Origin of the sequence: Arthrobacter sp. M4, assembly GCF_020251205.1 — a bacterium.
Lineage (GTDB): Bacteria > Actinomycetota > Actinomycetes > Actinomycetales > Micrococcaceae > Arthrobacter.
Genome location: NZ_JAIWYX010000020.1, coordinates 1 through 57,309, shown reverse-complemented (window position 1 = coordinate 57,309; position 57,309 = coordinate 1). Strand labels below are relative to the sequence as shown.

The window sequence follows — 57,309 nt, the reverse complement described above, 5'->3', positions numbered from 1 at the left end:
GCCGCGAATGCGGCTTTTGAAGCATTGCACTCAACGACAAGAAGCGGTCGCTCCCCGACAAGTCACCGAGGACCTGCCACTGCCATGCTGGAAAGCACGATGCCCGGCCTCCAACGCCAGGCGTCTATCCCCCAAAACTCATGACCGCCAAGAAGGATCCAATGAGTATTTCCAATTCCGAACCTAAAACCGCGGAAACGGCCCCGCGGACTGAGCACTCGACGGCCCTGCGGGCCGGCAGCATCGGGGTGTTAGGCATTCTATTCTTTGTTCTCTCCGCCCAGGCGCCACTGACGGGCATCGTTGGCGCCGCGCCCCTGGCGGCTGCGCTCGGCAATGGCGCCGGCGCCCCGGGGGCCTATCTTGTAGTCGGCATAGTCATCATTATTTTTGCCGTTGGATTCGTTGCCATGAGCAGGAAGGTTGAAGCCAACGGCGCGTTTTATGCCTACGTGACGGCGGCTTTCGGCAGGAAAATCGGCGCAGGGGCCGCATGGCTCGCGCTGATGGCCTACAGCACCGTGCAAGCTGCGATGTACGGCCTCTACGGCGCCGCATTCTCCGGACTGTTGGGGTCGATCGGGGTCAGCATTCCTTGGTGGATGTTGTCCTTGCTTACGATGATCGGTGTCCAGGTTTTGGGGTCCCTGAACATTGAACTTGGTGCGAAGGTCCTGGCGGTACTGGTGGGCCTGGAAGTGGCCATCCTGGTGATGTTCGGCTTTACCGTCCTGTTCAGAGGCGGTGGTCCGGAAGGCCTGGATATCGCGGCTTCATTCTCGCCCGCGGCAATTGCGAGCGGCGCACCGGGTGTTGCCATCATGTTCGCTGTGGCGTCCATGTTCGGTTTCGAATCTACGGCCATCTATTCAGCCGAAGCCAAGGACCCACACAGAACTGTTGCCCGTGCAACGTATTTGTCGGTGGGAATTATCGCCGTCTTTTTCGCCTTTATTACCTGGATGTTGGTCAGCTTTTATGGCCCGTCGCACGTGGTTGATGCAGCGGTTGCCGCACTGGATTCAGGGGACGCAACGTCCTTTGTGATCGGGCCGCTGGTGGAATTGTTCGGTCCGTGGGCAGGAATCCTCGCGAGCGGGCTCCTTGTTACTTCGTTGTTGGCCGGAATTATTGCCTTCCACAACGGCATTAATCGCTACCTGCACTCCCTGGCCCTGCGTGGATCACTTCCCGCGGTTGTTGCCAGGACCAACCGTCACCGGGCCCCGGCCTTCGCGGCCCGCATCCAGACGGCCATAGCGGTTTTGCTCGTGCTCCCATTCGCAGCATTGAACATGGATCCTGTGCTGACTCTGTTCTCCTGGTTCAGTGGACTCGCTGTAGCCGCGCTGCTGGTGCTGTACGCGTTGTGCTCCTCCGCCGTCGTCGTGTTTTTCCGCCGTGAGCGGACCGCCGGCCAGCTTTGGCAGACGGCCATTGCGCCCGTGCTGGCGTTCCTGCTCCTGCTGGGCATCCTCGCCACCGTGGTTGGGAACTTCACCTCGCTAATCGGCGGCAGCAGTGAAACTGCGACGGCGCTACTCGCCGCGGTGCCGGTGGTGTTCGTCGTCGGTGTTCTGTCAGAGCTACGGGTGCGGAAAACGCAGCTGGCCAGCCGATAACAGGCCAAAATGGTCCAGCAGATCATGCGGGCTCCGGACTCCGGCGCCCGCATTATCTGCTCCATTAATGTGGCCTGTCATGAGTGCATGGTCAGTTAACTCCCGCGCCGCCAGTCCGTGGGCGATTCGCCGAAAGCTTCACGGAAGGTTCGGCTAAAGTGTGCCGCGTCCAAGAATCCCCAGCGTGCTGCGATGGCGCTCACCGAAGCCCCGGCATGAACCGGATCCCGCAATTCGCGGCGGATGTGCTCCAGTCGGCGGCTCCGGATCCAGCTTGACACGGTGGATCCGGATTCGTGGAAGACATTGTGCAAATGCCTGGTGGAAATGAAATGCGCCGAAGCGATAGTCGCGGGCGAAAGCTGAGGATCGGCAAGGTGCTCCTCGATGTATTCCCGGATCGACGTCGCCAGAACGGCTTGGGGCTTCATCCGGTCCGTGGCCACATCCAGCTCGGAATGCAGCATCGTAGACACAAGATCCAGGGCGTTTGTGGCTAGCCGGGAGCCGCTGGGTCCGCTCAACTGGCCGAGGTTGTCGGCCAGTTGGGTGATGAACGGACCCACCAGGTTGGTCAGCCCCGAGCCCGCAGCCAGCCGTACGGCCGAGAGTTGCCCCACGTAGTCCGGCGGCAAGGAGAGTGCGTCGTGCGGGAACATGACCACCATCATGCGCGCACGGTCCTCGAAGGCCAGCGAATAGGGCCTGTTCGTGTCGTAGATGGCCAGGTCGCCGGGCTGCAGCAGCGCCTCGCGATTGTCCTGGATGAGCAGTCCAGTGCCCTCCAACTGCAGGTTGAGCTTGAAGTAGCGTTGGTTGGATTGTGCGATCAGGGCCGGCGTGCGGTGGACCTGGTGGCCGGTCGCGCAAACCTCTACGATGCACATCCGGTCCAGCACCCTGGACCGCATTGTGCCGCGAAACAAATCCGGATGGCTGGTCTCGGCGGTGAGCGGCACAAAGGATTCGGAGGCGATCTGCCGCCAATGATCGAATGTAGTCGCAACGCTGGTTCGGAGATCCTGTCGACCGGGGAGGATAGGTGCTGCTGACATGGGTTTCCTGACGCTCATGAAATGAACTGTGTCCTGGGACACAGTTCATTCAGGGTAGCGGCCAGCGAAGACTTGTGTCGATCTTTTTTCGACGATCGGTGAAAAAAGACTCACAGGAGCGAAAGGAAGGCTTCCAGTTGCTCCTCGAGTCCGAATGATGCCTGGGCTGCCGGGGCCAGCGCCGCCGTTATTTGGGCTCCCAGCAGCATGTTCAGCAAGTGCCCGCCCAGCGTGGCATCGTCGACGGCGGCAGTCACCTCGCCGTCGGCCCTTGCCTCTGCGAGGTGCGCCACGATTGCGGCCGTCCAGAGTGCCATGGATTTGCGATGGATCTCGGCCTTTTCAGCATCGTTGACGGCCTTCTGCCAAAAGGGGATGACAATCCGGGCCTCGTTGACGCGCTCCTCGTCCAGGGGGAGCACCTCGAGGCTGAAGGCTCGCAGTGCAGGGATGCCCTTTTTGCCCGCTGTGACCTCAGCAATCCGCTGGTTGGTCCGGTTGAACACATGCTGGAACGCAAAAGTCAGCAGGGTGTCTTTGGTGGGGAAGTAGGGCTTCAAGGCTCCGTTTGCAAAGCCGGCTTCGGTGGCAATCTCCCGCATGGTGGCGCCCTCGATGCCCAGGCGGGCGATGATTCGCCACGTCGCGTCCACGAGTTCCAGGCGCCGCTCATCGTGATCAACAATCTTCGGCACGTCGGCGGCACTCCCCAGAAATATCGGCACGGAACCCTTGTGGCCCAGCTTACATATCGTTATTCTCTACAGTCATAGAAAAAAAGATTTCGACCCTCACGGGTCCTCGAGAGAAGGTCGCGATGACGCCCTCCACCACGCAAACTGCCATCACGGAAGTGGCCAACCCCTACCGCCTGGCGTCGGCTGCCGAAATCACCGAAGTTCAGAGCATCCTCCGTTCCAACGGCTTCCTCGGCCCGGAGAAGCGGATCGCCTACCTCGGCCTTCTGGATCCTGCCCGGAACACAGATCCTGCCCGGAATGCAGATCCCGCCCGCGGAGCCGAGATTCGCCGCGCAGACATTCCCGACGCAGACATTCGCCGCGCAGACATTCGCGACGCAGACACCAAGTCAGAAGACCGCCGCTTCCGCGTGTTCATCCACGATGTTTCCGGCGCGCGGCCCCACGACGTCACGGTCTCCGTCACGCGCGGCGAGGTGATTTCCGCCGTCGAACTGGACACGGTGGCCACCGGTGAGCTGCCGGTCCTCGAGGAGGAGTTTGAGGTGGTCGAGGCACTGCTGGCCACGGACCAGCGTTGGCTCGAGGCCCTCGCTTCGAGAAACCTGGACGTCAGCAAAGTCCGCGTGGCTCCGCTGTCCGCCGGTGTGTTCGAGTACCCGGAGGAAAGGGGACTTCGCGTGCTGCGGGGTTTGGCTTTTGTGCAGGACTTCCCCGAAGACAGCGCCTGGGCCCATCCCGTGGATGGCCTCGTGGCGTACGTGGACGTTGTCAACAAAATAGTCATGCAGGTGATCGACACCGGCGTTATCCCCGTCCCAACAGAGCACGGCAACTACACCGATCCAGAACTGACCGGTCCGCTGCGCAGCACCCAGAAACCCATCAACATCACCCAGCCAGAGGGACCCAGCTTCACGGTCACCGGTGGCAACCACGTCGAGTGGGAAAAGTGGAGCCTGGACGTCGGCTTCGATGTCCGCGAGGGCGTGGTCCTGCACAACATCGGCTTCCAAGACGGAGATCGCCGCAGACCCATCATCAACCGCGCGTCGATCGCCGAGATGGTGGTGCCCTACGGTGATCCTTCCCCTATCCGGTCCTGGCAGAACTACTTCGATACAGGGGAATATCTCGTTGGCCAGTACGCCAACTCCCTTGAACTTGGCTGCGACTGCCTGGGCGAGATCACTTACCTCAGCCCGGTCATCTCCGACGCTTTCGGCAACCCGCGCGAAATCCGCAATGGCATCTGCATGCACGAGGAAGACTGGAGCATCCTTTCCAAGCACAGCGACCTCTGGACCGGCATTAACTACACGCGCCGGAATCGCCGCCTGGTGATCTCGTTCTTCACCACCATCGGCAACTACGACTACGGCTTCTACTGGTACCTCTATCTGGACGGCACCATCGAGTTCGAAGCCAAGGCCACGGGCATCGTCTTCACCAGCGCCTTCCCCGAGGGCGGTTCAGACAACATCTCCCAACTGGCGCCGGGGCTTGGCGCACCGTTCCACCAGCATCTGTTCAGTGCGCGCTTGGACATGGCTATTGACGGGTTCACCAACCGGGTTGAGGAAGAGGACGTGATCCGGCAGCCCATGGGCCCCGGCAATGAAAGGGGCAACGCCTTCTCCCGGAAGCGGACCGTGCTGACCCGGGAATCGGAAGCTGCGCGGACGGCCGACGCCGCCAGCGGCCGGACGTGGATTATTTCCAACCCCGAGTCGCGCAACCGCCTCGGCGAGCCGGTGGGCTACAAGCTCCACTCCCACAACCAGCCCACACTGCTCGCCGATCCGGAGTCGTCGATTGCCCACCGCGCTGCCTTCGCCACCAAGGACCTGTGGGTGACCCGCTACGCAGAGGACGAGCGCTACCCCACCGGCGACTTCGTCAACCAGCACGCCGGGGGCGCGGGCCTGCCGGCCTATGTGGCGCAGGACCGCGACATCGACGGCCACGACATCGTGGTGTGGCACACCTTCGGCCTGACGCACTTCCCGCGCGTCGAAGACTGGCCGATCATGCCCGTGGACACCGTGGGCTTCAAGCTGCGGCCCGAGGGTTTCTTCGACCGGAGTCCGGTGCTGGATGTCCCCGCCAACCCAAAGCAGTCGTCTGGTCACGGTGAAGGGCACGGCAGTGGCCACTGCCACATGTGAGCGGCTACTTCCGACCTGGCCAGTGGTACATGGGCGGCTCTGCGCCACCGTGACGTTGGCCTCTGCCCTGGTTCATCTGTGGTTCGCCACCACCGGCCAGCACGGCTTGTGGATGGGACTCCTAATGGTGGCCCTCGCCGGAGTCTGCCTCCCATGTGCAATACACCTCTGGCGACGGCGCCACCTCGCTTCCGCGAGCAGGGTCACGGCGTGCGCCGTCGCCATGGCCGCGGTCCACGCGGCGCTGCTGCTCAGAGGCGGACATGGAGGTGGGGGACACGGAAGTGGGGGACCCGCCCACGCATCCGGACCGCCGTCGGGCTCCATCACGGACCCGACGGCGGCAATCGAGCCGGGTGCCGCCGTCGTACTTTTGGGGATTATCGCCCTGGAAATCACGACGGCGATGGTCGCCGCAACGCTGACTGCGCGGCTCAGGCGACTGAACTATTTAAGTCCAGACCTCACGAAGGCATCCACAACGTAGCGCTGCAGGAAGATGTAGATCAGGAAGATCGGCAGGCAGGCCAGCGCGGAAGCGGCCATGATGGCACCCCAGTTGTTGCCCTCGGCGCCGAGGAAGCCCCGGATGCCAACCTGGATGAGCGCGTCGGACTTCTGCATGATCAGGGAGGGCCAGAGGTACTCGTTCCAAGCGCTGATGAACAGCATGATTCCCAGCGCGGCAAGCGCGGGCCGGAGGTTGGGGACCACTACCTCCCACAGGGTCCGCCAAGAGGATCGGCCGTCCATTTGGCTGGCATCCAGCAGGTCCTTGGGGAAGGCCTCCAAGTGCTGCCGGAGCATCATGACCGCGAACGCCGAACATAGCTGCGGCAGGACTACGCCCGCGATGGTGTTGAGCATTCCCAACTGCGAAACCAGGAGGTAGTTGGGAATCATTGTCACCTGGAACGGCACCAGCCACGAACCCACGAACAGCAGGTACAGGGCCTTCTTGCCGGGGAAGTCCCAGCGGGCGAAACCATAGGATGCCAGGATCGCGACGAGTAACTGGGCAAGCGCCAGCAGCAGGGACATGCCAAAGGTGTTGGCCAGCATGCCCGCGATGGGAATGGTGCGCAGGACGTACTGGAAGTTCTCCAGGCTCAGCGGCCCGGGCAGTGGATTATTGGATAACGCCTCCGACGCCGGCCGGAATGCAGTGACGAACATCCAGTAGACCGGGAAGATGGACGCCACTGCGAGGAGGATCAGCAGGGCATGGCTGGGAACCAGTGACCAGGCGACCCAACGCGGGAAGCGGCGTGCCGCACTCGGTTGGACGGCGCCCGGTTGGACTGCGCCCGGTTGGACGGCGCCCGGTTGGACGGCGCCCGGTTGGACTGCGCCCGAATGGGTGGGCGATGCGATGGTGATGAATGCCATTGGGAGTTCCTAGTTGTCGTAAAAGCTGAGGCGCTCGGAGAGTTCCACAAAGACCAGGGCCACCAGCCCAAATCCAAGGAAGAAGAGCGTGCCCGCGGCGGACGACAGGCCGGCGTCGAAATTCCGGAAGCCGAACTGGTACAGCAGGTAATAGATGTTGGTGGAGGAGTTCCCCGGCCCGCCTTGGGTGACCAAATCGATGATGGGGTAGGTCCACTGGGCCGACAGCAGGATGGTCATGAGGCACAGGAACACGAGGCTCGGAGAGAGCAACGGGATGATGATCCGGCGCGTGATCTGAGAGCCGCTGGCGCCGTCGATGGATGCCGCTGCTGCGTAGTCCGGGCTGATACCTGCCAGGCCCGCCGACACCACCAGCACACCGAAGCCCAGCATCTGCCAGCCGACGATCACAATAACGGCCAGCATGGAGCCGTTCGGGTCGCGGAACACGTTGCCCATTGGTGAGCCGAGGGTCGCTGCTATGGCCGGGATGGTTCCGCCTTCGGGGGCAAACAGCCACCGCCAGATGGCGCTTGTGGCAACCGGCGTGATGAGGAACGGCACAAAGATCAGGGCCTGGTACACCGTGCGCGCCTTGCCCTGGACCTTGCGGGAGAGCAGTGCGAAGACCAGGGGGAGCGCCGCGGAAATGGCCAGGAACGCCAGGATGTACAGGGCCGTGTTGAGCAGGGCCTGGTGCAGTTCCGGTAGGTTCAGCACCTTGGCGTACTTCTGCACATCCACGAACTGCTTGGGTTTGGTGGGGATCAGGTTCCAGTCGTAGAAGGATAGGTTGACCGTCTGGCCCAGTGGCCAGTAGGTCCATACGAGCAGCAGGATCACGGCCGGTGCGATGTAAAGGTAGGGCTTCCAGCTGGGGCGGGTTGAGCCGGCTCGCCTGGCTTGGCGCCCGGCGGGGCCGGCGGCTGTTGCGGCCGCCGGCCCCGGGGTTTCGATAAACATTGGGAGAGGTTTCCTTTTCCGCCTTTGGCTACCGGGCGGTTCCGGCGTAGTCTCCGCGCATAGCCTCGGTGACCTCTTCCAGCGTCATCTTCTGGAAGGCCTCCATCTGTTCGGCCGTGACGCTGTACACCGTGGAGAACTCGCCGATCGGGACGACGGAGCTGAGCAGCCGGTCCTGGTAGACGTGGATCAGGTTGAACGCCTGGGCGCCGTCCTGGCCGCGCATCGTGTTCCGGGGAACGTTGAGGTCCTGGGTGTAGCACGTGGCTGAGGCAACTGTCACCGGGACGCCCGCAAAGGTCGAGAACGTGGAGTAGTGCAGGTGGCCGGCCAGGATGCCGCGCACATCGGTGCCTTCGATGACCTTGGCCAGGCGGTTCTGCTCACGAAGCTCCACCATCGCCATGATCTTCAGCGGGCTGGGAACCGGCGGGTGGTGCAGCGCGATCAGGGTGCCGTGCGGGGCGGGGGTGGCCAGGACATCTTCCAGCCACGCGAGCTGCTCGTCCGTGATCTCGCCGTGGTGCAGGCCCGGGACTGTGGAGTCCAAGGCGATGATGCGCAGGCCGTTGATGTCGTGGACCATGTCAACGGATTCCTGTCCGGCGTCGGAGTCCAGCAGCCCGGCGCGGAAGGCGCTGCGTTCGTCGTGGTTGCCCATGACCCAAATGACCTTGGATCCGAGTTCCTCGGCCACGGGTTCCACGATGTTGCGAAGGCGGACGTAGGCGTCGGGGCGGCCGGTGTCGGCGAGGTCGCCGGTGAACACCATGGCCTCGGGACGGACCTGGGCTTTCACGAAGTCGCGGAACAGCTGGCGGAGGTTCTCGTCGCTGTCCACACTGCCGTGCAGGAGGTCGTTGTCGGCAACAAAGTGTGTGTCGCTGATGTGGAGGATGAAGTGCTCAGGGGTAGGGTGCTGGGGTGCTGTGTGCTGGGGTTCGATCGTCATTGTGCGTACTCCTTATGCAGTGGTGGGTGAAGGTGTGGTGAGGACCGCTGTGAGGCGGTCCAGGTCGTCGTCGTTGAAGCCGTGGGTCTGCAGGAGCCCACGGACGCTTCCGTAGCTTCGATCAATGAATTCCAAGGTTGCGGCCAGCACAGCTGCTGGGCTGGCCGCAATGATGTCGCGGAGGTCCGGGCCCACATTCTCGACGCCGGGGTGTTGGGCCACCGCGGCCAGCATGGCGTCCACCCACTCGCCGGCCAGGTTCTGCTCCGTGGCGGCGTAGTCGCGGAGGACCTGCCCGCGGTCAACACCCGCGGCGATCAGGGCAAGGGCGATCACGACGCCGGTCCGGTCCTTTCCCGCGGTGCAGTGGACCAGCACAGGGTCAGTGCCGGAGTCGGCGATCAGCCGGACTGCTCCTGCCAGGCGGTCGGCGTGGCGTGCGATCATCAGCCGGTAGATGTCCATGAGCGTGGTTGTCGCGTCGAGGCCCGGCACGCTGCCCGCCTGGAAGATGGGGTTATGCCTGGACTCCAGCGCCAGGCCATCCAGTTGGCTAGGCGATCGATCGATCTCGGAACTGTCACGCAGATCGATGACCAGGCGAATGCCTAGCGCGGCAATCTGTGCGCGACCGTCGTCGGTCAGGCGGTGCAATCCGTCGGAGCGGAAGAGCTTGCCCTCGCGGATAACGCGCCCCGCTGCGGTGTAGCCACCAGTGCTGCGGAAGTTGTAGGTTCCGCCCACGGCAAGGGGGCGATTGGCGTCGCCGAGGAGCGAATCCTCGGTAAGGGTAGTCACGGAAAGTTCCTTAGTGGTGGGTTAGCGGGGGAGCAGGTCCTGGGCCCTGCGCTGTGCCTCGGACATGGTGGCCTTGGCGTCCTTGCCGTAGTAGACGACATCTTCGATTGCGGTGGCCAGGATGTCGTCCACCTGCACGTAGCTGTTTCCGGGATAGGACACCCACGGCTGCAGCCGGTCCAGCTGGGCGAGGTTCGGGGCAAGGAGCGGGTTCTTCTGGGCCCAGTCGTAGAGCGCGCCGCCCTTCTCCGTGAGCGAGGTGCGCAGCGGGAGGTAGCCGATCTTGCTGGAGATCTGCTCGTAGGCGTGGTCGCTGGTCATGAACTTGATGAGTTCCCAGGATGCACGCTGCTTGGCGGGGTCCTGGCCGAGGATGAAGAGTGCTGAGCCGGAGTTGGTGGGCACGGACGGCTTGTCGCCGAAGCCGGGCATACCTGCCGCCTTCAGGGTCCAGCCGGCCTTTGCGGAGCTGGACATAAACATGCCCTGCAGCGCGGAAGTGGTCAGCTGCATGGCCGTCTCGCCCTTGGCGAAGCCCTCATACATGCTGGTGGAGTCGCTGTTGCGGAGCACGCCGGCCTTGTACATGTCCGCCAACTTGGCCACGGTGTCCGCCGCGGCGTCGGAACCGAAGCCGATCGTCTTGCGGTCGTCCGACAGGACCTCGGCACCGTTGGACTTGAAGACACCCTGCATGCACCAGTTGCCGCCCTTGACGGAGCAGGAGACATCGAGGGACGGCTTACCCGTCTTCGCGGTAACTGCCTTGGCGACCGTCAGCACCTTGTCCCACGTGGAAAGGTCGACGTCGGCAGGCACCCCGGCTGCCTGCAGCTGGGTGGCGTTGTAGAAGAGGACGGGCGTGGAGAACACGTACGGGATGCCATACGTTTTGCCGTTCCAGTCGGCCAGGGTCTTGGCCCGGTTGTGGAACGGGTGGTCGCCGGCGAGGTGCTGGTCGACGGCGTCCTTGCCCACCAGGTCGCTGATCGGGTTGGCGCCGAGTTGCGTGGCGGCGAAGTCGAGGGAGTCGAACGTGAGCTGGGCGACGTCCGGGGCTTTGCCGGCCAGGAGCTGCGTCTGGACGCTGCTGACGGTGTTGGAACCGGCTGCGCCGCCGCCCTGCGGGGCCTGCGCCGTGACGTGGATGTTGGGGTGCGCCTTTTCGAAGTCTGCGATCAGGCCCTTGATGGTGTCAGTCCAGACGCCGGCCTGGGCAAGGTTGTAGCTCTCAAAGGTGATGTCGACCTGCTGGTCGGCCTTCAGCTCCGGGATCTGCGCGGAGACAGTGCTCGCCTGCGTGGCGCCGGAGCAGGCAGCGAGGGTAAGGGCGGCCGTACCGGCCACGATGGACAGTGCAAGGGAACGGAGAGTTCGCACGGTTTTTCCTTCGGTGTTGGGGGAAGGTGATTGGAGATTTTCAGGCCACTGGCGCGGGCACTGACGCGGGCTGCCACTCCAGGCGGCGGCCACTGGCCTTGTCGAAGAGGTGGAGGCAGCCGGCGTCGGCGCTGAGCACCACGGCGCTGCCGTCAATCCAGCGCTCGCTCCGCGAGGCGCGGACGGCAACGCGGTTCTCGCCTACGCGGCAGTAGATGATCTGCTCGCTGCCGAGGTTTTCGGAAAGTTCGACGACGCCACGGAGGGCGGCGCCTGAGTTCGGGGCGGCCGCGGCGGAAGAAGGCGCATGGATGCTCAAATGTTCGGGACGAATGCCCAAAACGGCGTCGCGACGCGGTGTTTCGCCGGGCCACAGTACGGCTTCAACCGAGGGCGCCATTACGGTGACCATGCCGTTGCTAGTGGAGAGTTCAGCATCGATGAGGTTGGTTGCAGGGGAACCAAGGAAGCCTGCTGCGAATACGGAGGCTGGCTTGTCGTACAGTTCCTCCGGCGTACCGAGCTGTTCGAGTTGGCCACCGTTGAGCAATGCGATCTTGGTAGCCATGGTCATGGCTTCCACTTGGTCGTGTGTGACGTAGATGAACGTCGCGCCAAGGCGGCGGTGGAGGCCTGCGAGCTCTTGCCGCGTGGCAGTCCGCAACTTCGCGTCCAGGTTGGACAACGGCTCGTCCATGAGGAACGCCTTGGGTTCGCGGACCAGTGCGCGGGCGACGGCGACGCGCTGGCGCTGGCCGCCGGAAAGCTCCTTGGGCTTACGGTCCAGCAGATGGCCAATTTCCACCATCTCGGCAACCTGCTGGACTCGTTCCTTCACGAGTTGCTTGTCTGTTTTACGGACACTGAGCGGGAAAGCCAGGTTTTTGGCGACGCTCAAGTGCGGGTAAAGCGCGTAGCTCTGGAAGACCATCGCGAGGTCACGCTTCTTGGACGGGGCGTTGGTGATGTCCAGGCCATCCAATTCCAGCGAACCGGACGTTGGTTCCAGCAGGCCCGCGATCATGCGGAGAAGGGTGGTCTTGCCGCAGCCGCTGGGACCGAGCAGGACCAGGAAGTCACCGTCGTCGACGGTGAGCGAAATGTTGTTGACAGCAGTCACGTTCTTGAAAGAGCGGGACAGCTGCTTGAGCACTAATCGGCCCACGAGCACCTCCGGGGGAAACGATGTTTCCTGTTTCAACTTCTACAGGAAACGTCTTACCCTCTGAGGCTGGGCGTCGGAGATTAACGGACGGTGCTTTCCACGGAAACTCCATGGGCGACAACAAGAAACATTCTGCGGCGGGTGGGCAACTTACGCTTTGTCTTCCGTGTCCTCACCGACGATGTGCAGGACTTCTTCGGAGACCGCGGACCGGGCGTGCTCCACCTCAGGCGAGTCTCCGGTCACGGCGGCGTGAAGCGCCGACAGCACCAGCATCTGGACGATATTCCCAATGGGAAGCTGATCGTTCCAGGAATGGAATTCCGCACCCGCCACCAAGGTGTGCGTGGAAAGTTCAGCGAGGGTCGATTTGGCGTAGCTCGTTACGCCAACCACCGTGGCGCCTTGCTCGAGGGCGATCCGGGCACCGCCCAGCGTGAAACTGTTAAGTCCGCTGTCGCTTACGGCGATGCAGACATCGCCCGGCGCCAGCAGCTTGGCCATGATGTGCTGCGAAACGATGTCACCAGGGGCCTCGCAATCCACGCCCGTACTCAAAAGACGCAAGGCCAGGCTTTTAGCAGCAGCGAGTGAGGCGCCATTGGCCAGCACAAGCAACCTGTTGGCGTTGCGAATTGCCTGGACGGCGGCGTCGAACGATTCAAAGTCAAGGGAGCCCAAGGCACCGCGGATGTCGTTTGCTGCCCTGGCAAAGATGCCCGTGACCAGGTGCTCAGAGGAGCCGGGGGTCCCCGTGGCAGCGTTGCCCTCCTGCTCGGCCTGGTCCCGCGCGGCCGCGCCCAAATCGCGCAGGAGAACCTGGCGCAGGTGCTGGAACCCGTCAAAGCCCATCCGCTTGCACGCCCGGACAATGGTTGCCGGAGAGGTTGCTGTTTGCGCTGCCATGTCCGCCACCGACATCCGAGCCACGGTTTCCGGTGAGTCCAGGCAAAGCTGCGCCACACGCTGTTCGCTGGGGACCAGCGAAGGAAGGATGGACTTGATGTGGGCTCGGGAGCCACCAATGGGCGGCTCAGCCTTGTACGGGTTCATTCGGCTTTCATATCAGATGAAACTAACGGGCGGGTCTCAGTTCCGGAGGTCCGGTGCCGGGACCCGCCCTAGTGCGGTTTCTTAGGCTACTTCGCCAGGAACGGCAGGAGTGCGTCGTTGACCTCGGCACCGTGGGTCCACAGCATGCCGTGCGGGGCGCCCTCGATCTCAACGTACTCCGCGGACGGCAAGGCCTCTGCGAAGCGGCGGCCTGTGACGTCGATGGGGAGGATGTTGTCTGCCGTGCCATGAACGATCAGCGCGGGCACGTCGATCTCCGGGATGTCCGCACGGAAATCCGTGAGCCAGGTTGGCTGCGCGGCCACCGAGGCGAAGGCTCCGGACTGTGCAGCGAGGGCCCAGCTGGCGCGCACGGATTCTTCACTCAGGCGCGGGGTGCCCAGGAACGTGTCCGAGTTGTAGAAGTTCGCGAAGAAATCCGTAAAGAAGGCATAGCGGTCCGCCTTGGCGGCTTCCAACAGTTCGTCGAAAACAGTCTGCGGAACGCCTTCCGGATTGTCCTCGGTCTGCAGCATGAACGGTTCCAGCGATCCAAGGAATGCTGCCTTGGCCACCCGCGCCGAGCCGTAGGTGCTGATGTAGCGGGCCACTTCGCCGGTTCCCATCGAGAAGCCGACCAGTACAACATCGTTCAGGTCAAGAGTGGTGAGCAGGGCGTTCAAGTCGGCAGCGAACGTGTCGTAGTCATAACCGGTGGTTGGCTTGCTCGACTTGCCAAAGCCCCTGCGGTCGTAGGTGATGACGCGGTAACCCGCGTTCAGGAGGGCAGCGGTCTGCTTCTCCCAGGAGGATCCGTCAAGGGGGTATCCATGGATAAGGACCACGGGCTGTCCGGTCCCGTGATCTTCGTAGTAGAGCTCGATTTCAATGCTGTTCTCGTTTCCGACGCTAACGAATGCCATGAATGCGGTCCCTTCCAAGCGAATGTGCCGAACGTTCTTTAGCCTAGCCAAACACGGGGAACATGCCCGATTCCGCCCTCAGAATACTCCCTAGTTGCCCACAGCAACTGGTCGTAAACTGGCCTTCGAGCAACGCGGGACACGTCACGCGTGCGGGTTGGAGGTCGGGATGCTGTGGCAACTATTGCTGCGATTCCTGCGGCCGCATCAGCGGCTGCTGATCGCCGTCGTCGTCTTCCAATTGGCGCAGTCAATCGCCTCGCTGTACCTGCCCACGATCAACGCTGACATCATCGACCAAGGTGTCGCCAAAGGCGACACCGCCTACATTCTGGGTATGGGCAGCATCATGCTGTTCATCACCCTCTTGCAAATCGCCTGTTCGGTTATAGCCGTGTATTTCGGCGCCAAGGCGGCAATGAGCCTGGGCCGTGACCTCCGGGATGCCATCTTCATGCGGGTGGGCGAGTTTTCCGAGCAGGAAGTGTCCAAGTTTGGTGCGCCCTCGCTCATTACCCGCACCACCAATGACGTCCAGCAGGTGCAGCAGCTGGTCCTGATGTCCTGCACCATGATGGTGGCGGCTCCAATGCTCAGCATCGGAGGCGTCATCATGGCCATCCGCCAGGACGCGCAACTGTCTTGGCTCATCGCGGTCTGCGTTCCCGTGCTGCTGGCGGCGGTGGGGTTGATCGTCACCCGGATGGTCCCGCTGTTCCGGAAGATGCAGGTCCGGATCGACACCGTGAACCGCGTCCTCCGGGAGCAGCTCACCGGCATCCGGGTGGTTCGGGCGTTCGTCCGGGAAGGGCTGGAAACAGACCGTTTCCGGCTGGCGAACGACGACGTCACGGACGTTGCGCTGCGGGCCGGCCGGCTTATGGCGCTGATGTTCCCCGTGGTGATGCTGGTGCTGAACATATCCAGTGTGGCGGTGATCTGGTTCGGTTCTTTCCGGATCGACGACGGCTCCATGCAGGTAGGCACCCTCATCGCCTTCCTCAGCTACCTCATGCAGATCCTGATGTCGGTCATGATGGCAACGTTCATGGCTGTGATGATTCCGCGGGCCTCCGTCTCTGCCGACCGTATCGGCGAGGTGCTGGAGACCGAATCCAGCGTCCGGCCGCCGTCGAACCCTGTCACGGAAGCCGCAGCCGGGCGGCAGCTGCGCGGCGAACTGGAACTGAGCGGGGTGGGCTTCGCCTACCCGGGCGCGCAGCAGCCCGTCCTCAACGACGTCACTTTCACCGCCCGGGCGGGGCAGACGACGGCGATCATCGGCAGTACTGGCGCCGGAAAGACGACACTCGTCAACCTCATGCCGCGGCTATTCGACACCACCAGCGGCTCGGTGCGGATGGACGGCGTCGATATCCGGGAACTGCATCCGGACCGGCTCTGGGGGCACATCGGGCTGGTACCGCAGAAGCCATACCTGTTTTCCGGGACGGTGCGCAGCAACCTGCTTTACGGAAAGCCCGACGCCACTGAAGAGGAACTGTGGCAGGCGCTCGCCGTGGCGCAGGCGCAGGACTTCGTTGAGCAAATGGACGGCGGCCTGGAAGCCCCCATTTCACAGGGCGGCACCAACGTTTCCGGAGGGCAGCGGCAACGGCTCGCCATCGCCCGGGCGCTGGTAAAACGCCCCGAACTCTACATCTTCGACGACTCTTTCTCCTCACTGGACACCGCCACCGACGCCCGGCTCCGGCAAGCGCTCAAACAGCACACCAACGGCGCCACGATGGTGGTCATCGCCCAGCGCGTCTCCAGCATCATGGACGCGGACCAGATCGTGGTGCTCGACGACGGCAGGATTGTTGGGCGCGGAACTCACCGTGAGCTTATGGAGACTTCGGAGACGTACCGCGAGATTGTGACCTCGCAGCTCACGGCGGAGGAGGCAGCATGAGCACCCCGACCAGCACCTCTCCGGGCAGGATGCAGCGGCCGCCGATGGGACCTGGCAGGGGCGGACCCTTCGCGGGCATGAACGTTCCAGCGGAAAAAGCACTGAACTTCTCGGTGTCGGCGCGACGCTTGCTGGGCACCCTCCGGCCTGAGCGGCTGGCGCTTCTGCTTGTCCTGATCCTGGCGGTGGCAAGCGTCACGCTCTCCGTCATCGGCCCGCGGCTACTGGGCGAGGGAACCAACATCATCTTCTCCGGCGTCGTCTCCAAACAACTGCCGGAAGGCGTCAGCAAAGCCGACGTAATCGCACGCTTGCGCGCCTCCGGCCAGGACGCCCAAGCCGACATGCTCGGAGCCATGACCCTCACGCCCGGCCACGGCATCGACTTCGCGGCGTTGTCTTCGATCCTGCTGTGGACGTTGGTCATTTACGTCCTGGCCGCGGCGTTCGGATGGATGCAGGCGTATGTGCTCAATGGCATTGTGCAGCGGACAGTGTATGGGCTTCGGGAGCGCATCGAGGCGAAAATCCACCGGCTGCCGCTGCGGTATTTCGACTCCATCCAGCGCGGCGAACTGCTCAGCCGGGTGACCAACGACGTCGACAACATCTCCCAAAGCCTCCAGCAGTCCATCAGCCAGGCGGTGTCTTCCCTGCTCACCGTGGTGGGTGTGCTGGTCATGATGGTGCTGCTGTCGCCGCTACTGGCCCTGATCGCCATCGTCACGGTGCCGTTGACCCTCGCGACTACCATGCTGATCGCCAAGCGCTCGCAGAAACTTTTTGTGGCGCAGTGGCGGAACACCGGCGAACTGAACGGACAAATTGAAGAAACCTTCACGGGGCATGCCCTGGTGAAGGTCTTCGGCCGCCAGCGCGAGGTGCAGGAGCGGTTCCGTGCCAAGAACGCCGAACTGTTCAATGCCAGCTTCGGGGCACAGTTCGTCAGCGGCCTCATCATGCCGGCGATGAACTTCATTGGAAACCTGGTGTACGTGGGCATCGCCGTGGTGGGCGGCCTGCAGGTTGCCTCCGGAGCCATGCAGCTGGGAGACGTGCAGGCGTTCATCCAATACTCCCGGCAGTTCACCATGCCGCTGGCGCAGCTCGGATCCATGGCGAACCTGCTTCAGTCCGGTGTTGCCTCCGCGGAGCGCGTCTTTGAGCTGCTGGACACGGAAGAGGAAAGTGCGGAACCCACTCCGGGCGCGGCCCCTACGGCAAAGCGGGGCCGGCTGGTGTTCGAAAACGTGTCCTTCCGATACTTGCCGGACAAGCCGCTCATCACGGACCTAAGCCTGGTGGCCGAGCCGGGGCAGAGCATCGCCATCGTGGGACCGACAGGCGCGGGCAAGACCACATTGGTGAACCTCATGATGCGCTTCTACGAGCTCGACGCCGGTCGCATCACCTTGGACGGCGTGGACATCGCCACGATGTCGCGCCAGGAGCTCCGCTCGCGGATGGGCATGGTGCTGCAGGATACGTGGCTGTTCGGCGGGACCATCCGGGACAACATCGCGTACGGCCGGCCGGAAGCTTCCGAGCTCGAGATCCTGGACTCGGCCCAGGCAACGTACGTTGACCGTTTTGTCCACTCCTTGCCCGAGGGCTATGACACCGTGCTCGACGACGAGGGCGGCAACGTGAGCGCGGGGGAGAAGCAGCTTCTGACCATCGCCCGGGCTTTCCTGTCCCGGCCATCGGTGTTGATCCTGGACGAGGCAACCAGCTCAGTGGACACCCGTACCGAGCTGCTGGTCCAGCAGGCTATGCGCGCCCTCCGTTCGGACCGGACCAGCTTTGTCATCGCCCACCGCTTGTCCACCATTCGGGATGCTGATCTCATTCTTGTGATGGAGTCCGGGCAAATCGTGGAGCAGGGGAACCATAGCGAACTGCTGGCCGCCGGCGGAGCTTATGCCCGGCTGTATGAAGCCCAGTTCGCGGCCCCGGTTGCTGAGGGCTGAACCCTAGCTGCTGAGGGCTGAACCCTAGTTAATGCCTGCTTTATCCTCTCACGCCTAAATTTGCTGTGGACATGTTGTATACAGTTCGCGTACAGTTTGAGTACAGACCTCCGGAGAGCTTCCCGCATTGGCGCGGGCAGCCATCAGTCCAGCGAAATTCGTCCAACGTGAGGACCCCCAATGAGCAACCTGACCCGGCAGGAGGCCGGACTGCGGAAGCACACCAGCCTTCCCGCCGTCGCCGCTTCCAGCCTTGCCGGTACCACAGTGGAGTGGTACGACTTCTTCCTCTACGGAACAGCCGCCGCCCTTGTTTTCAACAAGCTGTACTTTCCCACCGCCGATCCCTTCGTCAGCACCATGCTGGCGCTGGGCACCTTCGCAGCCGGCTTCGTTGCGCGTCCGCTCGGTGCCCTGGTCCTCGGACACCTCGGCGACCGCCACGGCAGGAAGAGCACGCTGGTTGCGAGCTTGCTGCTTATGGGCGTTGCCACGGCTTTGATCGCCTTCATCCCGCCGTACGCCGTCATCGGGATGGCCGCGCCACTTATCCTGCTGCTCCTGCGCCTCATCCAGGGTTTCGCCTTGGGCGGCGAATGGGGCGGCGCCGTCCTGCTTGTATCCGAATACAGCGACAACAGCAGCAAACGAGCCTTCTGGGCGTCCTGGCCAAACGTGGGCCCGCCCCTCGGGAACCTTATGGCTGCTGGAGTGCTGGCAGTGATGTCCGCCGTCATGCCCCAGTCGGAGTTCCTTGCCTGGGGTTGGCGGATCGCCTTCGGACTGTCCGCGCTCTTGGTGATCATTGGACTGGTCCTGCGGCTTTACGTCCAGGAGACCCCGTTGTTCCAGGCCGCCCAGGCAAAGGCAGACGCCGACCATGCGAAGAGTGCCAAACTTCCCCTGGCGCTGTTGTTCCGCCGGAATTGGCGCGAAATCCTCATCGCGGCAGGCAGCCGAATGGGCGAAAATGCTGGCTTCTACATTTACTCGCTGTTCATCATCACGTACGTCACGGAGATCCTTAAGCTTGATCGCCAGACCGGCCTCAACGCCGTGATGATCGGCCAAGGCGTGGCCGTAGTCGCCATTCCGCTAATGGCCATCTTCGCGGACCGGATTGGCCGCAAGCCGATGATGATCGGTGCCTCCGTTGCCACGGTGGTGTGGGGCTTCGCGTTCTTTGCTCTGCTGGATACGAGGCAGCCCGTGATGATCGTCCTGGCCGCGGTTGGTGGCTTGCTGATCTTCGCCGCTTACAGCTCCGTTATTGGTGCCTTCTTCTCTGAACTATTCCCCACCGACGTCCGCTACAGCGGCACGTCCGTGGCCTACAACGCTGCCTCGCTCATTGCCGGATCGCTCTCGCCGATCATCGCCCTGGCCCTCTACCAGGCATTCGGAACAGGCCAAGCCATCGCGATCTACCTGGTAGCCATGGGCGTCATTTCGATCATTTCCGTGGCCTGTGCCAAGGAGACCCGCGACATCCGCCTCAGCGACCTGGACGTCGTTCGCACGGTTACGGAAAGCCGCGAGGCGGTCAAGTGATGGCAAGCAGCGAACGACTAGGAGCAACAATGGATATCGCCCTCGTCCAGCTTTCAAGCCCGGACAACGAGACCCAATCGCAGCGCATCGACCGCGCCGAATACCTCCTCCGCCAGCAGAGCGGTGCGGACCTTGTTGTCCTGCCCGAGTTGTGGAGCGCGGGCTACTTCCACTTCGCGCAGTACCCCCACCTGGCTGAAGGCGTCGACGGCGGGACCGTCGCCATGTGTGCCGCAGTCGCACGCGAGCTGGGCGCCTACATTCACGTTGGCAGCATCGTTGAGCGCGTTGGCGGGGAGGAACTGCGGAACACCTCAGTCCTCATTGATCCGCGGGGAAACGTGGCGCACCGCTATTCCAAGCTGCACGTGTTCGGCTACAAGTCCCTCGAGGCCGAGCTGCTCACTCCCGGATCATCTCTGCCTGTGGCCGGGACTCCGTTTGGCCAGATGGCCGGAATCACCTGTTACGACCTGCGCTTTCCCGGCCTCTGGTCGGAGTTGAGTGTGCGCGGCGCGGAGATCGTCGTCGTTCCCGCCGCCTGGCCGGCGGCGCGGCGCGAGCACTGGCGCCTGCTGACCTCCGCGCGTGCGGTGGAGCATCAGGTGTTTGTCCTCGCCTGCAATGCCGCAGGCGTCCAGGAAGGCGTGGAACTCGGCGGCACCAGCCGCATCGTAGACCCGTCCGGGCGCCTTGTTGCCGAAGCAGGCACTTCAGAAGAGGTGCTTCGCGCCACCATCGATCCTGGCCTTATCCAAACCACCCGGCATGAGTTCCCCGTCATCGCCGACCGGCTGGCCGACTACGCGGGCCTTACCCATTGAACGCCGCCCGCTAAACGCCGCCGACTAAATCCGAAACGGAGATTCACTTGCAAACCACCACCCAAACGCTGAGGTTCGACGTCGTCGGACCTGGCGGAAGAGAAACCGGGGAGACCATCGAGCTCACCGACTTCGCCGCCGTCGTCGCCGGTTACACGGGCCGCGACGTCGCCGCGGTCCAGCACCACATTGACGAGCTCGCAGCCATCGGCGTCGCACCGCCACCGGAAGTGCCCATGTTCTATCCAGTGGCTAGCGGCTCTGTCAGCACTTCGGGGACGTTTTCTATCATTGGAGATGAGACTTCCGGCGAAATCGAGCCACTTTATGTCCGCCACAAAGGCCGCTTCTACCTGGGCATCGCATCAGACCACACCGACCGCCGCCTGGAGACCGTCGACATCGGCGACTCGAAGCGCGCCTGCCCCAAACCGACCGCAGGAACCGTCGTCCGGGTGCCGGACCTCGCTGCGCTCTCGCTGGATGAATGCCGCGCGCGCTCCTGGGTTGACGGCCGCCTGTACCAGGAGGGCACGCTTGACGGACTGCGGACGCCGGCTGACGTCGTCGGGCTTCTCTTGGACCGCACAGCGCTTGGCGACCGCGACTTTGTTTGCCTTGGCGGGACGCTCCCGCTCATCGGCGGCACTTTCCACTACGGCGCCAATTGGCGCCTGGAGTTGTCCTTCCCGGACGGCACCGCAATAGACCACACGTACACCATCACGAAGGGAAACGAGTCATGAGGACCGGGGAAGAGTACATCAAGACGCTCAATGATGGGCGGACTGTCCTGATCGACGGTGAGGCGGTGGGCAACGTCGCCGAGCACCCGGCTTTCCGCAATGTCGCGGGCACCATCGCCGAGCTTTTTGACATCGCCGCGGACCCCAGCAACGGTATGCAGTACCACAGCAAGGAAATCGACGGGCCTGCCAACCTGGTCTTCAGCATCCCGCGCTCCCGTGAGGAACTGCGGAACCGCCGAGCCGCCGTCGAACGCTGGTCAAAGCACACCCACGGCTGGGTGGGCCGCAGCCCCGACCACGTTGGAACTTTCTTCGCGGCCTTTGCCGCGCACCCGGAGGTTTTTGAGAACGCCGAGCACGACTTTGCGGGCAACATCACCCGCTACTACCAGCGGATCCTGCGCGAGAGCCTTTACGTCTCCTACGCGATCATCCCGCCGCAGGTTTCCCGCGCGACGACGGCGTCCGGCTGGGAAGGCGACTTCCTTCAGGTCGGCGTGGTCCGGGAAACGGAAGAGGGGCTGATTGTCCGCGGCTCGCAGATGCTCGCCACGGGAGCAGCCATCGCGGACGAGGTCTTCGTGACCTGCATCAAGCCGCTCGGTCCGGACGATGTGGACTTCGCCATCAGCTTCGCGCTGCCGGCCGCCACGAAGGGCCTCAAGTTCCTGTGCCGCCGGCCGTACGGACCGGAAACCTCCAGCGAGTTCGACTACCCGCTCACTACCCGCTACGACGAGCCGGATGCGCTGGTGATTTTCGACGACGTGCTGGTCCCCTGGGACCGTGTGTTCATCGATCGCGACATCGACGCTCTGCGGCGCCAGTTCTTCGACACCGGCGCCCACGCGCTGGGCAACTGGCAGGCCCAGACCCGCTTCACCACCAAGCTGCAGTTCATCGCGGCCGTGGCACGGAAGGTCACGCAGGTCAACGGCACGGACAAGATCCCCGGCGTCCAGGAGAAGCTCGGGGAGCTCGCCGCGATTGTGTCTTCCGTGGAGTCCGCGCTCCTCGCCGCCGAATACACTGCCGAGCCCGACTCCTCCGGCATGTTCGTTCCTGGCAAGCGTTCTTTGTATGGCGCCATGGGCCTGCAGTCGGAGACCTACCCTCGCGCCATGCAGATCCTCCGTGACCTGGTGGGCGGCGGCGTCCTGCAACTTCCGTCCGGCGTAGCGGACATGAAAAGCCCGACGACGGCGCCCGACGTGGAGCGGTACATCGCCTCGCCGGGCGTCCCCAGTGAGGAGAGGATCAAGCTGTTCCGCCTGGCTTGGGACATTATCGGTTCCGAGTTTGCCGGCCGACACCAGCAATACGAGCTCTTTTATGCGGGTGCGCCATTCGTGGTCAAGGGTGTTTACACGTACCGCAATTACGGTTACGAGGCCCAGGTGGCCGAACTGGACGAATTCCTGGCCGGGTACACGGTTGACGGACGCGTTTCCGAGGAGGGATAAGCCCAGTGGCAAAGCAGGAATTTGAATTCACGCCTATTTCGTCCGTGGAGTTCGCGCCATGCGTGCCGCATATCGAAGGCTTGTCCGAGGCCATTCTTGCCCGGGACAGTGCCAGCGATGCAGTGACGCGCATTCTCAAGTTTGAGCCGGGGACCGATACTTCTCCCAATGGGGCCTTGCGACATGATTTCTGGGAAGAGGTGTTCATTTTCGAAGGCTCCTTTGTGGACCAGCGACTCGGAAAGACATTCCGCGCCGGTGATTGGGCCACCCGACCGCCGGGAATGGAGCACGGCCCCTGGATTTCTGAGGAAGGGGCCAAGATGTTCGAGGTCCGCTACTACCAGAAAGACGGTGAGTGACATGGCCGTTCCCGCCATTTTCGCGCGGCCAGACGGTATGGCCATGCGCCGGACGATGGGTCGGTTCCTTACCGGCGTGGCGGTGGTGACCACCCAGCACGAAGGCGAACAGTTCGGCATGACGATCAACTCGCTCACGTCCATCAGCCTGGAACCGCCGATCCTCATGATCTCGCTGAACTTCAACACCAGGACCGGGGATGCTTTGTTGGCTAGTGGCAGCTTCGCCATCTCGATTCTGGGCGTGAAGCAGGAAGCCGTGGCCCGGCAATTCGCAGTGCGTGGCGGGGCCCGCTTCGAGGCCGGTGCGTTCGATACCACTGAGGGCGGGCTGCCGGTTATTGCCGGCGCCCTCGCCCAGGCAGAGTGCCGTGTGGCGCACCAGTACGACATCGGCGACCACCAGGTGTTCTTCGGGGAAGTTGTCTCCTCGCGGTTCCGGGATGGTGAGCCGCTGGCTTTCAACTCCGGGAAGTTCGGGGCGTTCCGGGACTTCAACCACGACCCCATGCCTTGGATGTTCTAGGCGCGTTGGGTGCGGGCTGCCGCTGAAATTGTTGCCGGGGCCGCTGCGCGGGCGCACTTTACGGTGCGTTCGCGCAGCGGCTGTTTGTCTTAGCTGCCGATTAGCCGCCGCCTCGCATCTCTTAGGTCCCGAAGAAGGCAGCAGACCGTAACGATTACGGGCGTCGCCAGCCACCCCGGTGCTGTGTTTTCGTTAGCGGCCGTTGTATTCGTCGTCGGTGATGTGTTCGCCCCATGTGGTGGTTGTTGATGGGTCTTCGCCGTTTTGGAGCAAGGCGATGTGTTCCATGAAGCATCCTGGTGCGGCGGCGTGCCAGTGTTCCTCCCCGGGAGGGGTGTAGAGGGTCTGGCCGGGGTGGACTTCGATGATCTTGCCGTCCCGGGTGCCGAAACGTCCTACCCCTTGGGTGACGCGCAGGTACTGGCCGTGCTCGTGGGAGTGCCAGGCCGTGCGTGCGCCGGGCGCGAAGCGTACGGTCGCTACGACCATTGTCTGGTTTTCCTCGTGGGGCATCGCGATCGGATCGAGCCACACGTCTCCGGCGAACCGCTCCGGCGGGTTCTTGGTGGTGGGCAGAACAGGTTCGATGTTCATGATGTGCCTTACGTGTTGTTGGTGAAAACGCTCTTGGCAACGCCCATCGCGGACATGCCTTTGGGCCAGCCGGCGTAGAGGGTGACATGGGTGATGGCTTCAATAAGCTCTTCTTGGGTGAGGCCATTTTGCAGGGCACGACCGAGGTGGGAACCGAGTTGTTCGGTGTTTCCACCAGCCGTAAGTACGGCCACGGTGATGAGGCTACGGTCGCGGGGACTCAGTTCGGGCCGGTTCCAGACATCTTCGAAGAGCATGTCGTCAGTGAGTTCGGCGAGCTTCGGGGCGAAGTCGCCGAACATTTTCCGGCCCCCGCCGACCTGTTTGGGATTCTCCGCCATGAAGGCCCTTCCTTTCAGTGTGTTTGTGCTGCTTAGTTGCTCAAATTCCGTTGTGGTGGCCGGCTACCAGGTCGAGGCGATGGCTCGGGCCACGGTTACTTCGCCGTCACGGGCCTCGAACGTGGCGTGGAGGGTGAGCCGCCAGGTGGCTCTTGATCCCCAGATCGTGGCGTCGGTGAGGGTCCGGACGGTCAGTGCAGGTGCGGTCCCTTCGGGGTTGGAGGTAGCTTCGACTGTCTCCATCCGGTGGTATCGCATCTGTCCGGATGCGATGGCGTCCAGCCATTCCGCTTTGGACTGCACGTAGCCGGTCATGTGGGTTAGTGTGAAGTCCTCCGCGAGAAGCCCATCCAGTTCCTCGATGTCCCCTGCCACCATCGCCTGGCACATGGTTTCGAAAAGGGAACCGATCGGTTGGGTGCTCACGATGGGTTCCGGCGGCGTGCCCGGGCGGTGAGTTCGTGGGCGCCGTAGCTGTTGTCGTCCGGGTTTACGGTGACTCCGGGGGCTACGAGTTTGTCGATCCGGTCCAGCACATCGACGCTGAGCTGGGTATCTGCGGCCGGGAGGTAGGACTCGAGCTGTTCCATGGTGCGGGGCCCGACGATGGCGGAGGTGACGCCGGGGTGGTTGATCACGAACGCGATGGCCAGCTCGATCAATGTCATCCCGGCTTCTTCGGCCAGAAGCGCCAAGTCCTCCACGATGTCGAGCTTGCGCTGGTTGGCGGGTTGGCTCATGTCGAACCGGGCACTGGGGCGGGCTGACGAGGTCGGTGCCGAGGCGGAGTCCTTCCGCCACCGCCCCGACAGCCACCCGCCGGAGAGGGGGCTGTAGGTGAGGGTGCCCATGCCGTGGCGCCGGACGGTGGGGAGGATGTCCTCCTCGATGCCGCGGACCAGGATGGAGTAGGGCGGCTGTTCGGTGACGAACCGTTCCAGGTTCCGTTCGCGCGATGCCCACTGGGCTTCGACAATCTGGGAGCCCGAGTAGGACGACGAGCCGATGTAGCGGACCTTGCCCTGGCGGACCAGGTCGGTCAGGGCGCCGAGGGTTTCTTCGACGTCGGTGTCCGGGCTGGGGCGGTGCACTTGGTAGAGGTCGATGTAGTCCGTGCCCAGCCGGCGCAGAGAGTCCTCCACTGCCCGCATGATCCAGCGACGGGAGCCGCCGCGCTTGTTGGGGTCCTCCTCATCCATGGGCATGAAGAACTTGGTGGCTAGGAAGACGTCGTCGCGACGTCCCTGCAGCGCCTCGCCGACGATTTCCTCGGAGATGCCGCCGGAGTAGACGTCCGCGGTGTCGATGAAGTTGATGCCGGCGTCGAGGGCGTGGTGGATGATGCGGGTGGAGTCTGCGCGGTCGTTGTTGCCCCACGGGCCGAACATCATCGCGCCGAGGCAGAGGGGGCTGACCTGCACACCAGTGCGGCCAAGCGGGCGGTATTCCATGCTTAATCCTTCTTTTTGCTCTGGTTCCGGGTGCTTAGGCTTCGGGGATTGACCGGTCAAACCACTGGTCACGGAAGACGTCGGGGTCCGGGCCGTTGCGAACCCCGGTGTCCAGGGCGTCGATCGCAGCGAGCTCGTCCGCTGTCAGTTCGAAACCGAAGACATCGAAGTTCTCCGCGATGCGGGCAGGGTTCGTGGACTTCGGGATGGCGGAGCGGCCCTGCTGCAGGTGCCAGCGCAACATCACCTGTGCCGGTGTCTTGCCGTGCGCCTCCGCGATCCTTTTGATGGTTGGGTCCTGCATGACGTTCTTCCGGTCTTCGCCCCAGCCGGGGTAGAAGGTGATGCCGCCGATCGGTGACCAGGCCTGCGTGAGGATGCCGTGTTCGGCGTTGGCGGTCTGGACTTCAGGCTGGGTGAAGTATGGATGCAGCTCGATCTGGTTTACGGCCGGGATCGTGTCGGTTTCGGCGAGCAGTTGCTTGAGGTGGTGCGGCATGAAGTTGCTGACACCGATTGCGCGGACGCGGCCGTCCGTGAGCAGGGTCTCGAGTGCCTTGTACGCCGCGATGGTTTTCTCGAAGCGGCTTGGCACCGGCTGGTGCAGGATCAACAGATCAAGGTAGTCCACGCCGAGCTTGGCAGCTGACTTCTCCCAGGCGTGCAGCGTTTCGTCGTAGCCGTAGTCGCTGACCCAGACCTTGGTTTCGATGAAGACCTCGGAGCGGTTCAGACCGGAATGCCGGGTGCCTTCGCCGACTTCGCGTTCATTCCCGTACGCGGCGGCGGTGTCGATGTGCCGGTACCCGGCAGCCAGGGCTGCCTCAACCGCTGCAGTTGTCTCCCCCGGGGGGCTTTGGAAGACTCCGAGCCCGAGGGCGGGCATGACGAGGCCGTTGTTGAGTGTGATGTTCATACGGTTCTGGTCCTTGTCGTTAGGGGCGGACGAGCACTTTGAGTGCTTCGCGGTCAGCCATGGCCTTGTAGCCGGCGGGGACCTCGTCCAGCCCGATGGTGCGGTCGAAGACCTTGCCGGGTTCGATGGTGCCGTCGAGCACGAGCGGCAGGAGTTCCTCGATGTAGGCCCTGGCCGGTGCTACGCCGCCGGTGAGCGTGATGTTGCGCATGAACTCACCGAATCCGAGGGGTACCTCGGAGAACTGGGGCGCACCGACGCGGCTGATGACGCCGCCGGCCCGGACGACGCCGATGGCCATTTCGAGTGCGGGTTTGAGGCCCACTGCTTCGAGCACTGCGTGGGTTCCGTCGCCGTTGGTGAGCTCCAGGACCTTGCGACGCCGTCCTCGCCGCGCTCAGCGACGACGTCGGTGGCTCCAAACTCGCGGCCCAGGTCGGTGCGGGTCTGGTGGCGGCCCATGAGGATGATGCGGGAGGCGCCCATGAGCTTGGCGGACAGGACCGCGGACAGGCCCACTGCGCCGTCACCGATCACTGTGACGGTCTGACCGGGCTCGATGCCGGCCTTCTTGGCCGCGTGGTACCCGGTGGACATGACGTCCGAGAGGCTCAGCAGGGACGGGATCAGCTTCTCGTCAAAGCCGGCGGGGACGACGACAAGGGTGCCCGCAGCTTGCGGGACGCGGGCGAATTCACCTTGGCCCCCGTCGTTGTGACCGCCCCAGTGGGCGCCGTTGCGGCAGGAGGTCTGCAGGCCTTCCTTGCAGAAATCGCAGGTGCCGTCGGAGGCAACGAAAGGTGCAATCACGAAGTCACCAACGGACAGGTTTGTCACATCGGAGCCGAGCTCTTCGATGATGCCGACGAACTCGTGGCCCATCCGGGCGCCGTCGGTGGTGTCGGGTTTGGAGCCATAGGGCCAGAGGTCGCTGCCGCAGATGCAGCCGGCGACGATGCGCACGATCGCGTCCGTGGGTTCCTGGATGGTGGGGTTCGGGACGGTTTCGACGCGCACGTCGCCGGCACCGTACATCAGGGTGGCTCGCATAATAGGGTTCCTTAGGTTTGTTAATGGCCGGTTTTCAGTCAACATCGGCCGAGGGTTTCGTGGGAGTGCATGTCAGTACCCCCATCAGCGGGCGGCCGCGCCCTCTGGTGCGGGCACGGTTTCCGCGGCATGGTGGATGCGGAGGGTGGCCAGGTCTGCAGGCAGGATGAGCGCTGCACTGACAGCCAGGGACAGGAGCAGCAGGACGCTGCCGGTGGTGAGGGCGGCGCTGACTTCTGCGGCCAGGTGCCCAGTGGCAGAGCCTGCAGACGGGACGGTTGCTGCGGCCGCGACTGCGATGCCGAGTCCCAGGCAGGTGCCTACCTGATGGAAGGTGTTCACCAAGCCTGAGGCGGCGCCGGCGTCGACAGCGGGGGCACCGGCGATGCCGAATGAGGTTAGCGGGGCCAAGGCAAATCCCTGGCCGGCGCCGATGAGGACCATCGGCAGGGCGACTCCGGTCCAGTAGCTTGCGTCAACTCCGGCGCGGCTGAGCCAAAACATTCCGATGAGGGTGACCAGGATGCCGGTCAGCAGGGCTACCGAGTCAGGCATCCGCCGGACGAGCGGCGGGATGCTCATGGCGACGGCGAAGTTCACGGCGGTCATGGGCAGGAATCCAAGGCCGGCCTGCAGGGGGTTGAAACCGAGGACTTCCTGCATGAACTGGGTGGTGAAGAAGAAGAAACCGATCATTGCACCCAGATAGAGGAAGCGTGCCACGTAGGCGCCGGTTCGGCGGCGGCTGGCGAACAGGTTCAGCGGCATGATGGGCTGGCTGGCCCTGCGTTCGATCAGCACGAACACGACCAAGAGGATGACGCCGGCGCTGACCGCCGTGGCAGTGACAGGGGTGTTCCAGCCGGCTTCCGCGGTGTGGATGATGCCAAGCACCAGGGCACCCACGCCCAAAGTGGCGCTGAGTGCGCCGAGCACGTCGAAACGTCCGCGGGCCCGTCCGGTTTCGGGAAGGAACCGGGGAGCCAGCGCAATCATGACGGCTCCGATCGGGACGTTGACGAAGAACCCGGCCCGCCAGGAGATCCAATGAGCCAGAGCACCGCCGATGACCAGGCCCAGGCTGGCGCCGATACCTGCCGTGGCGCCGTAGAGGGAGACCGCCCGGACGCGCTCACGGCCTTCAGGGAAGCTCGCCGTCAGCAGGGACAACGACGCGGGTGCGACGATTGCGGCGCCGATGCCCTGGATGGCTCGGCCAGCTATCGCCCACCACCCTGCCGGGGCCAGTCCGATCAGGAGCGACGCGAGCGAGAAAACCACCAGACCGAACACAAACACCCGACGCCGGCCCAGCAGGTCGCCGGCGCGGGCGCCGAGCAGGAGCAGGCCGCCGAAGACCAGCGTGTAGGCGTCCTGCACCCAGGTCAGTTCAATGGTGCTCAGATGCAGGTCGGCCTGAAGGCTGGGCAGGGCAGTGAAAATCACCGAGTTATCCAGCAGGATCATGAAGTAGCTGGCGAGGATGATCGCCAGGATCGCTGCCGGGTGAGCATGGGTGGTGGGTGCCGGTTTCATGTCTTCCATGCAACCGTCATTCCTTTGGGCCCGGGAGTCACTGATGTTCCGGGTAATGTCAGTCCCTCCCTCCACCAGAGGGTCCCGCGTAGCGTGGATGCCATGACACACAGCGACGACGTCCGGAAGTTCCTGAGCTCCCGCCGTTCCAGGATCACGCCCGAGGAGGCTGGCCTCCCGGCGTACGGCGGCAACCGGCGCGTCAAGGGCCTGCGCCGCGAGGAAGTCGCCATGCTGGCCGGCATGAGCATCGACTACTACATCCGTCTTGAGCGCGGAAACCTCTCCGGCGCATCCGACAGCGTCCTGGAAGCGCTGGCGCGTGCCCTGAAGCTCGACGAAGCCGAGACGGCCCATCTTTTCGACCTCGCACGCGCTGCCACGGCCTCGCCCCGGGTGCGGCGCAAGCGCAGCCCGCAGACGGTGCGGCCCAGCGTACAAAGGGTCATCGACGCGATCACCACAGCCCCCGCCTGGGTACGCAACGACCGCGGCGACGTTCTCGCCTCCAATGATCTGGGCCGGGCCCTGTACCTGGACATGATGGCCGATGACAGCGCGACCCCGCCAAACAGCGCCCGGTTCACCTTCCTCAACCCGAAAGCCCAGGAGTTCTTCGCCGACTGGGAACGCAGCGCCGACGACATCGTCGCCGTCCTCAGATCAACAGCCGGAAAGAACCCCTACGACAAGGACCTCTCCGACCTAGTAGGTGAGCTCTCGACCCGCAGCGAAGAATTCCGCATCCGCTGGGCACGACACGACGTGAAACACCACCGCACCGGCCGCAAACGGCTCCACCACCCCATCGTCGGCGACCTCGACCTGACCTACGAGGCACTCGAACTCCCCGCCGACCCGGGACTGCGGATCAACATCTACACCGCCGAGCCCGGAACACCGTCCGAAGACGCGCTCAAAGTCCTCGCGAGCTGGGCAGCAACCCAACGCCAAGCTGCTCCGGCCGCCGCCAAGGAGAACCCATGACAAACCGTCCAAACACAGTCCTGATTGCCGGCGCCACCGGCAGCATCGGCCGCTACGCCGTGAACGAGGCCCTCCGCCAGGGCTACACGGTGCGCGCCCTGGTCCGTGACAAGGGCCGGAGAGAGCGCATCCTGCCCGACAGCGTCGAACTCGTCGTCGGCGACCTGACCCGCCCCGACACCCTTGGCCCCGCCGTCGACGGAGTCGACGCAATCATCTTCACCCACGGGTCCAGCACCAGTGAACGCGACGTCAGGGACAACGACTACGCCGGCGTCGCGAACGTCCTCAAAGCCCTCGGCGGGCGGCGCGTCCGGATCGCACTCATGACCGCCATCGGAACCACCCGCCCCGGGGTTGCGTACGCGACGTGGAAGCTGCGCAGCGAACGGCTCGTCCGGGCCAGCGGCAACCCGTACACGATCGTCCGCCCGGGCTGGTTCGACTACAACGACCCCGACCAGCGCGTTATCGTCATGCTCCAAGGCGACAAGCGGCAGGCCGGATCACCGGCTGATGGCGCCATCGCCCGCGACCAAATAGCCCGCGTCCTCGTCGGCAGCCTGCGCACCGATGCCGCCGACCACAAAACCCTGGAACTCATCGCCGAGCACGGACCAGAACAGGAAGACCTCAGCGAAGTCTTCGCCGCACTGACCCCGGACACAGACGGGTCCCTCGACGGAGCCGAAGACACCGTCAACCTCCCCGTTGACGGTGAACCCGAAACATTCCGCCGCGACCACGCCGCGATAGCCGGCAGGAACTGACCGTCGTGACCGGCTCCCCATCACGCTATGAAACCGACTTAATTGTCGGCAAGTTGTTGAATTTGGCAACTGCTGGGTCGGACGCCCCGAAGTAGTACTCTGAATCCACAGTCTCAGGGACTGCTCTGCAGATGGGCATGGAAGAGGGCATGAAGGAAGCCCTCGGCCAGATCGACGCCCTCCTCGCGCAGAAATCGAGTGTCTAAGGGTACCAAAAACGGTTCACAAAGGCAGCCGACGGCGGAACTCACCCGCCGTCGGCTGCTTGCCCCCGCAAGTTGATTGTTGCTCGTTATCGAAGGCTAAGAACGCTCGAGGTAGCTTCTAACGCTTGCCCGAAGAGTTTCTGTGTGTTCGTAGATCTCTTCCAGCGAATTGATGGGCACTCGGGTTTCCTCTTTGTTCGCGTCGAATATGCCGATGTACTTCTGTGTTCGGTTGAAATGAAGTCGGGCGATCGGTTTTCGATTGTTGTCATCAAGCAGCACTGCGCAGTAGGACTTGGCATCGCGCTGAACGACTCTGGCAGGCTTGACTTCGCTACAAACAATCGCTCGAACGATTTGGTAGCCCTCGATTTCCTCAAGGGTTGTCTCAATGCCGTCGGCTTCGGCGAGGTCCGCCTCCGCGACCGGTGCACTGCTTACTGCAGTTGTAGGGGCGGTGTCGTCAGTTTGTGGAAAATTAGGGGCGCCGAGGGCCTTCTTCAGTCGCTCATTGACTTGATCGTTGAGGAATTGCTTTGTGGCCTTTGCGACAAGCGCTGAAAACTGTTCTCTCACTTTTTGAGTGTAGGGACCTGAATACACGCGAGTAGTGAGGAATTTGACCCATTCGTCCTCGGGCTCCCTGAACTGCGAGGCGAGCGTTCGCTTGAGTTCCCCAATGTACTTCAGTTCGCCTGCGGCGCTGATGATCGAGTCCAGGTCGAAGACTTCCTTCGTGAGTTTCTGAAGTTCAGGAAGGAGGGTTGCATCAATGTCGTTCAAGTCCAAAACCAGGAAGGGCTTGGCGTCCATTCGGTTGGGAGCGTCCAGATCTGTGAAAAACTGGTAAATCTCGCCGTTGGTCAGGATCGCGATACGCGCATTCGTCACGGCGAAGTAGCGGAATAACTGCGAGGCATGCTCAATCTTCACCGGTTCGGTTGACTTCTTGCACTCGATCAGCATCTGGATCTCGCCATCTTTCACCGATGAAATATAAAATTTCCAGTTAGGTAGCTGATGAGTCTGAGTCACCGAGCTATTTGCACTCTTTGCGAAGGCCCGGGACGAGGCGGTTACCTTTTTGGAACCTGTAGAACGTCCATCGCCGCCTTCAAATACGGAGCTGGATCTGGACTTGATCCCGCCGCCCATTGCAGCCAGGCCTGGAATGTTGCTCCCATATAGGCCGCACACAAATACGACGCAGTATCCGCAGCAATTCCCGCGCTAATCAGGTAAATCATTGCATACTGACGCTGGGGTGCCATGGCTTCATAGCTCCGGCTCGCCAATTCGGCGTGCTCGGCGATGAGCAGCAGGCGGCCCCTGGTCACTGCCAAGTCTGGAATGGCCGTAATTCCGGCGAGGGCCGCGGCCCGCAGGCCGTCAAGAACGTCACCTCTGCGGTCAACTGTTCGGCCGCCGTCGGGCACTTCGCCCTGCTCGCCGCCGTCGGACGCTAGAACGCGGCCTGACACCTCAACTACCGGTTCCATGCCGCCCCACACCAGGTCGGCTTTGCTGGAGAAATAGCGGTACAGGCTCTTGCGGCCGATACCGGCAGCCTTGGCGATGTCCTCCATGGAGGTGTCCTCGTAGCCGCGCTGGGCGAAGAGGTCCAAGGCGATTCCCGCGATGGCATCGGGGTCGATGGTTGCTGGGCGCCCGGCGGGGCGGACCGGCTGGCGGCCGCCGGCCGGCTGCTCTGCGAGGTTGCGTGATTCTTCCTGAGGCACCCCATCAGTATTCACCCTTACATAATGACACAGAGTGTCATAAAGTGAGGTCAGCACTGATGCGAATACTTAGGAGGACATCATGAACAGCGATGCAACATGGCAGGAAGTCACATCCAATGGCCGCTTCGCCGGCAAGACCGTCATAGTGACAGGCGCTGGTTCCGGCATTGGCCAGGCGACGGCTCTGCGGATCGCAAAGGAGGGCGGCAAGGTGATTGCCGCGGACATCAGCTCTGAGCGGTTGGACGCACTGGTTACCGAACACGGCGGGCTGGACTTTGTCCCTGTCGCCGGGGATGTGTCCAGTGAAGACACGGTCGCCGCAATCGTGGCGGCCGCAGGCGGACGTGTCGACGCTTTGGCCAACATTGCCGGAATCATGGACAACTTTGCGCCCATCCATGAAGTTGACGACGTGATCTGGGAGCGGGTCTTCCGGATCAACGTCACCGCGATGATGCGTCTCACCCGTGCCGTGGTGCCTTTGATGCTTGACGCCGGAGCGGGCTCCGTGGTCAACGTTGCCTCGGAAGCGGGCCTCCGTGGCTCGGCTGCCGGCGCTGCCTACACGGCCTCAAAGCACGCAGTTGTTGGCCTCACCAAGAATTCCGCAGTGATGTATGGACCGAAGGGGTTGCGCTTCAATGCTGTGGCGCCAGGTCCCACGATCACGAACATCGAGGCGATCTGGGGTTCGCAGCTGGCCGCCGAGCGCCTGGGCCCGCTGATGCAAGCCACCGTCCCGACACCCGTCTCGGCGGCGCAATTGGCCGCTTCCATCACCTTCCTGCTCAGTGACGACGGCACCAACGTCAATGGCGCCATCCTTGCTTCCGACGGCGGCTGGTCAGCACTGTAGCAAGCCGAAAGTGCACAAAAATACCCCAGGGCGGGATATGTGCGTCCTGGGGTGCTTTTGCGACATTATGGATTTGCGGATTTAGAGCGCACCCTGCGACGCCGTTCCAGCTGGGATTGGCTCGTGGCGGACTACCTCGACTGGGCGTTGAAGGAGGCCGTCGAGCGCGGTATTGAGTTTCTTCACGGCCTCTCCCTCACCGTGGGCATCGAGCAGTTCGGCTGACTCCCATTTCTCAATCATGAGAATCTGGCCGTTCGGTGATTCGTGAATGGCATAAAGCAGGCAGCCCGGCTCCAAGTGAACTTCGGAAATGGCTGGCGACAGTGCTTCGACCACCCGCTCAAAATTTCCGTCCTTCGGCGTAAATGTGGCAGTGACTACGACGGACATGGTTCTCCTTTTCGTTAGTGCGCTAGGGCGCTTGTGACGGGTGCGCAGCTGTTGCGCGGCAGAAAATCCGCTTTGACTTCTATGAGGCGCGGGCCCTCCGGCAGCTTGCCACGCATCCGGCCCAGTACTAGTTCCAGTGAATGGACCGCGAGCATGTCCAAAGGCTGCCGGATGACACTTAGCGGCGGTGACATGAGTTCAGTCCACGGATTGTCGTCGAAAACGATGAGCGAGAGTTGGTCCGGAATGTCAACGCCCATCTGGACCAGGCGCCGCACAGAGCTTCTAACCTGTGCCGTATTGGCGACGATGAGGGCGGTGGGGGGCTGCGGAATGGTAAGTAGGGATCCCACGGCGTCTCCTCCGGCATCGCCACGAAAGGGCACGTCCCGAATGAGCAGGGGATCTACGGGCAATGACGCACTCTCATGCGCGGCCGTGTAGCCGCTGATTCGTGCCCTGCCGGTTGAGGTGCTTTTGGGACCGGTGACGAGGGCTATCCGGCTATGACCAAGTCCTATCAGGTACTCGGTGGAGCGTTGTGCGGAGTCGAAGTTCTCAATGCTGACCACGTCAACACTGCCCAATTCCTCGATGGTGCGATCGACGAAGACGACATTTACGCCGAGATCCTGCAGTCGGGCCCATTTTTCGATGTTTCCGCCCGTTGGCGTAGCGATGACGCCACTGACGGAACGATCCATCAGGGTGTCAAGTGACTCCGCTTCCAGATGTGGATCCTCCTGCGTTGTCATCAGTACTACTTGGACCCCGTGGCTCCGGGCTTCCCACACAATTCGGTCCGCGAGATGGGCGAAGAAGGGGTTCGAGAGGTCTGTGACCACCAGCCCGATGGTCAGGGCCTTCCCAACGCTCAGTTCCCTTGCCGCTGCTCGCGGGCGGTAGCCCAACTCTTCCATGACCCGGAGCACTCCCTGCCGCTTTGCCGGTGCGACAGGGCCGGAGTCCGGGTTGAGCACCCTGGACACAACCGAGACTGAGACTCCCGCAGCAGCCGCGACATCGCGAATGGTTGGGGGCTTTTTCACCGCTCCTCCTCGAGGCAATTGGTAGCTCCGATCCGATGTTTTCCCTCGGTGCCTTCGTCACATGTTGAACCAGTGGATGTGGATCCGTTGACACAGCTTAGCACTCACTGGTACAAAAGTGGAACCGGTTCCACTCGGGACGATTCATGAACGACCCCGGGACCACGCTGGACTGTCACCGGACAGTTCTCAAGCCACCGGACAGTTTTAAAAGCCGATACGCGACGAAGATGTTGTGCCATTCGCAAAGTGCGGAAGGAACGCTTCACCGCGGACACCTAGCCAGAGAGACTCCATTGAACCTTCACAAACTCCTCAAAGACCGCGAGCGGGAAGGCCGCCCCATCCGCGTTGGCCTTATCGGTGCCGGGCGTTTTGGCACCATGTACCTTGCCCAGTCCAACAACATCCCCGGGATTCACGTCGTCGCCATTGCCGACATCAATGTGAAGCGGGCGGAGGGCGCTTTTTCGCTCGTTGAGTGGCCTTCCGAGCAGATTGCTCCAGACATCGCCACGGCGCTGAAGGACCGCTCCACGGCCATTGTGGCCAACGCCGAGGAACTTTTCGACGTCGATATCGACGTCATCGTCGAGGCCACAGGCAATCCGATAGTCGGCATCAACCATGCGCTGCGGGCTATTGAAACCGGGAAGCACATCATCATGGTGACGGTGGAGGCGGATGCGCTGGCCGGACCTGCATTGGCGAAACGGGCGGAAGCGGCCGGCGTCGTCTACTCGATGGCCTACGGCGACCAGCCGGCCCTCATTATGGAACTTGTCGACTGGGCCCGCACCAGCGGATTTGACGTTGTCTGCGCTGGCAAGGGAGCAAAGTACCTCGAGCATTACCACGAAATGAACCCGGATAACGTCTGGGAAAACTGGGAATTCTCGAAGGAACTCACGGACTCCGGACAACTCAACCCATACATGCACACTTCGTTCCGGGATGGCACGAAAGCGGCCATCGAGATGGCCGCCGTCGCCAACGGCGCGGGCCTTGAACCATCGGACTCCGGGCTCAGCTTCACACCGGGCAACGTGGAAGAGATTGCCACAATCTGCCGGCCCAGCGAGGTCGGAGGCTCGCTGTCCCATGAGGGCACCGTGGACGTCATGTCCAGCGTCAACCGCGATGGCAGTTGGATCAGCCACAACACCCAGGAAGGCGTCTTCGTGGTAGTCAAAGCAACCAACGACTACGTTTCGGGATGCTTCACCGAATACCCCTGGCATCCGGACCCCACTGGACAGTACGCCGCTTTGTACCGCCCGTACCACTACGTGGGCCTTGAACTGAACATATCCATAGCAAATGCCGCACTCCGCGGGGTCCCCACAGGGGCGCCGGTTGGGTTTTTCGGCGACGTAGTGGCGACCGCAAAGAAGGACCTCAAGGCCGGCGAATTCCTGGATGGCGAAGGCGGTTTCACCGTGTGGGGCAAGCTGGTTTCAGCCAGGCATTCCGTAGCGACCGGTGCCCTGCCCGTAGCGCTGGCGCACCACGTGGAACTACGGAACGACGTCGCCAAGGGAGCCATAGTCGGCTGGGACGACGTCATCATCGATGACTCGCTGGCGCAGGCGCTCGAACTACGTCGCGAAACCGAAGCTTTCATCGCCCAGGCCGCCATAGGCGCCTGACTCTCCATCCGGCGCCAACCCGGATCGCATCCTTCCAATGAAGAAAGGCATAGCATGAACACCAAAACTCGAGCCGTTACCGCAGTGCTCGCCTGCAGCCTGGCTGCATCTGTCCTTGCCGGCTGCGCAGCCGGAGCCTCCACCGGGGGCCAGGCCGCACCGGTCGCCAAAATCCAATTGTCGATTCCGGATCCGCTGACCTCGTCTGTCGGGGTTTCGGCCCAGCACTTCGCGGACCAAGTCAAGAAGACGTCCAACGGGTCTGTCGTCGTCACGGTGGTTCCCAACGGCACAAGTTTCAGCGGTGACCAGAACGCAGCCGTCACGCGACTGCAGGGAGGTTCCCTGGATGCACTCATCCTTTCAACCTCCGTGTACGCCTCGGTGGTACCGGAAATGAACGCGATCAGCATTCCGTACCTGTTCAAGGACACCACGGAGGAGGCGGCGTTCCTGGCTGGCAAACCCGGCCAGGACCTCAAGGACAAGCTGGCCAAGAAGGACACGGTTGCCCTCAGCTTCCTGACCCGGACGGGCCGTGAGATCACCAATTCGGTTCGTCCCATTCAGCAGCCTTCGGACCTCAAGGGCCTGAAGATCCGCGTGCCCGGCAATACGTTGTGGACGGATTTCTTCGGCAAACTGGGGGCAAGCCCCACCACAATGGCTTTCTCCGAGGTCTTTACGGGCTTGCAGACTGGCACCATCGATGGCCAGGAGAACCCAATCGAGGTTCCTTGGACGAACAAGTTCTCTGAAGTGCAGAAGTATGTGTCGCTGACCAATCACATCAATGACGCTTGGGTCCTTGCTTTCTCCTCCAAGAAGTGGGAATCACTCAGCGCGGACCAGAAAAAGGCGCTGACGGACGCGTCCGCTGAAACCGCAACGTTCAAGACTGGCTATGACGCTGAACAGGCGAAGAAGCAATTGGACGAACTGACGGCCAAGGGCATGAAGGCTAACGAACTGAGTCCTGCCGCACTCGACGAGTTCAAGGCCGTGTCAAAGAGCCTGTACCCGGAATTTTCCAAGCTCATCGGCAAGGAATTCTTCGATCAGGCAGTGGCATTCACGCCGGCGAAGTAAGACCCCATTCACCCCATCCCTGACACACGCCGCTCTCAATGACGAAAGTCTGGACGAACATGGAACACACCCTCACTCCCCGGGACCTGGAAGAGGTCCTACCGTCCGATGCCGAAGAGATTCTGCACTCGGGGCATGTCCCTTCGCGCTGGAGCGGCGGGATCTGGCTCGACAGGACCCTGGAGTGGATCGTGGGCGCAGCGATTCTCGCGGAGCTCGTCGTCATCCTCCTGAACATCACAGTCCGGCTGGTCACCGGAGATTCGGTGCTCTGGACCCAGGAGGTTTCGGAGATCGCGCTCCTCACTATCGCTTTCATCGGGGGAGCCATCGCCTATCCAAAGGGCGCGCACATGTCCGTCCAGGCTCTCATCATGCGACTTCCGGCGCCGTGGAAACCCTACTTGGCGGCCGTGGTGGACTGGCTGGTCTTCGTTATGAGTGCCGGCGCCTTTGCGCTTTTCGTTCCCACCCTTGTCCAACAGATCGAGGAAAAGACCCCGATCCTGCAGCTTCCTGTCTTCTGGGTTTCCATGCCGTTCTCGATAGGCATGGTGCTTATCGCCTGGTTCGCCCTCCTCAAGCTCTGGCGACAGAAGCATCGGCCAAGCCTTGTTGCAGCCGTCATCGTTGCTGCGCTCGTTGGAGTCGTCATGGCAGCGCCACCCCTTTTCTACTACGCGTCGCCCAACGTCCTCCTCGTCGTCGTACTGGTAGTGCTGTTTGTCCTGCTGTTCCTCGGGCTCCCCATCGCTTTCGTCCTGGCCCTGGCCTCCGGAATCTACTTGTACCTGGGCGGCATTTCAGACGTCAGCGCCATCCCGATCGGCATGGCGTCAGGGGCGAAGGGGTTCGTCCTGCTGGCGATCCCCTTCTTCATCCTCGCGGGCACCATCATGAACTCTGCGGGCCTCACCCTTCCCCTCGCCAAACTCGTGGACGCCCTCATCGGCCACCTGCGCGGCGGATTGCTTCAAGTGGTCGTGGTGACCATGTACATCTTTTCCGGCATCTCCGGATCCAAAGTCGCCGACGTGGCGGCCGTCGGGACCACGATGCGCGGCATGCTGGAGGAGCGCAAATACCCGCACGGAGAAGTTGTGGCCGTGCTGTCGGCTTCGGCCATCATGGGTGAAACCATTCCGCCGAGCATCGTATTGCTCATCCTCGGTTCAATCACCACCATCTCCACCACCACCCTGTTCCTTGCCGGGTTCGTGCCTGCAGCGTTTCTGGCGCTCGTGGTCATGGCGCTCGTGTTTATCCGGGCCCGCAAGCAGGGTGGCGTCTCCAGTCCCAAGGCAAGCTGGCGTGCCCGCGGCTCAGCTACGTTCTTCGCCCTGCCGACCCTCCTCCTTCCCGTCGGAATGGTGGCAGGGATCCTGAGCGGGTTCGCGACGCCGACAGAGGTCTCCTCGGTGGCCGTCGCCTATGCGTTCGTCCTGGCAGCCGCTTACCGCCGGGGGAGCAAACGGTTGCTGGGCGACACCCTGCGGGAAACCACGACGACGGCTGGCATGGTGCTCTTCATCATCGCCGCGGCCTCGCCTTTGGCCCAGACGCTGGCGCTGGCAGGAGTTTCGCAGCAAATCCATGACATCATGTCAGGCCTGGGCGATTCCCCGATTCTCTTCATGCTGTTCACGGTCCTGCTGCTCATTATTATGGGCCAGCTTCTCGAGGGGCTGCCGGCCGTGCTGATCTTCGCCCCGCTGCTGCTTCCCATTGCCACCGAATTTGGCGTCAACCCCGTGCAGTACGCCATGGTGCTCATCATTTCCATGGGTATCGGCTCGTTCGCTCCACCCGCCGGCGTCGGATTCTACGTGGCCTGCGCCACCGCCCGGGAGACTGTGGAGAACAGCCTTAAACACTTCTGGCCATACCTTATTGCTGTCTTCATCGGCCTCCTGGTGCTCGCGGCCGTTCCATGGTTCAGTACGTTCCTCCCCGCCCTCGCCGGCCTGATCCCGTTCTAAGCCACGGTACGCAAGTGACCAACATCGAATTGTCCGGCTTCCCCTACTCCGTCGCCCTGTTGGGCACCGGGCCGATGGGCGCGCCCATTGCCCGAAACCTCATCGCCGGAGGCGTCCCTCTGACACTCTGGAACCGCACTGGTGCCAAGGCCAGGGCAATTGCTGGAGGGTCCGTGGTTGAGACGCCAGCCGAAGCTGCACGCGAGGTGGTTCTCACAGTCCTGCCCGACTTGCCCCAAGTGGAAGGCCTCCTGCACGGACGGGACGGACTCCTGGCCGGCTGGAAAAGCGCGGGGATTGAAGATCCGATCCTGGTCATCCATGGCACTGTGTCTCCGGTTGCCGTAGCCGCCCTGGCTGCCGAGTGCCGCCGTGACCACGGAGTAACGGTAGTCGATGCCCCGCTCAGCGGCGGCACCATCGGTGCTGAAGACGGACGGCTCAGCACCATGGTCGGCGGCCCCCGTGAAGTGGTCGAACGCCTCAGGCCGCTATTCGACCTCTACAGTTCAACGGTCATCTATTTCGGGGACACAGGCGCAGGATCAGTCGTCAAGGCCTGCAACCAGATCGTAGTGGCGGCAACAGTTACCGCCCTCTCAGAGGCTATGGCCCTGGCAGGGGCCTCGGGGTTGGATCTTGCGAAGGTCCAGTCCATCCTTGCCGGAGGGCTCGCGAATTCGGAGATACTGCAGCAGAAGGGCCAGCGCTGGATCGACGCCGACTTCGTTGGTGGTGGGTCTGCAAAGAACCAGTTGAAGGACTTGGCCTTCATTGCGGAGATAGCGGCCGGCGCCGGCGTGGATCTCCCAGTTTCCCGCAGCGTCCAACGCGCCTTCGAGGCCATGATCTTGCAGGGGCTTGGCGACCTTGACCACACCGGCATCTACCTCAGCATCCGTGCTACGAACTCGACCGCGGGTGCATGATCCGTAGTTGATCCCAAGCGCGTTCGGATGCAGCGATGCTCCGGTTGGACCGTTCGCGGTCCAGCGTTGCAAGTTCCACGGTAATCGCCTGTACCACTGCCACGGCACCGGTCAGCGATGGGAAGAAGCCGGCACCTTCGGAGGGAACCACTATGTGATGTGCCGCATGGGTGGATACGGGGGAGTCGGCGCTGTCCGTGATGGCTGCGATGGGGGTGCCCAGGCTATGGGCGAATTCCACCGCGCGAACGGTGCTGTCATACACCCGCCATAGGCTGATTGCGATCACCAAATCCTCGGAGGTCAGCCGGGCCACGGCATTAGTTAGTGCTGCCACGTCTGCGTCGAGCAGCCGCACGTTGTAACCGGCGATGATCGCGTTGTGCTCCAGCGCCTTGCCCGGGATCGCGTAACTTCCGGCGGCGATGATGTACGTTTGCCGCGCCGCAGCAATGGCCTTTGCGATGGCGTGCACAGTTTCTGGATCCAGTGTGCGTTCCAGGTGTGCCAGGTTGGTCCGGTCGGTGGTGACCGCGGCCTGGGCCGGGCTGCTGATATGGCCATTGTGCTCGGCAGCTACTTCAACAGCACTGAGCGAGGCCAGAAATCGTGAGCGCAGCTCAAATTGGAAGTCCGCCCACCCCTTGAATCCCAGCGTTTGCGCGGTTCTGGTCACGGTGGAGGCGTTCGACGAAGCCGCGACGGCGATGTCGCTCACCGATCCGTACGACGCCAGCCGGGGCTGCGAGCGGAGGATGCCGATGACCTGCAACTGCCGTGCCGCCAACTTGCGGCCCTGCACACGGCTGTCCAGCCACTCGGTCAACGTCGAAGCGTTAACTTCGTGTTTCATCTATTGACCTACCTCACACTCGGGACGTACCTTCGATACATCTGCACAGACTTGTGCATATTTCTAAAAATGTACAACTTCGCCCAAACTGGCAGGAATCACATGTCCCTTACCGCACGACTGGACCGGTTGCCACTCAGTCGACCACACTACAAGCTTCTGCTAATCGGTGGCCTAGGCTACTCCTTCGACGGCATGGACGGTGCGGTGGTGGCGTTCCTGCTGCCGCGCATCCAGGAACTTTGGGGCCTCAGCAACGCCAGCTTGGGCCTTGTAGGATCAGCAGCGCCGCTTGGATTCTTCTTCGGCGCGATCCTGGCAGGCTGGCTCGGCGACCGCTTTGGCCGCAAGCAAGTCATGATGTGGGCCTTGGCGTTCTATGCGGTGATGTCCGTAGTGGCCGCCCTGGCGCCCAACTTTGAAGTCTTCCTCGTTGCACGGATCTTTGCAGGATTGGGTGCCGGCGCAGAGAGCGTCATCATTGCGCCATTCCTGTCCGAGTTCATCCCGCCTAAGCGCCGGGGCTGGTTCATTGGCACACTGGCGGGCTTCTTCTCCTTCGGATTTGTGGGCGCCGCGCTGATCGGCCGCTTCGTGGTTCCTGCGGGAGCAGATGGCTGGCGCTGGGCCCAGGTCATCACCGCCGTTCCCATCCTGCTCCTCCTGTGGTGGCGTCGCAGCCTTCCTGAGTCGCCCCGCTACTTGATCAGCCAGGGCCGCACCGCGGATGCGGAACGGGTGGTGGCGCGCTTCGAGGACAGTGTGGTCACGGCCACCAACAAGCCGCTGACGCCGCTGGATCCGGCGGCAGAAGACATCACCCAGCACCAACAGAAGATCACAGTGTGGAACGCACTGAAGTTCATGTGGTCCCGCGCCATGCGGCGCCGTACTGCTGTGATTTGGCTGATCTGGTTTGTGATCACGTTCTCTTACTACGGCTTCTTCTCCTGGATTCCCACTCTTCTGGTCGGTCGGGGTATCACGGTGACCAAGAGCTTCGAGTTCTCGATCATCATCTACCTCGCACAAATCCCGGGGTACTTCTCCGCCGCGTGGCTGTGTGACCGCATCGATCGCAAGAACACCATCGCCCTTTACCTGGCGGGCTCCGCGGTCAGCGCCTTCTGGCTCAGCCAATCCAACGATCCCGGCATGATCCTGCTGGCCGCTGCAACGCTTTCCTTCTTCCTTAACGGCACCTACGCCGGCGTCTACGCCTACACACCGGAATTGTTCCCCACGTGGATGCGGGCCACGGGCGTCGGCTTGGCGAGCGCGGTTGGCCGAATCGGCAGCATCCTGGCGCCGTCCATCATCGGCGTCTTCTCCGTGGCACTTGGCTTTGGCGGCGTCTTCACTATGACCACCGTCGTTCTCACCCTAGGGGTATTGGGTGTTGTCATCTTCGGTGCCTCCACGGCGGGCAAGTCGCTGGAAGACATCAACGCCCGTGCTGAGCATGAAGCCACCCCGGTTGAATCGAGCAGCAAATGACAACGACAGAAGCCAGCGTTTTCCAACGCGTCTTCGACTCTCTTAGCCAGGATCCCGGAGTGGTTCTTTTCACCGCCCTCCAATGGATCCCGGAAAGGTCGGCCCTTCGCAGGGTCTTCACCAGCCACCCTGATGCGTACCCGCTGGGCGCAGAGAAAACGGTGGAGGTCTCCCCGGGCTGGCTGGGCACTGTCATCGCTGACAAGAAGCCCTTCCTGGCGGCCGACTTGAGTGGCCTCAAGGAGGTGTTTACCGACGTCGAACTCATCCAGTCGCTCGGCTGTGGTGGTGTCATCAACATTCCGGTCCTTAGGGACGGCGACGTCGTAGGCGTCCTCGCGCTGCTGGACGCTGAGGGCCGCTACACGCAGCGGAGCGTCGAAACAGCGACGACGACGGTCGCCGCCAGCGCGGCGGAACTCGCCGCAGCCTTCGCTGAGCCAGAAGAAACCAATCACCAAGAAATCAAAGAAGCAGCACGGAAGGACGCCCTTCAGCCATGAGCGGCACCACCCCCATCGTTATCCGCAACGCCAGCATCCTGGACGTGCACGCAGGCACCTATTTGACTGCCGACGTCGTAAACGTTGACGGCAAGATCCGCGATGTCGCACCTGGCGCTGGCGCCCCGCAGGACGCAACGGTCATCGACGGCACGGGCAAGTTTGTGATCCCGGGCCTTATTGACGCCCATGTCCATGTTGTCGCGTCGAGCGCAGACTTCCGTTCCCTGACGTGGACGCCGGCGTCGTATGTTTATGCCCAGACGGCCAGGATCATGGGCGGCATGCTCCGACGGGGCTTCACCACGGTGCGTGACCTGTCGGGAGCCGATTTCGGTTTGGCGCTGGCGCAGGAAGAAGGACTGCTGGAGGGCCCCAAGCTGCATTTCTGCGGCAAGGCACTCAGTCAGACGGGCGGTCACGGCGACATGCGACTTCCCGGCGAGAACCACGATCCCAATGGCCGGGGCTGCTGCGGGATTGGCCGCGTGGCTGACGGCGTGGACGCAGTCCGCGCCGCAGTCCGCGACGAGTTGCGCAAGGGCGCCCACCACATCAAGATCATGGCTTCCGGAGGTGTGTCATCACCCACGGACCGCATCGATTCCACTCAGTACTCAATGGAGGAAATGCGTGCCGCAGTGGAAGAGGCAGAAGCCGCGAACCGGTACGTTGCGGCTCACGCCTACACAGCGCGCGCTATTAATAGGGCACTCGAGGCGGGCGTCCGATCAATCGAGCATGGCAACCTCCTGGACGACGAGAGCCTGCGCTTGTTCCTCGAAAAGGACGCCTTCCTGGTCCCCACACTGGTGACGTATTGGGCACTAAAAGAGGAGGGCAAGGAATTCGGCCTCTCCCAGGAAATGTGGAACAAAGTCGATACCGTCCTGACCACGGGACTGGAGGCTATCGCCCGGGCGCATGAGGCTGGCGTGAAGATGGCCTTTGGTACGGACTTGCTGGGTGGTATGCATCGGCACCAGAACGAGCAATTCCGACTCCTCGGTAAGGTTCAGCCGGCCATCGACGCCATCCGCTCGGCCACGACGACGGCGGCCCAGCTGCTTGGGCGCGAAGGCGAGATAGGCGTCGTTGCACCTGGAGCCGACGCAGACCTGCTGGTGCTGGACGCGGATCCAGTGGCCGACATTTCTGTGCTTGCGGACATCAGCGAGCATCTTGACTACCTGATTCAGGGCGGGAAGGTGGTTCCGACGCAGTAGGGGCCGGCGCGGCGTTTTGCCATAAGTGGTCGCTTTCCGCGGCTCAGAGCGGCCACTTGCGGCAATTCGCTACGTCGTGGCGTCGGTTATCCGGCCGTTTTTGGCAAATGACCGACCAGGATTTCCGCCAAGTGCCCCAACCGCGAACGCCCGCGTAATTGCCGAGCCCCAGCGTTGCGCCGCCGCCAGGATAGTTGCTGCGATGTGGTCTTCCCGAGGGCTTGTGAAACATACCCCCCGGGGGTATATTCGACATTGCTGTTAGCGATGGACGCGGTCCGGGGAAATCTGCAACTGCCGATCGACCACAGCCCGAAACCATCCAATGCCAGGAAGGACGGCGCTGACCATGGAGGAACACAGCAACGGCGAGCACCACCACAACGTGGCCACGAACCATGACCACGACCACGCGGGCCATGATGCCCACGACGGGCACGGCGCCCACGACACCAACGAGGCCCACGATGGGCACGATGCCCATGCCGGCCACGAGCCCCACCAGAGCGTGGCCACGGAGCACAACCACGAGCACCCGGGCCACAAGGCCCACGCCGTGCGCGATGCCCGCGCCGGGCACGAGACCCACCAGAGCGTGGCCACGGAGCACAACCACGAGCACACGGGCCACAAGGCCCACGACGGGCACGATGCCCGCGCCGGGCACGAGCCCCACGACACCAACGACGCCCACGCCGGGCATGGCGCCCACGCCGGGAACGACACGCACACGCCGCCGGACCTATCCGCCCACCTTCACCAGGGCGACCCCCACGCTACTCACACCGCCGGGGAACACGCCGGTCACAGTGTGGCGATGTTTCGCGACAGGTTCTGGCTGACGCTGGCGCTGTCCGCCGTCGTCGTATATTTCAGCCCGATGTTTTGGCACCTATTTGGTGCCATGCCGCCCGAGTTTCCCGGTAGCCAATGGATCCCGCCACTTTTGGGCACAGTGGTGTTTGTCTACGGCGGCTCGCCCTTCCTGAAGGGCGGCTTGCGGGAGCTCCGCGAACGGCAACCGGGCATGATGCTGCTCATCGCCATGGCCATTTCTGTGGCCTTCGTGGCGTCATGGGCCACCAGCCTGCGGATTGGCGGCTTTGACCTGGACTTCTGGTGGGAACTGGCTCTCCTGGTGACCATCATGCTGTTGGGCCACTGGCTGGAGATGCGCGCGCTCGGCGCCTCACAGGGGGCACTGGCGGCCCTCGCCGCGTTGCTGCCCGACGAAGCCGAACGCATCATCGCCTCGGGAACAGAGACGGTGCCTGTCACTGACCTTGCCGAAGGCGATCTGGTCCTGGTCCGGGCCGGGGGTCGTATGCCCGCGGACGGTCGGATTGAGACAGGCTCCGCCGAAATGGACGAATCCATGATCACGGGAGAGTCCAAGCCAGTCAGTCGAGGTCCAGGACAGTCCGTGGTCGCTGGCACTGTGGCGACGGATACCAGCATTCGTGTGCGCATCGAGGCCGTCGGTGAAGGGACAGCCCTGGCAGGCATCCAGCGGATGGTTGCGGACGCCCAGGCATCATCAAGCCGGGCGCAGGCGCTCGCCGACCGTGCTGCCGCCTTCCTGTTCTACTTCGCCACGGCCGCCGGCATCCTCACATTCATCGCGTGGACCCTCCTCGGCAGCCTCCCCGACGCCGTCACTAGCACGGTTACCGTCCTGGTGATTGCCTGCCCCCACGCGCTGGGCCTGGCCATCCCGTTGGTGATCGCGATCTCGACAGAACGGGCTGCCCGCGGCGGCGTCCTGGTCAAGGATCGGCTGGCGCTGGAACGCATGCGAACGGTGAACGCCGTTTTGTTCGACAAGACGGGAACGCTCACCAAGGGTACTCCCGACGTGGTCGCCGTCGCTTCCGTTTCCGGGATCGGCGAGGAAGAGCTGCTGGCCACGGCCGCTGCCGCCGAATCGGACAGCGAGCACCCGGTTGCCCGTGCCGTAGTCCGCGCAGCCGAAGGAAAGGGGGTCCAGGTACCGAATGCCGAAGGGTTCAGGGCCAGTTCCGGCCGCGGGGTGGAGGCAAAGGTCGACGGCGGATTGGTCCAGGTGGGCGGTCCTGCCCTCCTCTCGGAGCTGGGCCTGGAATCCCCGGACGAGCTTGGGGAGGCGGTGGATGGCTGGACGACCCGAGGTGCGTCCGTGCTTCACGTCATCCGGAACGGCCGGGTGATTGGGGCCCTGGCGCTTGAAGACGCCATCCGGGAGGAATCCAGAGCCGCCGTGAAAGCGCTGCAGGGGCGGGGCGTTCGGGTGGCGATGATCACCGGCGATGCCCAGCAGGTGGCCGACGCGGTGGCCGCGGACCTTGGCATCGACGAAGTATTCGCCCAGGTTCTTCCACAGGACAAGGACCAGAAAGTTGGCGAACTGCAGCGCCGGGGATTCAAGGTTGCCATGGTCGGCGATGGTGTGAACGACGCCCCGGCGCTGGCCCGGGCCGACGTGGGCATCGCAATCGGCGCCGGGACCGACGTCGCCATCGAATCAGCTGGCGTGGTGCTGGCCGGCAACGATCCGCGCTCGGTGGTGTCCGTCGTCGAGCTGTCTAGGGCAAGCTACCGGAAGATGTGGGAGAACCTCGTGTGGGCTACCGGATATAACGTCATCGCAGTCCCGTTGGCCGCCGGCGTCCTCGCTTTCGCGGGCATTATGCTCTCACCTGCAGCCGGTGCTGTGCTGATGTCGCTGTCCACAATAGTGGTGGCGCTCAACGCACAATTGCTGCGGCGAATGGACCTTGACCCGTCCAACGTGAGGTATTGACCCGCGGCTGGCTCCGGAGGATTCTCGTGTCCAGACCCCACGACCCCAAGGAGACTGCAATGACCGCGTTCACTGAATTACTTGCCCGTCAGGTGGGAAACGAATTCGCCGCTTCACAGCAATACATTGCCATTGCAGTGTGGTTTGACCGTAGGGACTTGCCCCAGCTGGCAAGACACTTTTACCGCCAGTCCTTGGAAGAGCGAAATCACGCCATGATGATGGTCCGCTACATTCTGGATCGCGGGCTCAAGGTAGACATCCCGGGCATTGAACCGGTCATCAACGACTTCAACGAGGTTGTGGATGCGCTGGAGCTATCCCTTGCGCAGGAAAAGGAGGTCACCGAGAACATCAAGGAACTCTTTGCCGCTGCGCGGGAAGAAAACGACGCCCTCGGGGAGCAGTTCATGCTCTGGTTCCTCAAGGAACAGGTGGAAGAAGTGGCTCAGATGACCACTCTGGTCAACATTGCCAGGCGTGCGGACAACCTCTTTGATGTAGAGAACTTCCTTGCCCGGGAAGGCGCTGGCGATCGCGGCGGCGGACACCACCATGGCGGTCATCAGGGTGGTCATCGTGGCGGGGGCTCGGGCGCGCCGAACGCTGCCGGAGGCTCACTCTGAAAGTCGGCCGACTACCGACTCGACGCCCAAGGAATGCCGGGACCGGTTGTGGTGCACAATCACCGTGGAGTCCCCTGTAAAGAGAGAAGGACATGACGCACCAGGAAAGCAGCGACGACGCCACACGGACAGCGGGATTGATCGCCGCCCTCACCCACATCGACGGCGTAGGGTTCCATGGCATCGCAACGTCCATCGCCAAACCGTCTCCGACGATCAATCCGGAATGGCCTGCCCTTCTTCGCAACGCCCGTACAGTGGTCGCGGCAACCCAATGGCCGGAGGAACTGACATCCACCGCGGAAACTTTTGTTGGGGCGGCGGGGCAACTGGCCGCAGCTTTGAGCCAGCAGGACATCCAATCCGCGCTGGTTCCCGCCAAGGAAGTGCATGTGGCGTACCACGCACTCAGTGACGGCGGCTGGGCACACCTTGCGACGCTGGCGGGCACCGCCGAGGGAACTGGGGTGCACCACCACCATCCACCAACGCACTGAATGTCTCGGCGGGACCGAGGGCCTGGGCGGGACTGACGGCTTCGGCGGGACTGAGGGCCTGGGCGGGCGTGCGGCAGGAAGGCGAGCCCCGCCGTCGTGGGTGCCGCAGCCCGCGTTGCGTGCCCGGGAGGCGAGCCCCGCCGTCGTGCGTGCCGCAGCCGCGTTGCGTGCCCGGGAGGCGAGCCCCGCCGTCGTGCGTGCCGCAGCCCGCGTTTGCTTGCCCCGGAAAGGGCTATCTCCTGAGCAGGCCCTCCACTTGCTCGCCGATCCGAAGCCCGTCCCTGTCCATCCAATACCGCCGCAAGATGCTGTGGCTGACGCTCGTGTCCATTGCCTGGACACCTGGTAGTGCACCAACGTCTTTGGTGAGGAACTCCGCCAACTGCTGGGGCCCCGTGTAGACGCCGTGGAAGACCACCGGAGCCTTGCCCGTCACCATTGAGACCATGCGGGCTGAGGGGTGGGCCGCAAGGGTGTCCAGCACCTTCCCGATGGATTTCGGTTTGATCTGCAGGGAGACGATTGCGGCAAGCGGGTAGCCAACCGCGCCGGGTTCCACCTCTACCCGGGGGGAGATGGCCCCCGTGGTCAGGAGCGTCTGAATGGCCCGGTAGGCCGTGGAGCTACCGACGTTGAGGGTCCTCGCAATTTCGGCAGCGGACATGCGCGCATTGCGGCCGAGTTCACCCATGGTCCGGAACTCGAGGTCGGTCAGTTCTTCAGTGGATCGCAGGGGTGGCTGGTTTACCGGGACTATATGCGCTGAGAGAGCATCTTTCTGGTCTTCGTTCAGCCGTTGAAGACGCCAGGAAAGAGCGACGCGCCTGGAATCGAGCACCAGTTGGGTCTCCACGGACGAGATCCCCTCAAGGGACGGGATCCTTCGGCTAATCAATTCATTGAGATTGGTTCCCAGCAGCGGGAAGAGTTCCGCGTAGACGTCGCTGCTGCCGGACGTCGTCATGATGTATTGGATTTCGGGGAAGGCCTTGAGCTGTTCTGCGACGTGCATTGCCCGTCCCGGGTGGCAGCAGATCCATATTTGCTGCGGATTGCCGGAAAGAATCAGTGGCCATGCGAACCTGCCTACCACCTTCATGAGGCGTTCGTCCTGCAGTCGCTTGAGCCTCCGGGTGATGGTGCTCGTGGGAACGCCCAGGATCTCCCCGAGGGCGTTGGCCGGAACCCGCGGGGCGATCTGGAGCGCGGCAATGATGTCATGGTCCGTCTCATCGATGCGTGAGTTCCCATTCCTCAGGCTCCGTTGCTCTGAGGTCTGGATTGATGCGGCTGTGCTGAGCTGATCCACCGTCATAGTAGCTCCAGAATACCGCCTCAGACCGCGTAATGGGAGTCGAATCATCCGTTCTGGATCATAAGAATGAATGATTTTCCCATTAGCTCTTGTCCAGATGAACGATTTAACCTAACCTTTAAGGCATGAGAGCTGCGTCACACGCAGTACGCCGGCCTCAGGCTCCCGGAGTCAGGGATTCCATCCAGCACTGAGCGGGCCCGGTATGCAAAACGCGGCGATAGCATGGAAAAGAGAGCGCAAAAATGAACCATCCCCAGCCATGGGAATGGCCCGAATCGCAATGGCGCGGTCATGTGAATAGGATTCGCGCGGGCCAGTCCCTTCTCCACCCTGACCCAGCCGCGCGCTGGAAGGACGGTGCCAAGGTCGCCGTTCTGCTGTCCTTCGATTCCGATCACGAGACCCCATCACTCCGCGACGGCGAAACCTCTCCGGGGCGGATGGCGCAAGGAGAGTACGGCGCGCGCGTCGCAGTCCCGGCAATCCTTGAACTGCTGCACCGCTACGAGGCTCCAGCATCCTTCTATATCCCTGCCGTCTGCGCCTTGCTGAGGCCGGATGAAGTTCCAACGTACGTGGAGAACGGCCATGAGGTGGGCGTCCATGGGTGGATCCACGAGCGGAATACACTGCTCAGCCACGAGCAGGAACTGGATTTGCTCGGACGGGCCATGGATGTGCTCCACAAACAGTCAGGCAGTCGACCAACAGGCATCCGTACGCCGTCCTGGGATTTCTCCGATTCAACCCTGGACGTCATCCGGGAACTTGGGTTCCTGTACGACTCCTCGCTGATGGCGGACGACGAACCCTACGAGCTTCTGGCGGACGGTGCCCAAACCGGGATCATCGAGATACCGGTCGAGTGGATCCGCGACGACGCTCCCTACCTGATGATGGACCGGTACACCGGCCTCCGCCCCTACATGCCGCCACGGCAACTCATTCAGATCTGGAAAGACGAATTCGATGCTGCGTACGCGGCAAACGGCGTCTTCCAGCTCACCCTCCACCCCCACATCATTGGGCACAGGTCCCGCCTAGTAGTCATGGAAGAGCTGATGGCGTACATCCGCTCGCACGACGGCGTCTGGATCACCACCCACGAAAACCTTGCAACCCACGTTGCTTCGCAACTCACCACGAGGATCGCTAGCTCATGAGCACACAACAGCTGACAACGAAGTCAGTAAACCAAACCAAACTCACCGCCCGCGGACGTAAAGCAATAATCGCCGGAGGCATCGGCAACGCCGTCGAATGGGTGGACTGGGCGGTTTACACCACCTTTTCATCAGTGTTCGCCCACCACTTCTTCCCTAAGGGCGATCCCATTGCAGCCCTTCTGGCCACTCTGGCGATCTTCGCCGTCGGCTTCGTGATGCGCCCTGTGGGCGCTGCCGTGATGGGTGCTTATGCCGACCGGCACGGGCGGAAGAAGGGCCTTGTGCTAACTATTGGCATGATGGCAGGCGCCACAGCGGTCATTGGCCTCTCGCCAACGTACGAATCGGTGGGCATCGTGTCCCCGCTCATTTTGGTCGCGGCGCGAATGGTCCAGGGCTTCTCAGCAGGTGGCGAGTTCGGTTCCTCTTCGGCCTTCCTGGTGGAATCCGCCGCTCCCCGGCGCCGTGCCTTCGCGGGCTCTTGGCAGCAGGTATCTGTCGGCGCCGGCGTTCTGCTCGCCTCCGGTATGGGCGCGCTCATCACGTCCAACCTTTCCAAGGAAGCATTGGACGGCTGGGGTTGGCGTGCAGCGTTCCTTGCCGCGGCACTGCTGGGGCTGGTGGGTCTGTGGCTGCGCTCGTCCGTGGCGGAAACCGACTCCTTCATCAATGCGCAGGCGAAGACTAAGGCCTCCGGTGAACGCCGCCGCAACTCCGTCTTCACCATGTTCGTGAAGCACCCCAAGGCGACACTGCGGGTCTTCGGCATCACCATCGCAGGTACTTTGCTGTACTACATGTGGGTTTCCTACATGCCAACCTACGCAGCTGTAGCAACTGGTATTCCGCTGAGCCAGGCTTTGCTGGCCAATTTCATCGCAGTCGGGTTGTTCCTGGCCCTGCTTCCCTTCGCAGGTCTCCTGTCGGACCAGATCGGGCGCAAGCCAACCATGACGGCATTTGCAGGCGGCTTCCTGCTCTTCTCCTGGCCCGCCTTCACCCTTCTGAACGGTAACTTCTGGATGCTGCTGTTCATCGAAGTGGTCGGCATCATCCTGCTGTTGGGCTACTCGGCCAACTGCGCGGTGATTATGGCCGAGCAGTTCCCGGCAGAGGTTCGGGCAACCGGCATCGGACTGCCCTACGCCCTGGCTGTGGCCGTGTTCGGTGGCACTGCGCCGTACATCACCACGTGGATGACCACCAGCGGTTTTGGCGGGTTGGTTTGGCTCTACTGCTCCATCGCAGCTGCGATCGGTGTTGCGGTCTACCTGACCATGCAGGAGACGAAGGGCAAGGAACTCGATTGAGTCGCCACGCGGTCATCACCGGCGCGGCGAGCGGAATCGGCCTTCAGGTTGCAAAGCGCTTCGCAGGCCTCGGCTACAACGTGACGTTGGTGGACATCAACCCCACGGCCCTCTCGGCAGCAGTTGAGGCCTGCACGGAGGCTGGAGCGGAAGCGTCCCGCGCCATAGTGGCCGATCTCGGCTCGCCGACTGGGCCCGAGGAAATGATCGCCGAATCGTGGGAAGTGGCTCCTGTTGATGTACTCATCAACTCAGCCGGAGTCTATCCCGCCACTCCGTTCCTTTCGCTGAATGCGCGAACATGGGACGCGGTTTTGAACCTCAACACCAGGGCGCCGCTGCTGGCCACCGTCGCCCTGGCGCAGAGGGTCGTCGAAGCACGCGGCCCAGAGGCACGCGGTGCGGGGAAGTCCGGGAGGAGGGCGAGCGTGGTCAACATCTCATCCGGTGCGGCCTTGCGCGCCCGCCCCGGCGCCGCCCCGTACTCCACCTCCAAGGCGGCGTTGGAGATGGCAACCCGGGCATCCGCCCTCGAACTGGGCAAGTATGGCATCCGCGTCAATGCAGTGGCGCCGGGCTTCGTAACGGTGAACAGCACTGCCAACCCGGTTACTGAAGAATACGCAGCGGCTGTCTCGGACAACCCGTTGGGGCGCCGGGGCCAGCCTGACGATATTGCCCGGGCAGTGGTATGGCTGTCCAGCGATCAGGCCGAGTGGATCACGGGTGAGACACTCAGGGTCGACGGCGGTTCCTCCACCGGGGCGCTTAACCTCCCGCTGCATTGGCAGCCACAAGCCGGCAACGAAGCTGGCAGTAGAACCTCCTAAGGAAATCATGACTGACTATCCCTACACAGTGGTTGGCGCCGGAGCCATCGGCGGCACCCTGGCAGCACACCTCGATGCGGCAGGTGTTCCCGTCCAATTGGTGGACGCCGATGCCCGCCATGTGGAAGCAATCCGAAAGAACGGCCTCAGGATCAAAGGGCCCGCGGGCACGATGGTTGCGCACATTCCGGTATATGGGCTGGACGATGCACCGGAACGCCTGGAACGTGTTTTGCTTGCGGTCAAAGCCCAGGCAACCGACACTGCCGCGGCCTGGATCGCTCCGAGGCTGGGCGATGACGGCTTCGTCGCCTCGCTGCAAAACGGACTCAATGAAGCAACCATCGCGGCCCATGTTGGTGTCGACCGAACGGTCACAGCCTTCGTTGACCTTTTCGCGGACGTTTTGGAACCGGGGATTATCAGCGACGGCGGCATCGGGGCAATCGCGCTAGGCGAATTCGCAGGGGGAACCAGCGAACGGGTTCGCCAGCTCGCTGACGACCTGCACCATTGGGGCAACCCGATCGTGACTGACAACGTGGCCGGATTCCTGTGGTCAAAGCTGGGTTTCGGGGCGATGCTGACCGCCACCGCCCTGGCTGACGCCGACATGAGCGAGCTCATCGATCGGCACCGCCCCGCAATGACCGAGTTGGCAGCAGAAGTGTTCGAGGTAGCGGCGGCAGAAGGAATCAGGCTGGAAGGGTTCGATGCCTTCGATCCCGCAGCCTACGTACGTGGCGCCGATCTGGCCAGGACTGCCGAGGCCACCGACGACCTCATCAAGTGGCTGTCCACCCAGACCAAAACCCGATCCGGAATATGGCGGGACATCGCTGTGAGGCAACGTCCCACGGAAGTGCCGACGCAGTACAAGCCCGTGATCCAGGCCGCTGCCCGGCACGGACTGAAGCTACCCCTCGTGGAAGAGCTTGTGAGCCTAATCCAGAAACTCGAGACCCGGACCATATCGATGAACGAGGAACATCTTGTGGCCCTGGACGCAAAGGCCACCGCCAGGAAGGCCACCGCCCGATGAGCACAATTCAGGACCTCCCGCTGTGGGTCGCCCGGCGCCGCTCCGAGATGGTGCAGGACCTCGCTGACTACGTTTCCCAGGAAACCCCTTCGGACCACAAGCCAATGCTCGCAGCAGGCCTTTCCTGGATTGAGGAATGGCTGCAAAGCAGGATCGGAACCCCCGCCAAGCGTCGGCTCGTGGACGGCGGCGAGTGGGGCGACACGCTTGTGCTGGATTACCCCGCCGACGGCTTTTCGGACACCTGGGTCACCGCCCTATGCCACTACGACACCGTGTGGCCCGCCGGTACCCTCCAGGCGTGGACACCGACTGTTGAGGGTGACCGTTTCTCGGGCCCCGGCGCCTTCGATATGAAGGGCGGCTTGGTGCAGCTTGTTTGGGCGCTCAAGGCCTCGAAGGACTTGGGACTTCCACGGCCGAATTTGCGGTTGGTGCTCAACGGCGACGAAGAACTCGGGAGCCCGGCGTCGAGGGAGGTCATCGAAGAGGAATCGCTGCGCGGAGACGCGGTCCTTGTCTTTGAAGCCAGCGCAGGAGGCGCACTGAAGACGGCCCGCAAAGGCGTGGGCATCTTCCAGATCACGGTCAACGGCCAGGAAGCCCACGCCGGACTGGACCCCGAAGCCGGCGCGAGTGCCATCGACGAGATCGCACGGGTCATCCTTCATCTCCATGGCGCAACCGACCTGTCCAAGGGAACCACGGTTAACGTCGGACTGGTGCGCGGCGGCACAAGGACAAATGTGACCGCCGGCTCGGCAACGGCTGAATTCGATGTCCGTGTCTCGTCCGAAGCCGAGGTTCAGCGGATCAGCGCCGTCCTGGACAAGTTGAGCCCTAGGCACGAGGACGCCACGCTGGACGTCAGCGGCGAATGGAACCGCCCCGTTATGGCGCGGACCAGGCAGACGGCGCGACTTTTCGCCCAGGCCGAATCCGTCGCAGAGCAGTTGGGGTTCCAGTTATCAGAGACGTCCGTCGGCGGTGCCAGCGACGGCAACTTCGCTGCCGCTTTGGGACTGCCGGTTCTCGACGGGCTCGGTGCCGTCGGTGACGGGGCTCACGCGCGGAACGAGTGGATCAGTATCGATGGCATGTTGGAGAGGACATGCCTGGCAGCGGGGCTGCTTGCTTCCCTGGACGAATCAGCTGGCTGGCAGGGAAAGGCAGACTTGAACCAATACCGTGGCGTCTCGTAGCGCTCCAGGCAGCAGTCGGCGTCGATCTGCGCATAGCTGCGGACACCAATGGTGCACCGCGGGCTCGACGGCGGCAATGGGGCCGCCGTCGAGCGTTACCTCAGCCGTTCAGCTCAACATGGGTCCCAAGGCCCTGGCTCAGGGCGGCGTCGTAGAGCAGTCGTCCGATGGCCAGGTCCTGTAGGCCGATGCCAACGGAGTTGAACAGCGTGATGTCCTGGTCGCTGGTCCGGCCGGGGTGCGTTCCTGCCGCGACGTCGCCGATTTCCGCAATAACGTCGTCGAAGCTCAGCCGACCTTCCTCCACAGGAATGATCAGCCCACCCGACTTTTCGCGCGCCGTGGCCATGCTATCCACGAAAACCTTGCTCCGAACCATGCCCTCAGAATCGATTTCCCTGTGGTCCGGACGAGGCCTCGAACCGACGGCATTCACGTGCAGCCCGGGCCGGAACCATTCACCTTTGACCACGGGCTCCGTGGCCGGCGTCAGGGTGCAGAGCACGTCGGCGGACTCCACGACCTCCTGCACAGTGCCGGCGCGTCGGACTTTCAGTCCATGGTGGGCGACGTCGTTGACGAAGGAAGCAACCGTCTCCGCAGAGCGGGACCACACCACTACCTCCTCAATAGGCAACACCGAATGAATCGCCTCCACGTGCGCTACGGCCAGCGCCCCCGCACCCACCAACCCAAGCGTGGTGCTTCCCGGCCGGGCCAGCAGCTTGGTGGCGACCGCGCTCGCAGCGGCCGTGCGCACCCGTGTGGGAACCCTTCCATCGAGGATCGCCAGCGTCTCGCCCGTGGACTGCGATACCAGCATGATGGTGGAGCGCTGCGTTGGCAGGCTGGCGTTGCGGTTCCCGGGGATATCGGCGAGAAGTTTCACGGAGGCCAGTTCTTCGGCGCCGGACAGGGCGGCCATGGGAAGAAAACGGGCGTCCGACGTCGGCAGCCGAAGAGACGCGGGAGCCGGCTGTACCGCGGTGCCGCGGGCCAAGTCGGCAAAAACGCGTTCGACGGCGGCAATGGTGCTGGACATGTCGGCCAGCGCGTCGAGCTCCGAGGCCTTGAGGATGAGTGTCATGAGTGGGTCTCCTGGGGTGCAGACAGTGGGGCCTAATACAGAAGGGACCGCCGAGGATCGCTGTAAATAGAATAACGCTTTTGGTATACCAAAGCTAGGGCTTGCTGACTTGTTTGGCCTGTGCGTCCGTGGTTGTTGTTTCTTGGTATACCGTATTCGGGGGCGGAAGAAAAACAAAAGCCGACGACGGCGGGTGGCTTCCCGCCGTCGTCGGCCTTTGTCTTGGGGCTGACCGCGTGTGTTGCGTGTGCGTTTGTGTGCGCCGCGAGGCGCGCTGCGGCGGGTGGCTTCCCGCCGTCGT

53 protein-coding genes and 1 pseudogene (1 of these 54 only partly in view) are annotated in these 57,309 nt (G+C 62.9%); 30 read left to right on the top strand and 24 right to left on the bottom strand.

Features of this window, described 5'->3' with window-relative positions; all coding sequences use genetic code 11:
* On the top strand, window positions 1-144 hold the end of the coding sequence (locus LD110_RS20975; RefSeq protein ID WP_225501868.1) for an FAD-dependent oxidoreductase. 345 nt of this gene lie to the left of the window's left edge; 144 of the gene's 489 nt are visible here — the last part of the coding sequence; its start codon lies off the left edge, out of view; its stop codon occupies window positions 142-144.
* A gap of 17 nt (window positions 145-161) precedes the next feature.
* Window positions 162-1,622, top strand: a complete 1,461-nt coding sequence (locus LD110_RS20970) for an APC family permease (RefSeq protein ID WP_225501866.1) — start codon at window positions 162-164, stop codon at window positions 1,620-1,622.
* 95 nt (window positions 1,623-1,717) lie between these two features.
* On the opposite strand, the gene LD110_RS20965 is transcribed toward LD110_RS20970, so the two are convergent.
* On the bottom strand, window positions 1,718-2,677 hold the full coding sequence (locus LD110_RS20965) for a helix-turn-helix domain-containing protein (protein WP_225501864.1): 960 nt from the start codon (window positions 2,675-2,677) through the stop codon (window positions 1,718-1,720).
* A 110-nt stretch (window positions 2,678-2,787) separates the two neighbouring features.
* Window positions 2,788-3,372 (bottom strand): TetR/AcrR family transcriptional regulator, encoded by a 585-nt coding sequence (locus tag LD110_RS20960; protein WP_225501862.1) that lies wholly within the window; start codon window positions 3,370-3,372, stop codon window positions 2,788-2,790.
* Window positions 3,373-3,494: 122 nt separating this feature from the next.
* On the opposite strand from LD110_RS20960, the gene LD110_RS20955 reads away from it, so the two are divergent.
* Entirely contained in the window at window positions 3,495-5,546 is a 2,052-nt protein-coding gene (locus LD110_RS20955) for a primary-amine oxidase (protein WP_225501861.1), read from the top strand.
* Entirely contained in the window at window positions 5,527-6,033 is a 507-nt protein-coding gene (locus LD110_RS20950) for a hypothetical protein (protein ID WP_225501859.1), read from the top strand. Before LD110_RS20955 ends, LD110_RS20950 begins: the two co-directional genes overlap by 20 nt.
* Here LD110_RS20950 and LD110_RS20945 read toward each other — a convergent pair.
* The 8 genes from LD110_RS20945 to LD110_RS20910 all read right to left on the bottom strand — a co-directional run bounded on the left by LD110_RS20945 (window position 5,994) and on the right by LD110_RS20910 (window position 14,172).
* Window positions 5,994-6,935 (bottom strand): carbohydrate ABC transporter permease, encoded by a 942-nt coding sequence (locus tag LD110_RS20945; protein WP_225501857.1) that lies wholly within the window; start codon window positions 6,933-6,935, stop codon window positions 5,994-5,996. The two genes, LD110_RS20950 and LD110_RS20945, sit on opposite strands and share 40 nt — an antisense overlap.
* Before the next feature lie 9 nt (window positions 6,936-6,944).
* Window positions 6,945-7,901 carry a carbohydrate ABC transporter permease gene (locus tag LD110_RS20940; RefSeq protein ID WP_225501855.1) on the bottom strand — a complete coding sequence of 319 codons (957 nt, stop codon included), beginning with the start codon at window positions 7,899-7,901 and terminating at the stop codon, window positions 6,945-6,947.
* A gap of 28 nt (window positions 7,902-7,929) precedes the next feature.
* Complete coding sequence (locus LD110_RS20935) at window positions 7,930-8,853, bottom strand: phosphodiesterase (RefSeq protein ID WP_225501853.1); 924 nt, start codon at window positions 8,851-8,853, stop codon at window positions 7,930-7,932.
* Window positions 8,854-8,865: 12 nt separating this feature from the next.
* On the bottom strand, window positions 8,866-9,651 hold the full coding sequence (locus tag LD110_RS20930) for a tyrosine-protein phosphatase (protein WP_225501851.1): 786 nt from the start codon (window positions 9,649-9,651) through the stop codon (window positions 8,866-8,868).
* Window positions 9,652-9,672: 21 nt separating this feature from the next.
* On the bottom strand, window positions 9,673-11,031 hold the full coding sequence (locus LD110_RS20925) for an ABC transporter substrate-binding protein (protein WP_225501849.1): 1,359 nt from the start codon (window positions 11,029-11,031) through the stop codon (window positions 9,673-9,675).
* A gap of 40 nt (window positions 11,032-11,071) precedes the next feature.
* Entirely contained in the window at window positions 11,072-12,196 is a 1,125-nt protein-coding gene (locus tag LD110_RS20920) for an ABC transporter ATP-binding protein (protein WP_225501848.1), read from the bottom strand.
* Between the two features lie 150 nt (window positions 12,197-12,346).
* Window positions 12,347-13,249, bottom strand: a complete 903-nt coding sequence (locus tag LD110_RS20915; RefSeq protein WP_225501845.1) for a MurR/RpiR family transcriptional regulator — start codon at window positions 13,247-13,249, stop codon at window positions 12,347-12,349.
* Between the two features lie 86 nt (window positions 13,250-13,335).
* The gene (locus tag LD110_RS20910; protein ID WP_225501844.1) at window positions 13,336-14,172 is read right to left on the bottom strand and encodes an alpha/beta fold hydrolase; all 837 of its coding nucleotides are present in this window, start codon (window positions 14,170-14,172) and stop codon (window positions 13,336-13,338) included.
* Window positions 14,173-14,341: 169 nt separating this feature from the next.
* Between LD110_RS20910 and LD110_RS20905 the strand changes: the two genes are divergently transcribed.
* The 8 genes from LD110_RS20905 (at window position 14,342) to LD110_RS20870 (ending at window position 23,532) form a co-directional block, all read left to right on the top strand.
* Window positions 14,342-16,087 (top strand): ABC transporter ATP-binding protein, encoded by a 1,746-nt coding sequence (locus LD110_RS20905; RefSeq protein WP_225501876.1) that lies wholly within the window; start codon window positions 14,342-14,344, stop codon window positions 16,085-16,087.
* Window positions 16,084-18,057, top strand: coding sequence for an ABC transporter ATP-binding protein (locus LD110_RS20900; protein ID WP_308012470.1), 1,974 nt, complete (start codon window positions 16,084-16,086; stop codon window positions 18,055-18,057). The genes LD110_RS20905 and LD110_RS20900 overlap by 4 nt, the downstream gene beginning before the upstream one ends.
* 180 nt (window positions 18,058-18,237) lie before the next feature.
* The gene (locus tag LD110_RS20895) at window positions 18,238-19,608 is read left to right on the top strand and encodes an MFS transporter (RefSeq protein WP_225501842.1); all 1,371 of its coding nucleotides are present in this window, start codon (window positions 18,238-18,240) and stop codon (window positions 19,606-19,608) included.
* 29 nt (window positions 19,609-19,637) lie between these two features.
* On the top strand, window positions 19,638-20,432 hold the full coding sequence (locus LD110_RS20890; RefSeq protein WP_225501840.1) for a carbon-nitrogen family hydrolase: 795 nt from the start codon (window positions 19,638-19,640) through the stop codon (window positions 20,430-20,432).
* Window positions 20,433-20,479: 47 nt separating this feature from the next.
* Window positions 20,480-21,178: a DUF2848 family protein gene (locus tag LD110_RS20885; RefSeq protein WP_225501838.1), complete on the top strand. Its 699-nt coding sequence runs from the start codon at window positions 20,480-20,482 to the stop codon at window positions 21,176-21,178.
* Entirely contained in the window at window positions 21,175-22,644 is a 1,470-nt protein-coding gene (locus tag LD110_RS20880) for a 4-hydroxyphenylacetate 3-hydroxylase family protein (protein WP_225501836.1), read from the top strand. The genes LD110_RS20885 and LD110_RS20880 overlap by 4 nt, the downstream gene beginning before the upstream one ends.
* Before the next feature lie 5 nt (window positions 22,645-22,649).
* A complete protein-coding gene (locus LD110_RS20875) occupies window positions 22,650-23,006 on the top strand; it encodes a cupin domain-containing protein (protein ID WP_225501834.1) in 357 nt (118 codons plus the stop codon).
* Window position 23,007: 1 nt separating this feature from the next.
* Entirely contained in the window at window positions 23,008-23,532 is a 525-nt protein-coding gene (locus tag LD110_RS20870; RefSeq protein WP_225501832.1) for a flavin reductase family protein, read from the top strand.
* A gap of 192 nt (window positions 23,533-23,724) precedes the next feature.
* Here LD110_RS20870 and LD110_RS20865 read toward each other — a convergent pair whose 3' ends face one another.
* The 7 genes and pseudogenes from LD110_RS20865 to LD110_RS20835 form a co-directional block, all read right to left on the bottom strand.
* A complete protein-coding gene (locus LD110_RS20865) occupies window positions 23,725-24,126 on the bottom strand; it encodes a cupin domain-containing protein (protein ID WP_225501830.1) in 402 nt (133 codons plus the stop codon).
* An 8-nt stretch (window positions 24,127-24,134) separates the two neighbouring features.
* Complete coding sequence (locus LD110_RS20860; RefSeq protein WP_225501828.1) at window positions 24,135-24,467, bottom strand: carboxymuconolactone decarboxylase family protein; 333 nt, start codon at window positions 24,465-24,467, stop codon at window positions 24,135-24,137.
* Between the two features lie 63 nt (window positions 24,468-24,530).
* On the bottom strand, window positions 24,531-24,893 hold the full coding sequence (locus tag LD110_RS20855) for a nuclear transport factor 2 family protein (protein WP_225501826.1): 363 nt from the start codon (window positions 24,891-24,893) through the stop codon (window positions 24,531-24,533).
* Window positions 24,890-25,918 (bottom strand): aldo/keto reductase, encoded by a 1,029-nt coding sequence (locus LD110_RS20850; RefSeq protein WP_225501824.1) that lies wholly within the window; start codon window positions 25,916-25,918, stop codon window positions 24,890-24,892. The genes LD110_RS20855 and LD110_RS20850 overlap by 4 nt, the downstream gene beginning before the upstream one ends.
* Before the next feature lie 34 nt (window positions 25,919-25,952).
* Window positions 25,953-26,834, bottom strand: coding sequence for an aldo/keto reductase (locus LD110_RS20845; RefSeq protein ID WP_225501821.1), 882 nt, complete (start codon window positions 26,832-26,834; stop codon window positions 25,953-25,955).
* Between the two features lie 19 nt (window positions 26,835-26,853).
* Window positions 26,854-27,884: pseudogene (locus LD110_RS20840) on the bottom strand (zinc-dependent alcohol dehydrogenase family protein).
* An 84-nt stretch (window positions 27,885-27,968) separates the two neighbouring features.
* Window positions 27,969-29,429 (bottom strand): MFS transporter, encoded by a 1,461-nt coding sequence (locus tag LD110_RS20835; RefSeq protein WP_225501820.1) that lies wholly within the window; start codon window positions 29,427-29,429, stop codon window positions 27,969-27,971.
* A gap of 93 nt (window positions 29,430-29,522) precedes the next feature.
* Between LD110_RS20835 and LD110_RS20830 the strand changes: the two genes are divergently transcribed.
* Together LD110_RS20830 and LD110_RS20825 are read left to right on the top strand one after the other, a co-directional pair.
* A complete protein-coding gene (locus LD110_RS20830) occupies window positions 29,523-30,407 on the top strand; it encodes a helix-turn-helix transcriptional regulator (RefSeq protein WP_225501818.1) in 885 nt (294 codons plus the stop codon).
* A complete protein-coding gene (locus tag LD110_RS20825; protein ID WP_225501816.1) occupies window positions 30,404-31,177 on the top strand; it encodes an SDR family oxidoreductase in 774 nt (257 codons plus the stop codon). Before LD110_RS20830 ends, LD110_RS20825 begins: the two co-directional genes overlap by 4 nt.
* 302 nt (window positions 31,178-31,479) lie before the next feature.
* Here LD110_RS20825 and LD110_RS20820 read toward each other — a convergent pair whose 3' ends face one another.
* Together LD110_RS20820 and LD110_RS20815 are read right to left on the bottom strand one after the other, a co-directional pair.
* The gene (locus LD110_RS20820) at window positions 31,480-32,370 is read right to left on the bottom strand and encodes a type I restriction enzyme HsdR N-terminal domain-containing protein (RefSeq protein ID WP_308012468.1); all 891 of its coding nucleotides are present in this window, start codon (window positions 32,368-32,370) and stop codon (window positions 31,480-31,482) included.
* Between the two features lie 89 nt (window positions 32,371-32,459).
* Entirely contained in the window at window positions 32,460-33,122 is a 663-nt protein-coding gene (locus tag LD110_RS20815) for a TetR family transcriptional regulator (protein ID WP_225501814.1), read from the bottom strand.
* Between the two features lie 82 nt (window positions 33,123-33,204).
* On the opposite strand from LD110_RS20815, the gene LD110_RS20810 reads away from it, so the two are divergent.
* Window positions 33,205-33,984, top strand: a complete 780-nt coding sequence (locus LD110_RS20810) for an SDR family NAD(P)-dependent oxidoreductase (protein WP_225501812.1) — start codon at window positions 33,205-33,207, stop codon at window positions 33,982-33,984.
* A gap of 81 nt (window positions 33,985-34,065) precedes the next feature.
* Here LD110_RS20810 and LD110_RS20805 read toward each other — a convergent pair whose 3' ends face one another.
* Together LD110_RS20805 and LD110_RS20800 are read right to left on the bottom strand one after the other, a co-directional pair.
* A complete protein-coding gene (locus tag LD110_RS20805; RefSeq protein ID WP_225501810.1) occupies window positions 34,066-34,377 on the bottom strand; it encodes a putative quinol monooxygenase in 312 nt (103 codons plus the stop codon).
* A 14-nt stretch (window positions 34,378-34,391) separates the two neighbouring features.
* Window positions 34,392-35,426: a LacI family DNA-binding transcriptional regulator gene (locus LD110_RS20800; protein ID WP_225501808.1), complete on the bottom strand. Its 1,035-nt coding sequence runs from the start codon at window positions 35,424-35,426 to the stop codon at window positions 34,392-34,394.
* Window positions 35,427-35,722: 296 nt separating this feature from the next.
* Here LD110_RS20800 and LD110_RS20795 point away from each other — a divergent pair, with 296 nt between their 5' ends.
* The 4 genes from LD110_RS20795 to LD110_RS20780 are packed head-to-tail and all read left to right on the top strand — an operon-like array spanning window position 35,723 to window position 41,072.
* On the top strand, window positions 35,723-37,075 hold the full coding sequence (locus LD110_RS20795) for an NAD(P)H-dependent oxidoreductase (protein WP_225501806.1): 1,353 nt from the start codon (window positions 35,723-35,725) through the stop codon (window positions 37,073-37,075).
* 54 nt (window positions 37,076-37,129) lie between these two features.
* Window positions 37,130-38,164, top strand: coding sequence for a DctP family TRAP transporter solute-binding subunit (locus LD110_RS20790; protein WP_225501804.1), 1,035 nt, complete (start codon window positions 37,130-37,132; stop codon window positions 38,162-38,164).
* Window positions 38,165-38,223: 59 nt separating this feature from the next.
* Entirely contained in the window at window positions 38,224-40,143 is a 1,920-nt protein-coding gene (locus tag LD110_RS20785; RefSeq protein WP_225501802.1) for a TRAP transporter large permease subunit, read from the top strand.
* Between the two features lie 14 nt (window positions 40,144-40,157).
* The gene (locus tag LD110_RS20780; protein ID WP_225501800.1) at window positions 40,158-41,072 is read left to right on the top strand and encodes an NAD(P)-dependent oxidoreductase; all 915 of its coding nucleotides are present in this window, start codon (window positions 40,158-40,160) and stop codon (window positions 41,070-41,072) included.
* On the opposite strand, the gene LD110_RS20775 is transcribed toward LD110_RS20780, so the two are convergent.
* Window positions 41,047-41,925: a MurR/RpiR family transcriptional regulator gene (locus LD110_RS20775; protein WP_225501799.1), complete on the bottom strand. Its 879-nt coding sequence runs from the start codon at window positions 41,923-41,925 to the stop codon at window positions 41,047-41,049. The genes LD110_RS20780 and LD110_RS20775 overlap by 26 nt on opposite strands.
* Before the next feature lie 102 nt (window positions 41,926-42,027).
* Here LD110_RS20775 and LD110_RS20770 point away from each other — a divergent pair, with 102 nt between their 5' ends.
* The 6 genes from LD110_RS20770 (at window position 42,028) to LD110_RS20745 (ending at window position 49,053) form a co-directional block, all read left to right on the top strand.
* The gene (locus LD110_RS20770) at window positions 42,028-43,422 is read left to right on the top strand and encodes an MFS transporter (RefSeq protein ID WP_225501797.1); all 1,395 of its coding nucleotides are present in this window, start codon (window positions 42,028-42,030) and stop codon (window positions 43,420-43,422) included.
* Window positions 43,419-43,925: a GAF domain-containing protein gene (locus LD110_RS20765; protein WP_225501795.1), complete on the top strand. Its 507-nt coding sequence runs from the start codon at window positions 43,419-43,421 to the stop codon at window positions 43,923-43,925. The genes LD110_RS20770 and LD110_RS20765 overlap by 4 nt, the downstream gene beginning before the upstream one ends.
* Window positions 43,922-45,151, top strand: coding sequence for an amidohydrolase family protein (locus LD110_RS20760; protein ID WP_225501794.1), 1,230 nt, complete (start codon window positions 43,922-43,924; stop codon window positions 45,149-45,151). Before LD110_RS20765 ends, LD110_RS20760 begins: the two co-directional genes overlap by 4 nt.
* A 349-nt stretch (window positions 45,152-45,500) precedes the next feature.
* Entirely contained in the window at window positions 45,501-47,930 is a 2,430-nt protein-coding gene (locus tag LD110_RS20755; RefSeq protein WP_225501792.1) for a copper-translocating P-type ATPase, read from the top strand.
* Between the two features lie 59 nt (window positions 47,931-47,989).
* On the top strand, window positions 47,990-48,556 hold the full coding sequence (locus LD110_RS20750) for a ferritin (protein ID WP_225501790.1): 567 nt from the start codon (window positions 47,990-47,992) through the stop codon (window positions 48,554-48,556).
* A 92-nt stretch (window positions 48,557-48,648) separates the two neighbouring features.
* On the top strand, window positions 48,649-49,053 hold the full coding sequence (locus tag LD110_RS20745) for a hypothetical protein (RefSeq protein WP_225501788.1): 405 nt from the start codon (window positions 48,649-48,651) through the stop codon (window positions 49,051-49,053).
* A 232-nt stretch (window positions 49,054-49,285) separates the two neighbouring features.
* Here LD110_RS20745 and LD110_RS20740 read toward each other — a convergent pair whose 3' ends face one another.
* Window positions 49,286-50,368: an Lrp/AsnC family transcriptional regulator gene (locus tag LD110_RS20740; protein ID WP_225501787.1), complete on the bottom strand. Its 1,083-nt coding sequence runs from the start codon at window positions 50,366-50,368 to the stop codon at window positions 49,286-49,288.
* 296 nt (window positions 50,369-50,664) lie between these two features.
* On the opposite strand from LD110_RS20740, the gene LD110_RS20735 reads away from it, so the two are divergent.
* The 5 genes from LD110_RS20735 to LD110_RS20715 are packed head-to-tail and all read left to right on the top strand — an operon-like array spanning window position 50,665 to window position 55,921.
* Window positions 50,665-51,534, top strand: coding sequence for a polysaccharide deacetylase (locus tag LD110_RS20735; RefSeq protein WP_225501785.1), 870 nt, complete (start codon window positions 50,665-50,667; stop codon window positions 51,532-51,534).
* Window positions 51,531-52,847, top strand: a complete 1,317-nt coding sequence (locus tag LD110_RS20730) for an MFS transporter (RefSeq protein ID WP_225501783.1) — start codon at window positions 51,531-51,533, stop codon at window positions 52,845-52,847. The genes LD110_RS20735 and LD110_RS20730 overlap by 4 nt, the downstream gene beginning before the upstream one ends.
* Window positions 52,844-53,677, top strand: a complete 834-nt coding sequence (locus LD110_RS20725; protein ID WP_225501781.1) for an SDR family NAD(P)-dependent oxidoreductase — start codon at window positions 52,844-52,846, stop codon at window positions 53,675-53,677. The genes LD110_RS20730 and LD110_RS20725 overlap by 4 nt, the downstream gene beginning before the upstream one ends.
* 7 nt (window positions 53,678-53,684) lie before the next feature.
* Entirely contained in the window at window positions 53,685-54,719 is a 1,035-nt protein-coding gene (locus LD110_RS20720; RefSeq protein WP_225501779.1) for a ketopantoate reductase family protein, read from the top strand.
* The gene (locus tag LD110_RS20715; RefSeq protein ID WP_225501777.1) at window positions 54,716-55,921 is read left to right on the top strand and encodes a M20 family metallopeptidase; all 1,206 of its coding nucleotides are present in this window, start codon (window positions 54,716-54,718) and stop codon (window positions 55,919-55,921) included. Before LD110_RS20720 ends, LD110_RS20715 begins: the two co-directional genes overlap by 4 nt.
* Before the next feature lie 100 nt (window positions 55,922-56,021).
* Here LD110_RS20715 and LD110_RS20710 read toward each other — a convergent pair whose 3' ends face one another.
* A complete protein-coding gene (locus LD110_RS20710) occupies window positions 56,022-57,008 on the bottom strand; it encodes an ornithine cyclodeaminase family protein (protein ID WP_225501775.1) in 987 nt (328 codons plus the stop codon).
* Window positions 57,009-57,309 lie beyond the last annotated feature (301 nt).

What these genes read in the sequence shown, in the direction of transcription:
- LD110_RS20970 (WP_225501866.1), top strand. Translation starts at nt 162, where the DNA reads ATGAGTATTTCCAATTCCGAACCTAAAACCGCGGAAACGGCCCCGCGG.
- LD110_RS20965 (WP_225501864.1), bottom strand. Translation starts at nt 2,677, where the DNA reads ATGTCAGCAGCACCTATCCTCCCCGGTCGACAGGATCTCCGAACCAGC.
- LD110_RS20955 (WP_225501861.1), top strand. Translation starts at nt 3,495, where the DNA reads ATGACGCCCTCCACCACGCAAACTGCCATCACGGAAGTGGCCAACCCC.
- LD110_RS20945 (WP_225501857.1), bottom strand. Translation starts at nt 6,935, where the DNA reads ATGGCATTCATCACCATCGCATCGCCCACCCATTCGGGCGCAGTCCAA.
- LD110_RS20940 (WP_225501855.1), bottom strand. Translation starts at nt 7,901, where the DNA reads ATGTTTATCGAAACCCCGGGGCCGGCGGCCGCAACAGCCGCCGGCCCC.
- LD110_RS20935 (WP_225501853.1), bottom strand. Translation starts at nt 8,853, where the DNA reads ATGACGATCGAACCCCAGCACACAGCACCCCAGCACCCTACCCCTGAG.
- LD110_RS20915 (WP_225501845.1), bottom strand. Translation starts at nt 13,249, where the DNA reads ATGAACCCGTACAAGGCTGAGCCGCCCATTGGTGGCTCCCGAGCCCAC.
- LD110_RS20910 (WP_225501844.1), bottom strand. Translation starts at nt 14,172, where the DNA reads ATGGCATTCGTTAGCGTCGGAAACGAGAACAGCATTGAAATCGAGCTC.
- LD110_RS20905 (WP_225501876.1), top strand. Translation starts at nt 14,342, where the DNA reads ATGCTGTGGCAACTATTGCTGCGATTCCTGCGGCCGCATCAGCGGCTG.
- LD110_RS20900 (WP_308012470.1), top strand. Translation starts at nt 16,084, where the DNA reads ATGAGCACCCCGACCAGCACCTCTCCGGGCAGGATGCAGCGGCCGCCG.
- LD110_RS20895 (WP_225501842.1), top strand. Translation starts at nt 18,238, where the DNA reads ATGAGCAACCTGACCCGGCAGGAGGCCGGACTGCGGAAGCACACCAGC.
- LD110_RS20890 (WP_225501840.1), top strand. Translation starts at nt 19,638, where the DNA reads ATGGATATCGCCCTCGTCCAGCTTTCAAGCCCGGACAACGAGACCCAA.
- LD110_RS20880 (WP_225501836.1), top strand. Translation starts at nt 21,175, where the DNA reads ATGAGGACCGGGGAAGAGTACATCAAGACGCTCAATGATGGGCGGACT.
- LD110_RS20870 (WP_225501832.1), top strand. Translation starts at nt 23,008, where the DNA reads ATGGCCGTTCCCGCCATTTTCGCGCGGCCAGACGGTATGGCCATGCGC.
- LD110_RS20865 (WP_225501830.1), bottom strand. Translation starts at nt 24,126, where the DNA reads ATGAACATCGAACCTGTTCTGCCCACCACCAAGAACCCGCCGGAGCGG.
- LD110_RS20860 (WP_225501828.1), bottom strand. Translation starts at nt 24,467, where the DNA reads ATGGCGGAGAATCCCAAACAGGTCGGCGGGGGCCGGAAAATGTTCGGC.
- LD110_RS20850 (WP_225501824.1), bottom strand. Translation starts at nt 25,918, where the DNA reads ATGGAATACCGCCCGCTTGGCCGCACTGGTGTGCAGGTCAGCCCCCTC.
- LD110_RS20845 (WP_225501821.1), bottom strand. Translation starts at nt 26,834, where the DNA reads ATGAACATCACACTCAACAACGGCCTCGTCATGCCCGCCCTCGGGCTC.
- LD110_RS20835 (WP_225501820.1), bottom strand. Translation starts at nt 29,429, where the DNA reads ATGGAAGACATGAAACCGGCACCCACCACCCATGCTCACCCGGCAGCG.
- LD110_RS20830 (WP_225501818.1), top strand. Translation starts at nt 29,523, where the DNA reads ATGACACACAGCGACGACGTCCGGAAGTTCCTGAGCTCCCGCCGTTCC.
- LD110_RS20825 (WP_225501816.1), top strand. Translation starts at nt 30,404, where the DNA reads ATGACAAACCGTCCAAACACAGTCCTGATTGCCGGCGCCACCGGCAGC.
- LD110_RS20810 (WP_225501812.1), top strand. Translation starts at nt 33,205, where the DNA reads ATGAACAGCGATGCAACATGGCAGGAAGTCACATCCAATGGCCGCTTC.
- LD110_RS20805 (WP_225501810.1), bottom strand. Translation starts at nt 34,377, where the DNA reads ATGTCCGTCGTAGTCACTGCCACATTTACGCCGAAGGACGGAAATTTT.
- LD110_RS20790 (WP_225501804.1), top strand. Translation starts at nt 37,130, where the DNA reads ATGAACACCAAAACTCGAGCCGTTACCGCAGTGCTCGCCTGCAGCCTG.
- LD110_RS20785 (WP_225501802.1), top strand. Translation starts at nt 38,224, where the DNA reads ATGGAACACACCCTCACTCCCCGGGACCTGGAAGAGGTCCTACCGTCC.
- LD110_RS20775 (WP_225501799.1), bottom strand. Translation starts at nt 41,925, where the DNA reads ATGAAACACGAAGTTAACGCTTCGACGTTGACCGAGTGGCTGGACAGC.
- LD110_RS20770 (WP_225501797.1), top strand. Translation starts at nt 42,028, where the DNA reads ATGTCCCTTACCGCACGACTGGACCGGTTGCCACTCAGTCGACCACAC.
- LD110_RS20765 (WP_225501795.1), top strand. Translation starts at nt 43,419, where the DNA reads ATGACAACGACAGAAGCCAGCGTTTTCCAACGCGTCTTCGACTCTCTT.
- LD110_RS20760 (WP_225501794.1), top strand. Translation starts at nt 43,922, where the DNA reads ATGAGCGGCACCACCCCCATCGTTATCCGCAACGCCAGCATCCTGGAC.
- LD110_RS20755 (WP_225501792.1), top strand. Translation starts at nt 45,501, where the DNA reads ATGGAGGAACACAGCAACGGCGAGCACCACCACAACGTGGCCACGAAC.
- LD110_RS20750 (WP_225501790.1), top strand. Translation starts at nt 47,990, where the DNA reads ATGACCGCGTTCACTGAATTACTTGCCCGTCAGGTGGGAAACGAATTC.
- LD110_RS20745 (WP_225501788.1), top strand. Translation starts at nt 48,649, where the DNA reads ATGACGCACCAGGAAAGCAGCGACGACGCCACACGGACAGCGGGATTG.
- LD110_RS20740 (WP_225501787.1), bottom strand. Translation starts at nt 50,368, where the DNA reads ATGACGGTGGATCAGCTCAGCACAGCCGCATCAATCCAGACCTCAGAG.
- LD110_RS20730 (WP_225501783.1), top strand. Translation starts at nt 51,531, where the DNA reads ATGAGCACACAACAGCTGACAACGAAGTCAGTAAACCAAACCAAACTC.
- LD110_RS20720 (WP_225501779.1), top strand. Translation starts at nt 53,685, where the DNA reads ATGACTGACTATCCCTACACAGTGGTTGGCGCCGGAGCCATCGGCGGC.
- LD110_RS20715 (WP_225501777.1), top strand. Translation starts at nt 54,716, where the DNA reads ATGAGCACAATTCAGGACCTCCCGCTGTGGGTCGCCCGGCGCCGCTCC.
- LD110_RS20710 (WP_225501775.1), bottom strand. Translation starts at nt 57,008, where the DNA reads ATGACACTCATCCTCAAGGCCTCGGAGCTCGACGCGCTGGCCGACATG.